Below are 57671 nucleotides of genomic sequence, written 5' to 3'. Positions count from 1 at the left end.
GTACCCTCTGGTGTATAACTCATCTGCCTCCCTGTCGCAACTTTGAACGTCCTTACTAATTTTCCTCCATCATAAAAAGCAAGGGTGTTAGTAGATTTATTAATAATAATAAGTTGATTTGACGCCGCAGACGCATTGCCTGTCAGACCCATCCCCGCGAGTAAAAAAATAAGCCCAACAAAAAAAACAGCCACCTTTTTCATTTATTGACTCCCCCAATTTCTCTTATATCTATATAAGAAAAGTATAGGATGAAAGGCAAACCATCAGAACACTTTTTACCTTATAAGTCAAAATACAATAAAATCTTTCACGCACCCCTTTTTACTGACAAGAAGCAATAAATGTACATAACAAAAAAACGGCCCTTTAAAGGACCGTTTCATTTGTATTTAAAGCTTCACTTCAACTTTTGCATTTTTCTTAAGTTCTTCGACTTTTTTCTCTAATGCTTCTTGTTTCTTTTGTTGTTCAAGCTGCTGCTTAATTTGAGGCTTTACGTCTTCAAGCTTTGGCATTTGAGATTGTTCTTTACCGCCGCTTGCTTGACTTTGGCTTTGTTTTGCAAATTGATCGTAATAATCTTGAATTTCTTTATCCGTTACTTCTGGTGTTTGGATGTCTTTATCTACGTACTGCTGATATTTAATGCTGTCAGCCAGCTCAGACTTTAATTGTGATTGAGTTAGTCCTGCATCTTTTAAAGCCGCTTTAAACTGTTTATCTGTTTTGAACTGCTTTTTCGTTTCTTTTAACTTTTTATTTACTTCTTCATCAGTTGCTTTATAGCCTTTGTTTTCAGCCTCTTGCAATAGCAGCGTTTGACCTACTAAATTGTCAATTGTTTGCTGCTTTACTTGTTTAGCTGCTTCTTTAGATGTTGGGTCTTGTCCCATTTGTTGATATTGGGCTTGTGATGAAGATAATGCCGCATTATATTCTTCACCAGAAACTTTTTTACCGTTTACAACTGCTACGGTTTTCTTCTCATCTACTTTTTGTTTATCTAATTTCTTCTGCATTTCTTTTGCTTGCTTTTCCTGCTTTTCCTGAGCCTCTTTTTGCTTCTCAGTTTGTGCAGTTTTCTGATCATCACTTTTTGATTGCTTTGCATCATCGTTCGAACCGCATGCTGTTAAAGCTGCAGCAATTAACCCAATGAGCAATGTATACATCAGTTTTTTCATGATTAATCTCCTTTCATAATCCCAAACGATTATTAGCTATTCGAAAAAATCATCTAGGGGGCATTGTATATGATATAGGCGTAAAAAGAAACCATTTAGGCTAATTTTAAACATATGTAATAAGATTGAAACGTTCTGTAATCTTATGAAAGGTAAACAATTTCGTTTATACGACCTGTCTAATCATAACATTATTCAGTATGATTTACATAATTTACAGAAAGTTATTCATCGTACATTCTTTTCTTTAAAGCTTTCTTTACATTAAAGATGACAGTATTCGATCACATAATCTCATCGTTTTTACATTGTCACTTCCACTGGAAAGAAGTTCTTTATCACTTGTACAACACTCAATGAAATGAGCCATCTCTCCAACAAATCCACGAAGGTAAAGATCTCGATATGCTCCTGACATTGGAGAAGCAGTAGGTGTAAACACACGGTCGTTTTCTTTTAATGACTTCCATGGTAAATCATCAAAAGTCTGAGATTCGTGAATAGTCAATGCGTTTACTTCATCAGCAAAAGCAAAGCCATTGTCAAATGTCACTAATAAGTTTTCGCTTTCGCGAGACCACGCTGTCATGCCAGTAAAATACAGGCTTCCTACCGTACCGTTTTCAAACTTCAGCGAAATACTATTTGAAATATACTCACCATGATTATTTCTAAACCCTGTCACGTGAACGACTTCGCCGAACAAGTGATGGACAAGATCAACAATATGTATGGCAGCAAGCTTCATAAACTGCTCTTCATCTTTACAAAAAGGGGTACTGTCTACAGCAAATCTCGCTTGAAATGAACGGACGTTTCCAAGGTTTCCTTCTTCAATTAGCTCTTTTAGTTTTATATAGCAAGGTGCATAGCGCTTCATAAAACCTACCATTACTTTTATGCCAGCTTCCCTAGCAGCATCTGAAATCTCTTTTGCTTCTCTTTCATTCATCCCCAAAGGTTTGTCCACATAAACATTTTTTCCCGCTCGAATGCAATCAAGCACCAAAGCAGGATGATCTTCAGGCTGTGCCACAACTACTACTCCGTCGCACTTTTCCTGCTTCAGCATTTCCTTATAATCATCGTATGGCGTACCGCTGCTCCCAAATCGCTGAAGAGCAGCTTTTGATCTTTCCATACTGCGTGTGGAAATTGCTTTAATTTCTGCTCCCGCTTCAATAACGGACGGATAAATGTTCGTCGATGCGTGAAAGCCTGCACCGATAAAACATAATTTTGCTTTTGTCATGTTTTCGCTCCTATTTGTTTTTTGTGATGGATTTATACAAGTTTGACCATATCACAAGCTCTTTTTGAATGTCTAATAGAAGTCTGAAATATATGATTAAAAAGAAAAAAAGCATGTGATACATGCTTTTTTTCTTTAATTTATGTATGAATTATAAAACGATTCATACGAATACGTAATCAAATTGTTTTCTTTTGCAAAACATTCAATGGAAATAGGGAATAAAAACCCGTATTTTTTTAAAATTGCAATATTTTTTTCGAATTGCTCGCAGTCGCTTTCTTCAATCGGCCGATGTTGAATCGCTTCAATCACGGCAATTATTGTCTGAAGGCTACTAATGACTTGCAATGCTTCATCGAGTAAGCCATTATATAAATGGTCTGTACAATAATCTGGATTTAATAATTCATCAGGATTAAGCTTATCTACAGATACATACCGAGGTAACAAGTCATAGCGAAGCTGTTCAGTCAACTCTTCTATGTAATTCTCCATTTCTGGCGGAGCTGCTTGGGCAATTTTCATGGTTACCCCCCCTTTTTTCTCTTAACTTATGTCTCTTTATTTAGCATAACATAAACATAAAACGAGAACTTCAGGTAGTTATTTCCTCCTAATTATTTACAAGTTCTTTTAAAAGATTAAAGGATATTTACTAGTATGTAAGGAAGGGATTAAATATGAGTATACACGGCCAATGGCTAGAAGATAAAATCGCAAAAAATGATGCAGGGCAAACAATTGAAGATTATTTAAAAACGAAATGGCATATTCCTAAAAAAACGTTGCATCAGTTTCGGATGAATAAAAATGTGCTTATAAACGGTGAGCCTTTACCATGGAGAAACACTCTTAAGGAAAATGATAAAGTGTCACTCCCTTTTTTTGAAGCAGAGCCTAATGAAATAACACCTTACAATGTTGATATAGAGATTTTGTTTGAAGATGAGCACGTACTAATCGTAAACAAACCAATAAACCTAGATACTCATCCTTCATCAGAGCAAGACCAAAAAACTCTTTTAAATGCTGTAGCTGCTTATTTTCAAAAAATAGGCCTCAAAACAAAGCCTAGACACGTTCACCGTTTGGACAGCGATACATCAGGTGCTATCTTATTCACGAAGCATTTTGTAGCAAGCTCTGTGTTTGATCAGCTGCTGGCTGAACGTAAAATTAATCGGACTTATATTGCCCTCGTCCAAGGAATCATAAAAAAAGAGGACGGAATCATCAATGAACCCATTGGACGCGATCGTCACCACGCTACAAGAAGAAGAGTATCTAGAACGGGGCAAGCTGCCAAAACACGTTATCGGGTGTTAAAACGCAATACAGCAAAAAACGAAACGCTTATTGAACTTTCGCTCGAAACCGGACGCACTCACCAGATTCGTGTTCATATGAGTCACATCGGCTATCCATTACTTGGTGATACTCTTTATGGAGGAAAGAGATTAAAAGAGCAGCAGCAAGCTTTACATGCCATTAAGCTTTCTTTTATACATCCGTTTACACATCAGCGTGTGTCAGCTGTTGCACCTCCAACTCAGCAAGTCTTTTTACCTTACATCAAGTTGCTTTCCTATTAAACATAAAAGAGAGGTTAAGACATAACCAGCTAAGGGCAAACAAATAGAAGAAGTGCGCTGAACCGCTTGAGACACCTACATGAAACCTGCGTTCACCATATCAATAAAAAAATCCGAACGAGTTGAATTCTTTATCAAGAATCTCAATTCATCGTTCGGATTTTCCTTTAACTAAAATACTTTTCTTCTAACCTCTTTTTTCTATTGAATTTTAAACTGACGAATCAAGTTCGCCAATTCTTCACTAATCTCTTGCAGATGTTCAGCTGATTGAGAAACAGTAGAAATAGCTCTAATTTGTTCTTCTGTAGAAGCGGTAATTTCTTCAGTTCCCGCTGCTGATTGCTGTGCAATAGCTGCTATGCTTTGAATTGCCGCTACCACGTCTTCTTTATGGTCATCGATACTGTCCATGCTGCTTGTCACATGTTCGACAGCCGCCGCCACTTGTTCAATTGTAGTTGCAATTTCATGAAAAGCTCGTTCTGTATCTCCTACCACAAAGTCTTGAGACTTTGAAAGCTCTTCTGTACGGTTGCATTCTTCACGCGCAGCAGCGACTTCCCCTTGAATCGCTGCAATCGTATGGCGAACTTGTTCAGTGGCCTGAGAGGACTGTTCAGCAAGTTTTCGCACTTCTTCAGCTACTACCGCAAATCCTTTGCCATGTTCTCCTGCACGAGCTGCTTCAATACTAGCATTTAATGCAAGTAAATTTGTCTGATCTGAAATACTATTAATGGTGAAAATAATAGATTCAATTTTTTTCATCTTATTTGTTAACTCTTCCATTACAGCTTGAACAGCGTGAATCGTTTGAGACGATTCAGTAGTTTGGTTGCGAAGGAGCTGCATCTGTTTTAAACCTTTTTCATTGATGCTTACAGCTTCAATCGTCATTTTATTAATCTGTGCATTTTGTTCAATGACTTCTTCAATTTGCGAAGATAAACTCATCGTTTTATGATTAGTAGAGTCAGCATCAGAAGCTTGCTGCGTGGCACCGCTGGCAATCTCATGGATAGCCCGGCCGATTTCCTCACTGGATGCAGTTGCTTCTTCAGACACGGCACTCAAGTCTTCAACAGACGTTTTTACTGTCTCAACAGACGTCTGAACCGTACCAATCAATGTTTTCATTTTGGCTACCATATCATTAAACAAATGAGTAAGCTCACCGATTTCATCTTTTGACTTCGTCTTCACCTGAACCGTTAAATCGCCAGCTGTTACTTTGGCTACTTCATTTTTCAAGCGGCGAATCGGATTAGTAATAATTCTTGAGAAGAAGACGGTTAACACCACTGATAATAAGATGCCAATTAACGCAATCCAGACAATAACAGTCAGTAAATGATGAGCGCTTGAGAGCATTTCATTATAAATAAAGGCATTTCCTATCTTCCAATTCGTCCCTTCGAGAGTATCATATGCCATCACTCTCTCTTCACCTTGAAAGGTATACTTCATGAAATCTCTATTCCGGTCTGCTCCGTACATTTTTTTCATAAATGGCTGATTCATCAAATTTTCCCCAGCTTCTGTTGGATGAACGAGCGCTGTGCCATTTTGATCAAATAAAAATGCATACCCACCGTGATTTACTTCTGCTTTACCTACAATGTTTTTTAATGCATCTAAGTCTAAATCAGTAGCTATAACGCCCAGCACATTTTTAGTATCTGGATCTAAAATAGCCTTTGCAATTGTCACGACCGTCTTTTTTGTTGCTGCATCTTCATATGGATCCGTATAAATAACCTCATTAGGTGATTCTACTGCTTGTTTGTACCATACCCTTGAAGTCGGATCATAGTTTGAACCAAACTCTTGTTTAGGAACAGAATACATTCCTTTATTTTTAGTGCCTATGTATTCAAGTGCCAGGTTTGGATACTTTTCTTTAAACTGCGTAAACTCTTTTTGAACTGTGTTCCATGTAAAATACGGATTTTCCTCTTGGTTTGTTTGATCTCCTTCCAGCTTAACAAAATTAACAATTACATCGTTTTCACTATACGTCAGCAAAGAACGACTATACATGTCTAAGTACGTATGAATGGTTTCTTTTAACTCTTTCACTTGACTTTGAGACTGAACTTCTACATCTTGTTCTATTTGCGTTTTGGTAAATTGATAAACAGCCCCTGAAACAACTAATAATAAAATAGCTATAAAAATACTAAAAAATACTACGAGCTTTGCACTTAACCTCTTCATTCCCTCACCCTTCTACAAAAATCTTTATATTACTAATAACGGCTTTTCATTTTCATTTTTGAAGAAGTTTTTGTGATTTATTTCAAATTCCCGCAAAATAAAACCAGCGCATCCTTTCACAATGAAAGAACGTGCTGGTCTTATTTTTGCTTTTCGTATGCATCAGGTTCAATATGAACAAGCGTATCTTTAATTTGATGCTCATCGTTCATCATATGTTCAATTTGATCAGCAATTTCATGGCTTTTGATAACATTTAAATGGGGATCTACTTTAACCGTTACATCAATCACGACTTGATTACCAAGCTTGCGCGCTTTCACATCTTCTACTTCTTTTACACCTTCTACAAGCTCGATGCTTTCTTTGTAGTGCTCTAACTTTTCTTCATCAAACCCGTCCGTTAAGGAATGAGCCGCTTCTTTAAAAATCTCGATGGCTGTTTTACAAATAATAATTCCCACAGCAAAAGCAGCTACCACGTCCAGCCAGGGCAAGCCGAATTGTGAGCCCAAAATTCCCACAACAGCCCCTATACTCACAAGTGCATCAGACAAATTATCTTTAGCAACCGCATATAAAGACTGGCTATCAAGTTTTTTAGCAAGCTTAATATTATATCGGTAGACACCACCCATAACAGCAGCTGCTCCAAGACCTACCCAAGCAGCCAGTAAATTAGGCGCTTCAGATTTGTCCATAAATAATGACTGACCCGCATCGACCAATACTTCTAGTCCGATGACCATCATGATAAAAGAAGCAATAAGTGAAGAGATATGTTCCGCTCTGGAATGTCCATAGGGATGATCATTATCGCGAGGTTTTTTAGAAATTTTTAAGCCGATTAAGACGGCAATGGATGCAATAATATCTGTAACATTATTAAGACCGTCGGCTTTTAATGCAGAGGAAGCGGTGATACCCGCAATAGTAAGTTTACATGCCGATAAAAAGATATATGATAAGATACTAACCCAAGCGCCTTTTTGGGCTTGCTCATAGTAGTTCTCCATCCCTTCAACTCCTTTATTAAAAATAAGCAAACTTAGTGTAACAAATGGATTTCGTGTGGGTCTATAGAAACATTATTGGCTGCTAACATACAAATAGAGAATGTTAAACTCTTTAGCTTTCTGCAAAACAAGTTGCCTTTACTCAACACTTTAAACGTTTAAGATCTTTCTAAATGTGGCACTTCATGTAGAAGAACCTTTTTTAAATCACCCTGTAAAATTGTTTCCTATTTTTTAAGGTGTGATTTTTATCACAGCCGAGGGTATTTATTCTTGTTACACTAACATTGTGAAAAACATCACAAAATAAAATTCAAAGGATGATACAAATGAAAACACAATTTACGCCAAAAACACGAAAAGTTGCTGTAATTGGAACCGGATTTGTTGGCTCAAGCTACGCTTTTTCAATGGTGAATCAAGGTATTGCCAATGAATTAGTGTTAATCGATATGAACAAAGAAAAAGCAGAAGGTGAAGCACGTGATATCAATCATGGAATGCCATTTGCCACACCGATGAAAATCTGGGCTGGAGATTATAAAGACTGTGCTGACGCTGATTTAGTAGTTATTACAGCGGGCGCTAATCAAGCTCCAGGGGAAACACGCTTAGATCTAGTTGAAAAAAACGTTAAAATTTTTGAATGCATTGTAAAAGATATTATGAACAGTGGATTTGACGGCATCATTTTAGTGGCAACAAATCCAGTTGATATTCTCGCACACGTTACACAAAAAGTATCAGGATTACCAAACGAACGGGTAATTGGTTCAGGAACGATTCTTGACACAGCTCGCTTCCGCTACTTGTTAAGCGACTATTTCGAAGTAGATTCTCGCAACGTCCACGCTTATATTATGGGGGAACATGGAGATACGGAATTTCCTGTTTGGAGCCACGCGCAAATTGGCGGTGTGAAGCTCGAACATTTTATCAATACTGCCGCTATTGAAAAAGAACCCGATATGCAGCATCTATTCGAACAAACCCGCGATGCGGCTTACCATATTATTAATCGAAAAGGAGCGACTTATTACGGAATTGCAATGGGGCTTGTACGCATTACCAAGGCTATTTTAGATGATGAAAATTCTATTTTAACGGTATCTGCTTTATTAGAAGGACAATACGGTATTTCTGATGTGTATATCGGCGTACCAGCTATCATTAATAAAAACGGCGTGCGTCAAATTATTGAATTGAATTTAACTCCTCACGAACAGCAGCAGCTCGAGCACTCTGCTAGCATTCTTAAGCAAACTCGCGACAGAGCTTTTGTGTAACATCTAAAGATTTTTGCGGGGGACTCCCCCCCGCTCCCTTGTTTTAAATATGTAGTAGAGGTGTATGAATATGACGTGGACTCAGGTATATAATCCGTTAAATAATATTTGGCTTTCTGCACTAATTGCACTCATCCCCATTATCTTTTTCTTTATTGCTTTAACTCTTTTGAAATTAAAAGGACATATTGCTGCCGGTATTACGGTGCTTCTTTCTATGATTATTGCTATTTATTTTTATGATATGCCTGCCTCAATGGTCTTAGGAGCCACAGGCTATGGGTTTCTGTATGCACTTTGGCCCATCAGCTATATTATTATCGGAGCGGTGTTCTTATACAAGCTAACTGTCAAAAGCGGACAGTTTACTACCATCAGACAATCTATTATTTCAATAACCGATGACCCCCGCTTGCAAATGCTGCTTGTTGCTTTTTCCTTTAATGCTTTTTTAGAAGGGGCAGCGGGATTTGGAGCTCCGATTGCCATTACAGCAGCGCTTCTAGTTGGACTTGGGTTCAAACCGTTAAAAGCAGCGGCGCTATGTTTAATTGCTAATACAGCTTCAGGAGCGTTTGGCGCCATGGGGATTCCTGTTATTGTCGCAGGACAAGTATCTGGCATAGATCCAAAAGAAATTGCTCATTTTCTTGGCACGCAGCTTCCGATTATTTCTTTTCTTATCCCTTTTTTACTTGTCTTTATTATGGATGGGATAAAAGGATTAAAAGACGTATGGAAAGCAACGAGCATCACAGCCGTTTCCTATGCACTGACACAGTATTTAACTGTTACATACATCGGCCCTGAACTTCCAAATATCACATCTTCTATTGTGAGTTTGCTTGCTCTTGCTTTTTATATTAAACGAACAAGCCCGGCAGCAGCTAAAAGCTTCAGCCTGTCACCAAAACAGATTTTAAAGGCTTGGTCTCCTTTTATTCTCTTAACGATACTCGTTACGGCTTGGAGCATTTCTTTTGTCAAAACAATGCTTGAACATATGAACCTGCTTATTAACGTCCCATTTTTACACAATCACGTAATTAAAGCAGCGCCTTTAGTAAAAGATCCTACGCCTTATGCTGCTGTCTTAAAAATAGACGTATTTGCAGCAACAGGTACAGCAATTCTTATCGCTTGTGTCCTTTCAGTTTTCTTGCTTAACGTATCACCAAAAGTGGCATGGACCACTCTTTTAGAAACCGTAAAAGAATTATCAAGACCTATTATTACTATAATGATGGTCATTGCTTTTGCCTTTATTTCAAATTATTCAGGTCAGTCTTCTACACTTGGATTGGCGCTCGCTACATCGGCTGCTTATTTTCCATTTTTATCACCATTCCTTGGCTGGATTGGCGTATTTCTAACGGGATCTGTCGTATCAAATAATGCGCTGTTCGGCAACTTGCAGCTAACTACAGCTCAGCAAATTAATGTCTTGCCAGTTATTCTCGTAGCAGCTAATACTGCCGGCGGCGTAATGGCTAAAATGCTTTCTCCTCAATCAATTGCCGTCGCTGCCGGAGCAGTGGGACTGGCTGGAAAAGAAGGTGAACTGTTCAAATACACGCTCAAATACAGCATGGGATTTTTGATACTAGGGGGATTTGTTACCTTTTTATTAGCTTGGTGGTTATGATAAAAAAGCGCTAAAAAACTGTTATTATCGTGTTTCTTTCATTTAAACAAACGTTTGATTATATAAAAAAGTCCCCAGTTAGCGCTGGGGACTTTTTTTATTCTGAAATAAGTAAACCTATATTGCCAAATTGTTTTCCTTTATCTAATCGTTCGCAAGCTGCAGCTACCTCTGACAGCGGATAGAATCGATCGATGATTGGTTTAATTTGATGTTTCTCTATAAAATTCATCATGTCCACAAATTCTTCCTGACTTCCCATAGATGTGCCAAGTATATTGAATTGAGGATAAAAAATAGTTCTTAGAGGCAATTCAACTTCATTTCCAGAACTCGCCCCAAAATTAACAATTCTTCCATTTGGCTTTAGTATTTCAAAATACGTCGGAAATAAAGCTGCCCCTACACTATCAAGTATAATATCTACTTTTCTATCGTTGATTTCTTCTGTTAGGTTACTTCTACTGTCTAATGCATAATTCGCTCCATACTTTAGGGCTTGCTTTCTTTTTTCATCACTTCTAGAAGTGACTGTTACGTTAGCTCCGATAGCTTTTGCGAATAACAATCCATAGGTCGCGACTCCGCTTCCTATACCGGGAATAAGTAGATGCTCTCCTTTTTTTAATTGGCCTTTTGTAAATAGAGCTCTATAAGCAGTTAAAGCGGATAGTGAAAGAACCCCCGCCTGTTTCCAAGATAGATAAGGCGGCTTTTGCACAACGTTCTTCGCTTGTATGATTACATACTCTGCAAACGTCCCATTCGGTGGAACACCTAAAATTTTAGGCGTAAACGGAATGTCCTCTATACGATCCCACTCCAGACTTGGATTAATGATCACTTCCATTCCAGTTTTTAAACCTTTTACATCTTCCCCGGCTTCTTCTATAATGCCTGCACCGTCTGAACCTGGGATAAAAGGCTTATCTCCTTTGCCTCGATTACTCATAACGAATAAATCTCTTCGGTTTAAACCTGCTGTTTTTAGCCTTACTTTTACTTCTCCTCTTTCAGGGTGCATCTCCTGAAGATCTCTGTACTTCATGCCTGCTATTCCACTTTTTTCACTATGTATAATGCCTTTCATCATTTCGCCTCTTTTTAATCTACTCTACTAAAAACCTCAAAACCTAAAAAGAAATATGCCTAAAAAAGGAAAACAAACTTTTAGAATCGATCTTTCACCGTTTTATCTTTATTTTTCTGTATCGTAAAGGTATTAAGCTTCTTTTATTACAGTTTTGTTACAAACAATCCTTTTGTAACAAAAAGATTAAAAAGTAGAAAGAAACGCCTAAAAACATTGATGAATCAGCATTTAACTGGTGATTCCCTTACTATATCTATTTTAGAAACTACTAAAAAACTAAAAAAATTTAAGAAAAAAAGACAAAACACTTTCTTTTGTTACAGATTTATTGTAATATAAATGTAACAAAAGAAATATAAAACACATAATTGTTACATAAATAAGGTTAATTAATTAGGAGTGAGTTAGAAATGAAAAAAATTGGACTAGTTTTATCATCAATCGCTATTTTCTTTACACTAAGCACTGGAGTTACAGCACAAACAACATCTACAACACTAACGGATGCAAATGCTGTCAAAATTGCAGCTAGTGCCAGCAATCATTTCTGGAGTGCTCTGCACGGTTATAAAAACAAACCATGTACAGAACGTACATTTGAATATAAAGGAACTGATTACGTGTATCTTTGCCCTGAATTTGATACAAAAGCTGAGCTATCAAGCTACTTATCTGAGACATTTACAAATAGTGCAGTAGAAAAAGGATTAACAAATTACGGCTATATCACATATAACGGCAAACTTGCACATCCAATCGGCGACGGATTCAGCATGTTAGAGTGGTCAAAAGCAAAAACAAAGCTTGTGTATCAAACAGCAACGGTTCGCTCTTATGAATTCACAGTTCCAACTGTAGATGGCGGCAGCGTAAAACGCACTGTCACATTCTATAAATCTAATTCTCAGTGGAAAGTAAATAAATTTGACGCTGTTCAATAATAAAAAAAGCAGGCCTGCTTGAGCAGACCTGCTTTTTTCTTTTTTATCGATAACATAAATAAAACTTCTACTTACAGCGCTCTAATAGCTGTAAATAGAAGTTGAGATCACAAGTTTAAGTAAATCAAATTTTGTCGAATCCTGTAGAAACAGTGATAAGTTACGTTTTATATTACAGGCTAAATTGCTTATTGTCAACATAATTCAGCAAAAAGATAGGGCAATATATTCAGAGCATAATAAAGACATTAACTTGGATTTTGTTCATGTTCCTCTGGGTTATCATGTACAGGATGAGCGCCTGGAAATAATCTTTGCGCTTTTTCATGAAGATTTTTGTTTTCATAATTAAATGCGCTATACGTTCGCTGCCCTTCTTCCCATGAAGTAGATTTCCCCAGTTTTTGATTAACAGGAGAACCGAAAGGACCGTCTGGAAATTCTTCAGCGGTTATATACTCATGGCTTTTTTCTACTGTAGAGAAATCATCATACGATGGTTGTTTGTCTTCTTTCAATGATTCCACCCCTTCTTTCTAGAAGATTTTCTACTAGTATGCACACTTCTTTGTAAAAAACCCTCTTAAATTAGTCTAAATCAGGGTATGATAACTATACATTTATTTTTAAAAGGAGTTGAACAGCTTGGAACCTAGACCTCAGAAAGGAACTTTTTTCCGAGAAAAAATCTTAAATAATAAATTTGTTGTATATACAATTATTATTTTTATTCTCAGCATGACTATTTTTTCGTTATCAAAAATCGGATTTATTTTAATTCCTATCTCTATTTTTATTAAAACAATCGCACTGCCGATTATCTTAGCAGGAATTTGCTTTTATTTATTTAATCCGCTTGTTGACTTTTTAGAACGAAAAGGTGTAAAACGAATTATTTCCATTCTTGTTTTATACATAGTGATTATCGGCGCATTAGCCATTATTATTTCATCGGTTATTCCGCCTCTAAAAAATCAAGTTGACCGTCTTATTGATAATATCCCAGAGCTGACGCATGACGTTCAGCATGCGGTGACGAACCTTTCGAATAACCGATATGTCGAACAAGGTCTTCAGTCGGCTAACACGGACCTAGATAAGATTTCAAAAGATGCATCAAAACACTTGAGTAAATATGTTTCTGGATTTTCAAGCGGGATTGTGAACTTTGTCGGCACCATTACAGAAATTATATTATCGGTTGCCGTTTTACCCTTTATTCTTTTTTACTTATTAAAAGATGGGAAAAATTTACCTAATTACATTGTAAAACTGCTTCCAAACCGCTCTCGTTCTGAAGCTAAATTCATTTTAGCCGACATGAACCACGCATTAAGCGCATATATTCGCGGGCAAATTTTTGTTGCGATTTGTATAGGTGTACTGCTTTTCATTGGCTATCTGATTATTGGGTTAGATTATGCATTACTTCTAGCGATTATCGCCATGGTAACCAACGTTGTGCCTTACCTTGGTCCTATTATCGCCATTATCCCAGCCATTATTATTGCGTTTATTACCTCTCCTTTCATGCTTGTAAAACTAGCCATTGTCTGGGCAGTTGTTCAATTGCTTGAAGGTAAAGTAATATCTCCCCAAATTATGGGAAGAAGCCTAGACATTCACCCGATTACAGTCATTTTTGTCATTCTAACCGCCGGAAACTTATTCGGAATCATCGGTATCATTTTAGCTGTCCCTGGATATGCCGTTTTAAAAGTTATTATTACGCATATTTACCAATTCATCCGTTTGAATTCGACTATGTATCCAGATAAAAAAGCATAATAAAAAGCCCATCGATTTTCGATGGGCTTACCTTTTTACTTTTGTTCTTCTTCATCTTCACGATCAAACCAAAGGAGCTCTTGATCATCTTCATCTCCATTATAGTTGATGAGAATTTCTTCTCCTGCTTGGATATCCGTATATGCATAAAAATCAAAGGTATGATTGTCAAAATTAATTTCATACGTAGCATTGGGTGTATACGAGTGATTAAACAGCATACCGTATCCCAAAAGAATAGCCGTATGATTCACTCCATATTCAAAAGCATAATCCGCTAGTGTTGTTTTCTCAATAAAATCATGCTCTTTATTAGGATAAGCGATAACAGGAGCTTCGTGAATAAGCGTTCCTTTTTTAATATCTTGCTTAGCAAATACACCTCTATTAAATTCTCCGTCGCTTATCGCAGACACTTTTATTTCGATCATATTCGTCACCTATATATTCTTTCCTTTAAGATTTTTTTCTTTCTTAAGCTTGACAGTTTCTAATGGGGAAATCAACTGTTTTTCATAACCACTTGAATATAAGCTGAAGGAGCGCTTATCATGCACACTTGTGTAAGCACTTACCTTGTTAGAAACATGCAATTTGATTTTATTTTAGACATGGGAAAGCAATAACCTTGCGCATAGCGCTTTTTTGAGCCATTCAACATGTGAAGAATCGTTTTTCTCTGTGATATAATCGTTTATGCTGCTTTTTTATGTTAATCTATCACTCTTATTACCAAATTTATCTCATGTTAGAAAGAAGGTTTTAAATGAACTTAAATCATGACAAAGATGGTGTAACGTATGCAGTCCTTTCTTATCTTATGTGGGGGCTCACGCCAATTTATTGGAAGCTGGTTCACCACGTAGCACCGGGGGAGATTTTAGCTCAGCGCGTTTTTTGGTCTTTTATTTTTATGCTTACTCTTTTATTGATAACAAAGAAATGGCGTACATACATTACGTTTGTAAAAGAAATAATGAAAAAACCATCCTTATTCTGGTCCCTTTTTACTGCGTCTGTACTTATTAGTGCAAATTGGGGCATTTTTATGTGGGCTGTCATTGATGGAAAAATAGTAGAAGCGAGCCTTGGACAATATATTAATCCCCTAACAAGTGTTTTATTAGGTGTTATTGTCTTAAAAGAGAGATTAAGCGGGGCTCAAATTTTTGCCTTTATACTAGCAGCGATCGGGGTATTAACACTCAGTCTTCATTATGGTGTGGTTCCTTGGATTTCACTTAGTTTAGCTCTTACTTTCGGATTATATGGTTTGGCAAAGAAAAAGATTAAAGCTGATTCAACAATTGGATTAACTCTTGAAACGATGGTCGTCTCCCCTATTGCATTAGCATACATAAGCTACCTCACGTTTCAATCACACCTGCAGTTTTTTGATTCTTTTTCAACAAGTCTTTTATTAATCGGAAGTGGAATGGTCACAGCTCTACCACTCTTATTATTCACAAAAAGTGCTAAAAAAGTATCATTATCAATGCTTGGTATTCTTCAATATATTTCACCAACCTTATCTCTGCTAGCAGGAGTGATTCTGTACCATGAATCGCTAACAAAAGCTCATGTTATTGCTTTTAGTTTTATTTGGTTAGCTCTTATTGTTTATACGTTTTCATCTATTACTAAATGGGGGAACAAAAAACAAATAAGAAATAAAGTGGAGGCCTAACAGAAGCATACATTTTCTTACGTATTATTTTTAAATACAATAGGCTGGGAGGAGCAGTATTTATGAAACGAATTATTGACTCTCATATTCATCTCGATCAATATGAACCGAAAATCTGGAAAGACATAATTGAGCAGGATCCTTCGTTACAAGCGCTTATTTCTGTATCTTCCACATTACAGTCTTGCCAACTTAATCAAAAAATCGGCCAATTGTATTCCTGTGTGAAACCCGCCTACGGATTTCATCCTGAACAAATGCTTCCTTCTTCAAATGAATTAGCGGAACTGTTTGCCTGGATTGATCAAAACAATGAAGAAATGATAGCTGTTGGGGAGGTTGGTCTACCTTATTACTTAAGTCAGACCTATACTCTTTCTCTAGAGCCCTATTTGGAGCTGCTTGAAGCTTTTATTGTTCATTCAAAAAAATGGGGGAAACCGTTAGTTCTTCACGCTGTATATGAAGATGCTGAGATCGTATGCGACTTATTAGAAAAACATTCTGTGTCTAAAGCTCACTTCCACTGGTTCAAAGGAGCTAAAAAAACCGTTGAACGAATGAAAAACAACGGTTACTATATTTCAGTTACACCCGATATTGTATATAAGCCTAAAACCCAAGCGCTTGCTATGGAATACCCTCTTGACTACTTGATGGTCGAAACAGATGGTCCGTGGCCATTTGAAGGACCTTTTCAAAACCACACAACGGTTCCATCAATGATACATCAGTCCGTTGAGGAAATAGCACGTCTCAAAGGAGTTTCTGTAACGGAAGCATATGATTTTTTATATCAAAATACGTCTTGTTTTTATAGTCTCTCCATATAAAAGGCCTTTCCCTAAGGAAAGGCCTTTTATATCTAAATTCGTTTCACAAGTTTTACGATTAGCACAATCACTGCAATGACAAGAAGAATGTGAATGATGCCGCCGCCAATATGAAAAACTAATCCTAATAACCAAAAAATAAATAAAAGTCCAATAATCGTCCACAACATAATGTTTTCTCCTTTTTTTATATGTAGTATTTGTTATAATTTTATATTTCCCTAAATGTGCATAAATAAACGTATTTCATATACATCTTTTCACTGAGGAAGGTTCACATAATGTACAAAAAGCAATCATGTTCTCTGTGGTAAAATAAGTATGTAATCTTATTTCATTTAAACTATAGCGGAGATGATTAACTATGACGTGGATTGTATTACTTTCCATCATTCTTGTAAGTGCACTCAAAATATTAATAACGTGTCTTCCAACTCCAGTGGTCAAATGGCTTATGACTAAATTTCAATTACACCCAACACTTGATGACCAAAGCGTTACTGTCACAGTTGATGGGAAACATTTAGAAGGCAAAGACAAAATGCAAGTGATTGATTATTTTAATAAAGCAACATTTTTAAAACAATATTATGTCCATGAAGGAAATAAGGACTATTATAAACACCTAGAAGACAGTGAAACTCCACTGGTTATCGATACGAAAAAAGGAAAAAACGATGTTCGATTATGCGTATACAGTTATCACGATCATGTCGACGTCGTAAAACAGCATAAAAAGAAAATTATTGCTTACAGCCTGCTGTCTGATCACCTTCAAAAGCAGTCCATAACAGCTGATCTAGCTTAAACCAGTCGCCTACAAGGCGGCTTTTTTAGTTTTTAGTTTTAGGTTGAAGCTACCTTATTTAAAAATACCAAACTTTAACATTAATTCTAATGCTATAATATAAATTAATAGAATTTTCTAACTTTTTTAAGAGGTGATGGATAGTGCTTTCTTTGTTAGGGTTTGGAATGATTGCGACTTTTCTATTTCTTGTCATTAGTAAACGCTTGTCCGTGGTTGTTGCTTTTATTTTTGTCGCTATCCTCTTTGGTGTAATTGGAGGTTTTAGTGCTGATATGGGCGATATGATGATGAATGGTATTTTAAAAGTAGCTCCTACAGCCATTATGATCGTTTTTGCTATTTTATATTTTGGACTAATGATTGACGTCGGTTTATTTGATCCTATGATTTCTCGTATCCTAAACATTGTGAAAGGCGATCCCTTAAAAGTCGTAATGGCAACTGCCGTTATTACAATGCTTGTTGGCTTGGACGGAGACGGCTCTTCTACATTTTTAATTACAGTTTCCGCCTTGCTCCCTTTGTACACAAAACTGGGAATGAACCGACTAATACTGGCTTGTGTTATTAGTTTAAGCGCAGGTGTTATGAATATGATTCCTTGGGGAGGTCCTCTCGTAAGAGCCGCAGCAAGTTTACAATTAGAAGTATCAGATCTATTTAATCCTCTTATTCCAGCTATGACAGCGGGATTGATGTGGACTTTATTTTCAGCATACTTACTCGGAAAGAGAGAAAAAGCGCGCTTAGGAACCATTCATTTAAAAGGTGCATCAATGGCTTTTGCTGAACAGCTTTCAGCTCATGAAATTCCTGGGAAGCCACCTAGACTCTTTTGGTTTAATGCTTTATTGACACTGTGCTTAATGACTCTCTTGATCATAGACATACTCCCTATTCCAATTTTATTTGCTATTGCTTTTGCCATTGCTTTATTTGTTAATTTTCCTCATCCAAAAGAACAGCAGGAAAGAATCTTAAGTCATGCAAACAGCTTTGTAATGGTTAGTACGTTGGTTTTTGCAGCCGGAATCTTTACAGGCGTTTTTACAGAAACAAAAATGATGGATGCCATGGCTAATACCATTGTAAGCCTCACTCCTGAATGGCTGGGCTCTCACCTTCCCTTAGTTGTAGCAATAACAAGCCTTCCTCTTAGCTTTGTATTTTCACCTGATGCTTATTACTTTGGCATTTTACCTGTTATTAGCCATACAGCAGCTAATTTTGGTGTAGACCCTGTAGAAATAGGACGAGCAGCTTTATTGGGACATTCCACAACTGGGTTTCCTCTATCCCCTTTAGTACCCGCTACTTTCATTCTGATTGGGCTGGTTGAAGTAGATTTCGGCGAGCATCAAAAGTTTCTTTTCAAGTGGGCCTTTGGGACAACTATTGTCATGACGATTACAGCCATTTTAACGAATGCAATTTCCTTATAGAATCTTACCATAAAAAGGAAGCCGACTACCATAAGGCAATCGGCTCACACATGTAGGATATTGATTTAACACTAACAAAGTACAACACAACACTAGTAATTATATAATATATTTCATTATTTTGAAAGCGATTTCATATATATTTTTAAAAATATTTTGTTATTTGTTTTTCATAGAAAAAAACCACGTTTCAGCCAATTCGAAACGTGGTTCTTTTCTGTAAGGACTTGCCCTACAGGCTATAAATGTAAGTACGCTTATTATAGCATGAGCTCTTATCTAGATTCTATGGTAATTACTGTATAATATTGTTACATTACGACTGGTTGTATTTTTCTGTCCATGTGCAGCGTATTCCATGGCTCTTCCTGTTCAGCAAGCCTTTCGATAAAACCTTGTGAAGTCCAAAATGGGATAGCCCCCGGTAAAAAAGGATGAGTATGCAGATACAACGTGTCATAAAAATGATTTTGAGCAAATTGTTCCACTGCTTTTAACAGCTGCTGTCCAATGCCTAGACGCCGGTACGCTGGATCGACATAGCATTTTACAATCTCAGCTGCAGTTTTATGTTCATATCGCTTTTTTAATGCATGAAACCTTCCATCGTAAGCGTATAAACCAATTGTTCCAATTACTTGTTGATTTTCCGTGACAGCTGCAAAAAAAGCAGCGCCTTTCGCTTGAACATAATGTTCATTAAAATGAAGCAAATCTACAGGAAGCTGATTTTTTTGCAGCATAGGAAATAGCTCATTCCGTATATTCATGACAAACTGAACCACTTCCGCATCTTTTTCTGTTACTTCTTTAATTTGATACATTTGTACTTCTTGCACGTTTACTGTCACATCCTTTTTTCTATCATTGTATACTTTCTCGTTTTCCTATAGGAACAACAATATTGACTACGGCGTTACGTCTAAATGCTGAGTCAGCATATAATACTCACTGGGATTTGTTGTCCAATTTTTCACTTGTTGATTATAAGCAACAACAATGTTTGGATGTACAATCGATGATGTCAGCATTTTTCTATTAATCAAAGCGGTTGCTTGCTTGGCTAGCTGATTTCGTTTTGCGTCATCTACGGTTGAATTTAACTGTTCTATCATTTTTGTTAGCGTATCGTCATTAATTCGACTGGCATTTAAACCACCGCCCGGCAAATAGTTCGTGCTTAAATAATAGCTGGCATCCCCTCTAGGTGCTGTGATAAGGCTGTACAATGCTAAATCCCAATCATCTTTTGCCATTACATATTCATCGCTATCTTCAACTAGGTGAATTTTAATAGAAATTCCTAACTCTTTGGCATTAGACTGTATAAGCTGAGCAATTAAAGGCAGTTCTGGCAGAGAGCTGTATGTGACAAGAGAGAGCGATAGTGGCTTTCCATTTTTGATTGCTTTGTCATTTTTGATTTGATAGCCTGCTTTCTCTAAATATTTTTTAGCAGATGTCATACCTCTTTGCTCGTTAGCAGTATTATCAGCAAAAGGAAATTGAGATAAAAATGGACCTCGAGCCGCTGCCGCTTGATTGTTCATTATGCTGCTGACAATTTCTTTTCGGTTCAATAAGGTATCGATAGCTTTTCTTACATTTTCGTCTTTTAATGCGTCATTGGTTTGGTTATAAAGCAATAAATGAGTACGCACACTAGGTACTCCGCTTACTTTGAAAGACGAATTCGCTTGTAAAGTGCTCAAGCTTTCTAAAGGCGGCCGATAAATAATATCGGCTGTCCCGGACTGAAGAGCTGCAACTCGCGCATTTGCATCTTCGTTAAATGCAAAGATCGCATTTTTCAATTTCACTTTTCCATTCCAATAATGTTCATATCTTTCTAACTTCACTTGATTTCCTTGATCGAAAGTCAAAACGTGAAATGGACCTGTACCAATGGGCTTCTTAGCTATATTAGAAACATCAACATCTATAATAGCTGTGTTTGGATGCACTAACTCAGAAGGGAATTTAGGCATTGGTTCTTTTAATGTAATTGTCAGCGCATGACCGTTCGATTTCATTTCTTTAATATTTAAAGTGTTTTTCATCGCATAACTTTGATCTATCGTTCTTTGAAGAGAAGACTTAACAGCATTTGCATCCAGCGCTTTTCCATTTTGAAACGTGATGTTCTTTCTTATCATAAATGTCCATGTAAGGCCGTTATCTTTCGTTTCCCACTTTTCAGCAAGCCAAGGCTTTATTTTTAAATCGTCGCTGATTTTAACAAGCGTCTCCCCTACTCCCGCACGAACTGCTGTATAATTATCGTCGGTATGAGGATCAAGCGTTGCAGATGTAAAATTAAATAAAAACGTCACACTTTTATCCGTTTTCTTTCTTTCTTTTATACTTATGCTCTCTTCATTAGGAGCGCAAGCAGTGAGGCAAAGTAACACAAGAAATATCATAGATACGAGCTTTTTATTATTTATCATTGATTTTCCCACCTTCTATTTTAATACAAAAAAAAGCACTTCTAAAAAGAAGTGCTTGTCTTCACAACAAATTCAGATAAACGTATCCCTTGTTTATCTTATTTTTGATTCTGCCAAAACACCTCCCTATCCTCGTAGGTTATTGTGTGCTGAGATTTATGGCAGGTCTCCTGGCTTCAAGTCATTGCCTTATACCGCCTTCCCGTCTCTAAATAGACAGTGGCTTTTTGACATAAGGCTCCTTGTTACAGTGGCGGGACCGCTCCGGATTTGCACCGGATTCCCTTTTAAGGCAATTGAAAAACAATTGCCACCATAAAAGCTGGTTATTTAATTTAGTAGCGTGCTCTTGAAACTCTAGAAGTAGAAGCTGATGGTGAAACATCTTCATCATCAAATCCAGTGGCAATAACGGTTACCATCATTTCGTCCTTTAAATCTTCATTAATCACAGATCCAAAAATCATATTTAAGTCCTGATCAGAAGCAGACGTGACAATATCTGCTGCTTCCTGTACTTCGTAAAGACTCAAGCTGCTGCCGCTCGTAATGTTCAACAGCACGCCTCTTGCTCCATCAATCGATGCATCTAGCAGCGGACTAGAAATGGCTTTTTTTGCTGCTTCAATTGCCCGGTCTGATCCGGAAGCTCGTCCGATACCCATAAGCGCAAATCCTTGATTAGACATGATTGTTTTTACATCAGCAAAGTCAAGGTTAATCAGCCCCGGAACAGCGATTAAATCTGAAATACCTTGAATACCTTGGCGAAGAACATTATCTGCTTCACGGAATGCTTCAAGCATAGGCGTCTTTTTATCGACAATTTCAAGCAAGCGGTCGTTTGGAATCACAATAAGGGTATCTACCGATTCATTCATCGCAGTAATACCCCCTACTGCTTGCTTCGTACGTTTATTTCCTTCAAACTTGAACGGGCGAGTGACTACTCCAATTGTTAAAGCATTTAGTTCACGGGCAATTTGGGCAATAACCGGAGCTGCTCCAGTACCGGTTCCTCCGCCCATGCCAGCTGTTACGAATACCATGTCTGCGCCTTGCAGTACTTCTTGAATTTGTTCTCTGCTTTCTTCGGCTGCTTCTCTTCCTACTTCTGGATTAGCTCCTGCACCTAATCCTCGCGTTAAGGCCGCACCAATCTGCATTTTCACATCTGCTTTAGATAAGTTAAGCGCCTGAGCATCCGTATTAACGGCGATAAATTCTACTCCTTGGACACCGTGTTCAATCATACGGTTAACGGTGTTATTTCCTCCACCGCCAACCCCAATTACTTTAATTCGCACTAACGGCGATACATCTGCATCAAATCCAAACATTCTAAGTTCCTCCTCAATGATCAAAATTACTTTCTCTTATTATCCGAAAAAACACGTGAAGAACCTTTTACTCCTATGTTTAACGCGTAACTGTTCTTTTGTTTTACAGATTTTATACACTTCTCTTTTAACCTTTAAATCTTTACATCTTTATGTAAATTTATTGTTGTTCTAAAATTAGTACGCCGAACTCTTTTATGGTTTTTCCACTCAAAATGGCATATAAGCTTATTGTATCATTCATTTGACAGATGTCTGTATTTAATTTTGAGTAAGATGTGACTAAGAGAATAATATTTTTATAGACAAAATGAGAAAAAGCCCTTAGAAATAAGGGCTTCTCTAGATAATAAACCGTTTTATAATTTCCCAGTTAAGAATTGAGCCTCTCCCATGCCAAAGCTCCAGTCAGCATTACCGTTTTCAACAATCGAAATCATAATGTCGTTTGGCTGAATGCCGCAGCTCTCTCCAAGCTCTTTTACAATTAATCTGTAAAGAGCTTGCTTTTGCTCTTCTGTTCGCTGTTTACTCGTTACACTTATAATAACCAAATCCTTGCTTCTCTCAAAGCCAAGACCTGTATCTTCAATAATCATTTCATGAGCAGGATGCTGATGTACAATTTGATAACGGTCGCGCTCCGGGACGCCAAAGGCTTCTAGCATCGCTCGGTGAGCAGCGTCTAGTAATGTTTTTAACTCTTTTTCATCTCTTCCTTCTATTACATCAAATCTAAGTAATGGCACACTAAGTAACCTCCAGCTTTTTGTCTAATATATTATTGCCTCATCATATCACAACTATCATTTGTTAAAAAAAGATATGCTATTCACAATGTGCTCTCTCGTGAAAGAGACCTCAAACGCTTCAATAAAAGCTGAACCTACTAAAAAGAAATGAGCAGCATAACGGCTCATTTCATTAGTACAAAAACATTTATAATAAGAGCTAAAATACATACAGATACAATGGCAATGAGTACGTTCATCACAAGGTTTTGCGAGGATGTTTTGGCTTTTTTTTTCATATCAGCCCGACTCATCTGTTGCTTTTCATGATCACTTTTAGACATCACGCAGCCTCTCCTATTCATCAAAATGTCAGCAGTGTGTAAATGATTTTTGAGAAACCTTGATCCAGTTCTTTTGTATAGACAGCAGCACATGCAGGTTATCACCAGTTATTTTAGCATGTTTTGTCAAATAAGTGGACTATGTAGCGCTTCAATTTAGTATTCACGGCCAAATATATTTAAATTCGTTGCTTTTCTCTTCTTTTCTCGCTATTGTTTGAGAAGAAGGATAATTAGATACGATAAAGGATGATACAATATTGAATAACCATACGCAGCTGCCTCAGTATATCTACACATACGCATGCAGCGAAGAGGAACTCTCACTATGTCAATTAGAGAGACGCTCTCTTTTTGACATTGAAACTGAGAAACCTATCATAAAAAGTGCCGTTAAACTTGATCCAAGCAGAAGCCCTTTTATCAAAGAGCGATTAGATATTATGTATGAATCAGATGACCTTGCTGATATTTGTAAGCAAGTAGAAGATATTGACCTTGGAGACAAAACATTTAAACTCATTTTCATGAAAATTAATGACTTGGAAAAAGATCAAAAAATAAGTTATAAAGGTCAGCGTGCTATTGAACGTGATGTGGGTTGGCATTTTGTAGCAGAAGCAGACTTGCATAACCCTGACCATTTGTTTGGCATTGTTCCATTTGAAGGACGCTGGTATTTTGGGAAATATCAAAAAAGCGAAGCGGTATGGCTGCATCATTTGAAGAAACCGCGTGAATACTCTACAGCACTCAGTACCCGCCTTGCAAGAGCTGTAGCTAACATTGCCGTTCCAAACCCTGAAGGAATCAAAGCGATTGATCCATGCTGCGGTATCGGTACAGTCCTTGTAGAAGCCCTTTCAATGGGCATTGATATTGTAGGACGCGATATCAATCCACTTGTGACCGACGGATCTCGTGAAAATATTGCGCATTTCGGTTTAAGCGGTGATGTCAAAACTGGACCGATTTCAGATGTTACAACTCACTATGATGTAGCTATCATCGACATGCCTTACAATCTCTACACCCATGCGACGCCTGAAGATCAGCTTTCTATTTTAAAACACGCTCGCCGCTTTGCGGATAAAGTGGTCGTGATTACAGTAGATACGATTGACCATATGATTCATGAAGCTGGCTTTTCTATTTCAGATCGCTGCATAGCGCGCAAAAGCGTATTTTCTAGACAAGTAGTTGTATGCGAATAAAAAAGACACCAGTCTAACAGGCTGGTGTCTTTTGATTTACCACTCTTTAGGTTCATAGTCTAATTCTTTGAATAGCTGCGTACGCTCTTTTTTCGTTAAATCTCTCCATTGCCCAACAGGTAAGTTGTTTAAATGGATATTCATAATACGCGTGCGCTGAAGGCGGTATACTTCATATCCAAGCACTTCACACATACGGCGAATTTGACGATTTAAACCCTGTGTTAAAATAATTTGAAACTCATACTTAGACAGCTGTGTCACTTCACAAGGAAGCGTTTTTGTGCCTAAAATTTTTACTCCCTCAGACATGTTTTTGATAAACTCCGGTGTAATTGGCTTATCTACTGCAACAATATATTCTTTTTCATGCTTGTTTTCTGCACGTAAAATTTCATTAATAATATCGCCGTCATTTGTAAGTAAAATTAAGCCGTCTGAATCCTTATCAAGTCGTCCAACGTGGTGAATACGCAAAGGGTGATTGACTAAATCAATGATGTTTCCCTTTACTTTTTTTTCACTCGTACTTGTAATGCCGACTGGTTTATTAAGCGCAATATATACATTATTTCGAGCAATCCGAAGCTGTTGGCCGCTTACTCGAATATCATCGCCAGGCTTAACTTGATCTCCGACTTTTGCAACCTTTCCATTAACGGTTACTCTTCCTTCACTAATTAACTTATCTGCCCCGCGTCTTGACGCCTTTCCAGATTCGCTAATAAATTTATTCAGTCTCAGGTGAATCACAACCTTACATTTAAAAATTTTAAAATTTATCTCTTCTATTAGAAACAGACATATGCCAATTTCTATACCGTCCCTATCGTAACATGCTATACGCTTCTCGTCTGCTTTTAATTTCATTACTTAATCATATTTTTTTAACAGTAATAGAAGTATAGCTCCAAAATACTTTGTAACCTTATTCTTAACATTTCAATCAATGCTTACACCTGTGAAGCTTGCATCAATCTTTACTTATATACAAGACCTAAACGTCTGGATTGACTGATCAGTATAGAGTTGCTACCATTATACTGACCGATCAACTAGTAATTATATCAGGGAGCTGTTTTCATGGAACCAACCAATTCAAAAGAAAAAATTTTAAGCGCAGCTGCTAAACTTTTTCGCAAAAAAGGCTATCACGCCACCAGTCTAAGTCAAATTACAAAAGAAAGCAGCGCTCCGAGAGGATCTATTTATTATTATTTTCCGGATGGAAAACAACAGTTAGCAAAAGAAGCTATTCAAAAAACGGGAGAAAGAGTCAAAGCTTATATCGAAAAATCCCTCGCTTCTCATGAAGATGCCGCGTCAGCTATTCAATATCATATAAAACTGATGGCTGATCGAATGTTTGAACAAGTGGAAAATGAAGCGGATATCTCTCTCGCTGCTATGTCGAGTGAAGTATGGTCATCAAACGCAACGCTTCGCATGGCCTGTGAAGCCGTGTATAACGAGTGGGAGCAAGTTTATGCAGATAAGTTAGTTTGTTCAGGTTATGAACAAGAGGAAGCAAGACAGCTAGGTTCAGCTATACAGTCTTGGATTGAAGGGGCTTATACTCTTTCATTAACTAAAAATAGTACAGTCCCTATGCAAATTGCAGCTGACCAAATTGGTAAGCTGTTCGCAAACAAAAATTAATTTAGTAAAAGGAGGTCACTTATGACACAAACAGAAGAAAAAATGAGTACACAAAGTAAGCTTATCCTTTTCATTTTGATTCTAGGAAATTTTTTATGCTTAATTAGTGAAACGGTAATGAACGTGGCCTTGCCAAGTATCATTTCAGATTTTCACATTAGAACGAGCTCAGCTCAGTGGTTAACTACCGGATATATGCTTGTAATTGGCATCTCTGTTCCGGTGTCTGCTTTTTTAATTCAACGATTCACATTAAGACAGCTGTTTGTGACGGCTATGAGTTTTTACTTAATTGGGTCCTTCATTGGATTTATTACTCCATGGTTTTCTCTGCTTTTTGTGGGCCGTATGATTCAAGCATTAGGGACAGGCATTATTTTACCTCTTGTGATGAGCACAATGTTAACACTCGTGCCTATTAGCAAACGCGGCACCGTAATGGGGATTTTTAGCGTAGCTATTTTATTTGCACCGGCAATAGGACCGGTTCTTTCAGGATTAATTATTCAATACTATTCGTGGCAAATTATATTTCTAGGTCTTTTAATTGCAGCGGCGCTTATTTTCCTATTTGCTCTTTTCAAGCTCAGTAACGTTTCTGAAACATCTAGACCAACAATTCATATCCCATCTGTGATTCTTTCTACGATTGGGTTTGGAGGAGTTGTTTATGGATTTAGCGCAGCTGGTGAAGAGACGGGATGGAGTAATCCTATCGTATGGCTTACGCTCATAATTGGCGTCATAGCTCTTGCTTTATTTGTCAGACAGCAAACAAAGCTGAATTCTCCTATGATTAATATGAAGCCTTTTAGATCGTCTGTGTTTTCAAGATCGATTTTCTTAATGTTTCTTATTATGATGATTCAGTTTTCAATGATGTTAATTTTGCCGCTATACTTCCAAACGGCTGCGGGACTGTCTCCTTTGCAAACAGGGTTTCTTATGCTTCCAGGCGGTGTAACGCTGGCTCTAACAGCTATGGTGGGAGGACGTTTGTTTGACAAAATCGGATTTAAACCGCTGCTTTTAACGGGCTTAGTCCTTTTAACATTTATTTTAAGTTTGTTCACTACTATTTCAAGCGGAACAAGCACGACGACTGCAGCCATCTTATACGCAGCCTTTACAATTGGCGTAGGTTTAAGCATCGGTCCCGTGATGACGCTTGCTTTAAATCAAGTGCCAAAACCGCTTCATGCCCACGGTTCAGCTATTTCAAATACGATTAACCAAGTTTCAGGCGCGATTGGACCCGCTTTGTATACAAGTATTATGACCATGGCTTCTCAGCACTTTATTCAACAATCAAACGAAACGAATAAAACGCTGCTACAAATAAAAAGTATGACAAGCGGGGTTCATACCGTCTATTATGTAGCCATCGCTTTCGCCGTCGTTTCGTTCTTGCTCGCTCTTACGTTAAAGAAAAGAGATCAGCATCTTGAAACACAATAAATAAGAAACTGATAAGAGCTGCTCACGGGTTGAGCAGCTCTTGTTACATGCAGAATTTATATTACAAATGTAAAAGCAATCATAGATACTATTAAAACAAGGATAACAATACTTTTCTTTTTTTCTGTCTTCCATGCTTCAACAGCGCCCACGATACCACCAATAGCTAAAATAAAAGTACCTATAACGTGGAGAGGCAGCAGAGATAACAACCTGCCTAAACTCGCCATCACTCCTCCGGTCAATATAAATCCTGTTGTTACAATAGATTTTAAAGATATTAAGTCTCGTATCGCTTCTTTTTTTTCAGTTTTACTCAGTTTAAAGTACTCTACTATACTAAAAACAGCGGGTGTTCCCCATAAAATAAAAAAGCTAATCAATCTATCCGTGTCTACACTCACTGTTCATTCACCGCCTTTATCAATCCTTACGCTCAGTTCCACCATTTAACAAATAGTTATATATTATTCTTGCTTCAAGGATCCTCCAAAAGAAAATTGATGGTAATCATCAAGCTTATTCCAATACCCTATGCACTTTACGTCAGGCTCATCAATAGCTAACGCTTCTTTATTAGTTCCTTTATAAGGAAGAAATGCCGTTAACTTCACCTTTTGTTTTGGCCTGATGTTTAATTTATTTCCTTCTGCTAACACCTTAAATTTATTATCAGAATAACCGTTTTTCATTTTTAAAGGATAGGATAAAAATACATTGTTTTGTTTAATGGTCAAATCGCTCTTGTTTACCAATTCCATTTCATATGAAATTCCTTGCTTCATTTTTTGTTCTTTGATTACGTTAATACTTATCTTTTCTAGTTCTCTTAAAGGAACGTTATCTTCTTCTTTTGAACAGCCGGCAAATAAGATGGCTAACGCTAATAAAACAAGAATTGCTAACTTCCTATTCAAAAAACAATCCCTTCTCTAGTAACAAAGGTTATTTTACAATTATAACTCAAAAAAGTTATTTAATGGTAAAAAATACAATTAAAAAAGCAAACCGTTATCGGTCTGCTTTTTTAATTGCTACGCATAGGTAATGTGTTGTTGTGCGAAAAACTTTTCGATAAGGAGTTTGCCAACTATATGTATATCGTAACAAAAGAAAAAAGAATGTGCTGTGAGATTTGTCACTCCTTCTTTCAAAATAATCTAACCGAATACTTCCTATTGCCTTACGCAAAAAGAGCAGATCGCAAACGCGACCTGCTCTTTTCACATGCTAGATATGGGTAATTTGTCCATGCGTGAAAAGCTCTTCAATAATAAGGGGTTTATCACTACACTTATAGAATAACAAAGAAAAAAAGATGTGGCTGTGAGATTTATCACAGCCACATCTTTTTTATCCAACTAGCTTATTAAATTGTACACGTTTATTAATTGCTGCCATAATTGGTGCTCCAACAAGCATAACAACAAACTCACCAACGGCTGTTGTTAGCCACGTAAAGAAAAATGGCAAGTCAAATGCTAGGTGCAGCTCAAAAGCAATAATAAACATCGTGAACGTAAATACAAGTGTATTAACAAGCATACGAGCCCATATATTTTTAATGTAGCGCATAGAAAAAATGGTAATGAGTAATGATAGCACGGATTGTCCTACCCCAAACACCAGATCATAAGCGACCATTGGTGAAAAAAACAAATTCGTCAGAAATACTCCTAGCACAATGCCGTACACGTACTTTTTATTAAACACAATTAAGTGATTGAACATTTCCGATATACGAAATTGGATATTGGTGAAGCCAAACGGCTGGATTAGCATGCTGACAGCAATATACATAGCAGCTAAAAGACCGTTGACGCAAAGTGTTCTTATATTCATCTTACTATTCTCTCCTTAGTTTTTTAACGTGGGATGGTTACGAACCACGTAAACACTCAAAGAATCATACAGCATGCTTAAGCTTTCGTCAATCTAGCTGTTTACAAACTACTGCCGGTTTCTATACCTTGCATATTGACTGCTCTTTTTTCTTACTTTTCTTTAGTATAAAATAGAAGACGTATCAGTATACATAGGTGACATCAAGTAGTTAACCCTTTTGATTTGAAATACGAAAGGATTTGTAGCTATGTTAGATAATACAGATAAGCGCATACTAGAAGAGCTATCAAAAAATGGACGTATAAAGATGAAAGAATTAGGAGAAAAAGTGCATTTAACCGGACAAGCCGCTTCTGCTAGAGTATTAAAGTTAGAAGATGAAGGGATTATCAAAGGCTATACAATTAACATTGATGAACGAAAACTCGGCTACACCATCCATGCATTTTTAAATATCTATACGCAGAGCATTCATCACCACCCCTACCTTACATTTTTAGAAAGTCAGCAGGAGTACGTTATCAACAACTTTAAAATCAGCGGCGATGGCTGCTATTTACTAGAATGCAAATTTCATTCAAATGAAGAACTAAATGATTTTTTGACAGAGCTAAATCAGCATGTGAATTACAAACTTTCAATCGTCATTAACAAATAAATCTTTTTAAAAAATAAAGGTATATTAATTTATGAAAATGGTAATCCTAATAACGTATTCCCCCTATTCCAATAAATTTGAAAATCCTTTGCGTCATCGCAAAGGATTCTTTTTTTATGTAGGAAACCGCCTTCTATTTTTTGAAAAGTTGAACATCTCTCACAGCGTTGACATAGCGGTCAGAGGTTTATATAATCGGTGACATCGAAGCATAGAAAAGTCGGATTAAGACCTATACACGTATCGTAATTCTTCGTCTTAGAAGTTGATCAGTTTTATAACTAGACAATTTCTAAGACGTTTTTTATTTTATCATTTGTGAAACACTAGTAAAAACAAGATTAAACATGAAAATATCCTAATAATCAAGGAGGTTTGCATATTGAAAACAATCTATAAAGACATCATCTTAATTATCGTCGGCGCACTTTTAGTTGCTGCATCCATTGATTTTTTCGTCATTCCAAATAAATTAGGTGACGGAAGTACTGTTGGTATTGCTCTTGTTTTATATTATTTATTTCATATCCCTACAAGTATCAGCACATTTCTTGTAAACCTTATATTTATTGCCTTAGCCTATAAATTTCTAACAAAAAAAACGATTCTTTATACGATTCTAGGAGCCGTCATGACGTCCGTTTTCCTCGGTCTAGTCAGCTATATTCCTTTTCACGTTCACGACATGATTTTAGGAATTGTATTCGGGGCTTTACTAATGGGAACAGGACTTGCTCTCATTTTTATCGCAGATGGATCGACTGGTGGAACAACGCTTTTAGCTTATTTATTAAACTATACAAAAGGCTATAATATCTCTAAAAGCATGTTCTATATGGACAGTGTCATTATTTTAGCATCGGTTTTCGCTATTGGCGTCAATAACATGCTCTATACTTTTATATTCGTCTATCTTTGTGCCAAAATCGTAGATGTCGTTATCGAAGGTTTCCACAACAAAAAAGCAATGACGATTATGTCCGATCAATATAAAGACATAGCGCAAGTCATCACCAGTGAATTTGGAAATGCAGCCACCATCTTTTACGGATACGGCTACTACGCCAACAAAGATAAACGTATTATTTACGTTGTTATTAAAAAGAACGAGTTATTAAAAATTAAAAAGAAAATCCAGCAAATTGACCCGAATTCTTTTATTGTCATCCACGAAGTAAAAGAAGTTGTCGGCGGAAAATTTGGATTTATCGGCAATTCGCCTCATGAAACAAAAGCCGCTGCTAAATAAAAAATCCACCTCTTGGTGGATTTTTTTATGAAAAAACCGTTAAGAAAAACGAAAAGATACCTGCTAAAAAGTAAACTGACCCTAACGCAATTGCTCCTGTAACGACCGTAAATACACTTAATCCGATAGCCACCTTCATTTTCATCCACATCCCTTTTTAGATTAGTAGTATAAGTATGTCCAAGAATAGAAGATTTATAACTATGCCACCCTATTTATCTCATATATCGATGCAACAATTGTCTATTCAATGTGTTCTAAAACCACCTCTGGCGACATAATGTATAGGAAGGATTTCATATACACATCTTTGTATCACACATATCATATGAAATTAGGTGAGATAAAATGGTGGCTGTTCACTTTTTTGAAAACAGAAAGCTTCTATTAAGCCAGCTGAGGGAAAACATTCCTTCTACGGGTGATGATTTAAAGATTAAAGGACGAAAAGGAACCGTCGTGCTTGTGAATGACATCGATGAAAAAAATGTTCACGTGGAAGTTGCTTTAGAAAAAGTAGTGAAAAAGAACTTAGCATTAGATAACGCTAAAAAGAAAAGGAGATAAGCGGCTTACGCTTATCTCCTTTTCTTTTTAATTTATATACGAATCGTCTTTATCTGTTGCTTCAGTTTCCAAAAAAAAGAGACTCCTAAAAAGGAATCTGCAGCAAAGAGCGATATCATCGCCTGAATATTAATACAAGCTATATTTTAACATATAAAAACATATTTTACAAAAATAAACTATTATTTTACGCATAATTATTTTTCATTCGAGGTTTTTCAACATTTGAGACCCATTTCGTATAAAGATCTTTATTTATTTTTCAGGCCAAATTTTTGCATCCGGCTCTAATAACCACTTATGCTCTTCTTCCATAATACGGTCTGTCCACGGATTATTGTCGAGATGGCGAATCATCCAGCAGAAGTACATTGCATACCCAGGAGCCGTTGCTTGAGGATGATCCAATTCACCAGGAATTGTAATAAAACTATTATCAACTACACGGTACGCATCTTCTCCAACCATTGCGCAGCCAAATCCTTGCGGCTTGTCAAAACGATAGTAATACACTTCGGGCTGGTCATGATGATGAGGCGGATAACTCGACCATCTTCCTGGATAAGAAATAACTTCTCCAATAACAAGGTTAGAGTAAGGAGCGTTATTGTAGTCAAAAATTGTTCGGATTACACGCTGAGCAGTACCTTCCCATACTCCTTCACCAGCCACTGTGTTTTGACAATCTTCGGGCGTATATAATTTTGATGAAAACTCTTTTTCATTATCCGTTTTTTGAACTAGTACTTCACTATCGGCAAGCCCAGTAATTTTGACCTCCACATTTTTTGAAACGTGCAAACACCAAGGCTCTTCTTCAAATAGGGACTGGCGCTGAATTTCTTTCGAATGGCCTTCCCACTCTAGCTTTACCTTTCCTTCTAGTAAAAGAATAGCCGTTTCACTGCTGCTGTCTAGTAAAGTTTCCTCTTTTCCTTGGGACATTTTATAAATCCCAATATCCATCAGCATATCTTTGTGCTGACCGGTCATTTCTGTAAGTACGTTGTATCCTTTATTTAATTCACCTAATTTACCTAACATCCTTGAATTCCTCCTTTATGTAGTAGCGCGATAAGAATTTACTAATTACTCATTTTTCTTCATAGACTCTCTAAATTCTTTTAAATATGTGACTATGAGGATTTTTTATTAACGGCAATATTCTTGATTGTGTTCAATTATTTATAGATGCTGTGGCTTCCCTTCGTAATGGAGCCGTTGATTTCCGAACAATCAATTTTGGCTCAAGAAGCAAATGTTCCTTATGCATCGCTGGATATTTCATTTCTCTAACCAGCAAATCCACTACGTTTACAGCCATTTCTTTTGTCGGTTGTGCTACTGTCGTCAACATGGGCGTAATGGTAGTAGAAAGAACCGTATTATCAAAGCCAATCACTGATAAGCCTTGCGGTACATCAATTTTGAATTCTTTTGCAGCTTGGATAACTCCGATAGCCAGTAAATCGTTACAAGCAAAAATAGCCGTCACTTTCTCCTTCATTGAAAAAATTTGCTTAGCACTTTCATATCCTTTTTGAATACTTGCTTCGGTCGTAATAACGTGCTGAGGCGGCACGATGATTCCATTTTCTTGCATAGCGTCTCGGAAAGCATCTAAACGGGCGTGATTGCTTTTTGCATTTTCTGTAATAATCGCAATTTTTTTATGATGCAAAGACAGCAAATAATCAGTCGCTAAATAGCTCCCTTTGTAGTCATCCACTGTCACTGTATTAACGGATATGTGAGGAATTTCTGAAGCAATAACACTAATCGGTATATCTTGCTTAAGCATATTTTTTAAAAGATTAGCATTGCGAAAAGCAGAAGCTACAATTAAACCGTCGATTCTCTGACGTATTAACAGCGATAGATACTTTTTCTCTTTTTCCGCATCGTTATCGGTATTGCACATTACAACATGGAAACCCCGCTCATGACTTCGGTCTTCTATGCTTCTTGCCAAATCGGCAAAAAAAGGGTTGGAGATGTCAGGTACGAGAAGCCCAATCGTTTTAGTAGGTTTTCCTGTTAAAGCAGATGCTACGACGCTTGGATGGTAATTCAACTGCGCCATAACCTCAATTACTCTTTGTCTTGTTCTTTCACTAATATGACCGGTTTGATTGATGACTTTTGATACCGTAGAAATTGATACACCTGCTTCTTCAGCCACACTATAAATGGTTGGCTTCATTTCCTCTCCTCCTTTCCTTTCATAAACGCATAAAAGGCGTAAAATCTTTTACAATGGAAATTAAAGACCACTTTTTTCTTTAATAAAGTTTCTTGCTTTTAACGCATATTCAAAAGGATTAGCAAGGGCTGGATCCTGTTCTGCTTCTACGACAAACCATCCGTTATAATCCGAAGTGGCAAGCGTAGTAAATACTTCATCAAATTCAATAGCTCCGTCACCTGGAACAGTAAAGGCTCCTTCTTTTACCGCTTGCAAGAAGCTTAGGTCTTGTTCTTTGACTCGATCAACTACTTCTTGACGAATATCCTTTAAATGAACATGCTTAATACGGTGCAGATATTTTTTTAAGATATAAAGAGGTTCTTCTCCTGAAAAGACAAGATGACCGGTATCAAATAGCAGCGAAACAAGCTCCGGATTGGTAAGCTCCATTAGCTGCTCAATTTCTTCTGTTGTTTGTACACCCGTTCCCATATGGTGATGATAGACAATATGCATATCTTTTTCTTGTGCCAGTTTCCCAAGATGGTGCAGGCCTTCTGCAAGTCTGCTCCACTCTGTTGGCGTGAACACAGGCTTTTCTTTAAATAAAGGAACATCCATCAGCCCCTGAATGCTGTGCCCTTGTTCAGAAACAACAATTACTTTTGCTCCCATTTCGTATAAAAAATCGCGATGTTCAATAAATGGCGTTACCGTTTCTTCCAGCGGCTTTGTTGTTAAAAATGTACTGAACCACGCACTTGCAATTTCCAAATTCCGAAGCGATAATGCCTTTTTTAAGATTGAAACATTTCGCGGATATTTGTTTCCGACCTCACTTCCTCTAAAACCGGTTAAAGCCATCTCACTGATACACTGTTCGAATGTATTTTCAGCTCCCAGTTCAGGCATATCATCGTTTGTCCAAGCAATTGGAGCAATCCCCAGTTTGACCGTATTCTCCTTGAACATCTCTTCCTCTCCCTTATATGAAATTAAAACCTCTTTTATATTTATCGAATGTTTCTCTTCAACAACCTCATTTTCTCCTGCTCCTTAATAAACTCTTGCCATTTCAAGGTTTTTCACCTTATCTTCATAAGCTTCCTGTACATGCTGATTTTTAGATACCTCTGCTACTCCTACATGCCACCATGATTCATAACCGTTCGTCATAGTTTTTGGCAGCACTTTAATATCAATTAGCGTAGAAATCTCTTGTTTTTGTGCATCTTCTATCGCCGTTTTTAATTCTTCAAGAGAACTTACGCGATACGTTTTTACACCGTAGCCTGCGGCGCTGGCTGCAAAATCAATTTTCATTACGTTTCCGTTTAGTTTTCCTGTTTCATCGTTTCGATAACGAAACTCTGTACCGAAGCTCCCCATACCGTTTGACATTTGAAGGTTATTAATGCACCCGAAGCCGGAGTTATCAAACAGTAAAATGTTTATCTTTTTTCTTTCTTGAAGGCTTGTAATAAGCTCTGAATGAAGCATTTGATAGCTTCCATCTCCAACCATCGCATACACTTCCTTAGCTGGTTCTGCCAGCTTAACTCCAAGTGCTCCTGATACTTCATATCCCATACATGAATATCCATATTCCATATGATAGGTATTAGGTTTAGTAGACTTCCACATTCTCTGTAAGTCTCCTGGGAGACTTCCTGCTGCACCAACAATGATGGAGTTGTCATCAAGGAGCTTATTCACCTTTCCAATTACTTCTGTTTGCGTTAATTGAGTACCAAGTGATTCTACATATTCAGCTAAGCTTTCATCTAAATGACCTTGTATTTCCGGAACAAAATCTGCACCAGTAAAACGTATGCTATGCAGACGCTCTAATTCTTTATCCCATGCGTCTTTAGCACTTGTAATTTCTGTTGTATAAACAGACTGATAGCCAATTGATTTTAGCTCTTCCCTAAGAGCAAGCAACCCTTCTTTTGCATCAGCTACAAGTTTCACGGCATCAAGTTTATTTGCATGAAATTCAGACGTATTAATGGTAAGAAATTGCACGTTGGGATGTTGAAAAAGCTGTTTAGATGCTGTTGTAAAATCAGTAAATCGAGTGCCTACTCCAATTACTAAATCTGCTTCTTTAGCGATTGTATTAGCAGCTGAGTTCCCTGTTACACCTATTCCGCCTAGATTATAGCGATAGTCATTTTCAACGGCACTTTTCCCTGCTTGAGTTTCTCCAAATGGAATATGGAACTCACTAGCAAATTGTTTTAACTCTTTTGCAGCTTCTGAATACCGAACGCCTCCTCCGCAAATGATGATTGGCTTTTTCTTTGTTTTCATTAATTGAATTGCATCTGCTAGACTGTCCCTAGTCGGAAGGCGACGCTCAATGCGGTGAACGCGCTTTTGGAAGAAATAAGCTGGAAAGTCCCATGCTTCTCCCTGCACATCTTGAGGCAAACAAATAGTTACAGCTCCCGTATCTGCAGGATTCGTTAACACACGTATCGCATTAATCATAGCTGTCATCAATTGTTCAGGGCGGCTTACGCGATCCCAGTACTTACTTACTGGTCGGAAAGCATCGTTTGTAGAAATAGATAAATCATATGACTGTTCAATTTGCTGCAAAACGGGATCCGGCTGTCTAGTTGCAAATACATCACCAGGAAGCAGTAAAACTGGAATATTATTAGCTGAAGCAGTGGCTGCCGTTGTAACCATATTTGCTGAACCTGGCCCCACTGAAGATGTGCAAGCCATAATCTGCTTTCGATGTTTTTGTTTTGCAAAAGCCATCGCTGCATTGGCCATTCCTTGTTCATTACGTCCTTGATATACATCTAGATTTCCTGGGTCTTCTTCCAAAGCTTGCCCAAGGCCTACCACATTTCCGTGCCCGAAAATTGTAAAAATCCCTTTAATAAACTGATGCTGCTTTCCATCAAATTCAACATACTGCTGATTTAAAAACTTCACTAATGCTTGTGCCGTCGTCATTCTAACTGTTTCCATGCTTCTTTCTCCCTTCTAATACTAGATTGCGATTTTAAAAAAGGAAGCATAAGGAATATCTTTAATTCCTGATACCTCCTTTTAAAATGGAATGCGATTTTTAATGAATCACTTACCAGCGCGTTGTTACCATTTTCTTTCTTGTATAAAACTCCACGCCGTCCGTACCGTTTGCATGAAGATCACCGTAAAAAGAATCTTTCCAGCCAGAGAATGGGAAGAATGCCATAGGTGCCGGTACCCCTACATTTACTCCTAACATACCAGATTCAATATTTTCACGGAACTCACGTACGCTTGCGCCGCTATCTGTATAAATACAAGCACCGTTTGCAAATCGAGAGTTATTGGCTACTTCAATAGCTTCTTCTAATGTTTTCACACGTACAATAGAAAGCACAGGTGCAAAAATTTCATCTTGCCAAATTTTCATTTCTTGCGTAACATGATCAAAAATCGTTGGTCCGACAAAGTAGCCCTTGCCATTTACTGCTGCATCTGTGCGACCGTCACGAATAAGCTCTGCTCCTTCTTGCACGCCTGATTCAATATAGCTGAGCGTACGCTCTTTATGATTTTCACGAATGACTGGTCCTAAGAAGACGTTTTCTTCTAAGCCGTCGCCAATTACAATATCATTTGCTTCCTCTACTAATCTTTCAATTAGCTGATCTGCAATTTCTTCTTGTACAGTAACAACAGATGCTGCCATACAACGTTCACCTGCTGAACCAAAAGCGGCTCCGATAATTTGTTTTGTTGCTACGTTCAAATCTGCATCATTTAATACAATTGAATGGTTTTTAGCACCGGCTAAAGCTTGAACACGCTTTAAGTTTTCCGTACCTTTTTTGTACACGTACTCAGCTACAGGCTGGGAACCTACAAACGAAATAGCTTTCACTAATTTATGTTCAAGAAGACCGTTTACCACATCATGCGCCCCGTTTACAATATTTAATACACCTTTTGGCAAACCAGCTTCTTCAAACAGCTCAGCTAATCTTGCAGCTAACAGCGGCGTACGCTCAGAAGGCTTTAACACAAATGTATTGCCGCAAGCGATCGCAAGCGGGAACATCCAGCAAGGAACCATCATTGGAAAATTAAACGGTGTAATTCCTCCAATGACGCCAATTGGGTAGCGGTACATGCCAGACTCAATATCTGTTGCAATATCAGGAAGCTGTTTACCCATCATTAACGTAGGAGCACCTGCCGCAAATTCTACACATTCAATTCCACGCTGCACTTCACCTCGCGCTTCGTTAAAGCTTTTTCCGTTTTCAACTGTCACTAACTTTGCTAATTCATCCCAGTTATCTACTAATAGCTGCTGATACTTGAATAAAATTCGTGCACGTTTAGGCACAGCTGTTTTTGCCCACCCTTTGAACGCTTCATTTGCTGCTTGCACCGCTTGATCTACGTCTTCTTTTGTAGAAAGAGGTACCTGTGCGATTAATTCACCTGTCGCTGGGTTATACACAGGTTCCGTTTTTGATGTAGCTGATTCAATCCATTGTCCACCAATATAGTTTTTTACTGTTTTTACTGCTGTCTGTGTCATAGAATATCTCTCCCTTTATCTAATTTTAATAAGCTGCTATTCCTTTAATCTCTCAAGCAATCTCTCAAGCAATCTCTCAAGATTTTCCCTTTGTTTATTAAGCTTCCTGCAAAACTTCCGTTGCTGTCTCCATAAAGTTGAAGAGCTCAATGCTTGTCGGCATAGCATCTGAACAGCTGTGTTTTGAAATGACAATCGAAGCGGAGGCACCCCCCAATCGCATTGCCTGTGGAATTTCCAGCCCTTGCATCAATCCGTAAATAAAGGCTGAAGCATATGAATCACCAGCGCCAAACGTTTTCAGAACTTTTGTTTTAAATATTCCTCCGCGGTGAGACTTACCATCTCTTGCATAGGCAATAGACCCTTCTCCACCGTGCTTAATCACGACGATTTGAGCATGGTGAGAAAACCAGCGCTCTGCTGTTACTTGATCATTAGATTCTTTATAATTTAAAAGTTTTTCCATCATGTCAAACTCTTCTCGCGTACCAATAATTACATCTGATTTTTCAGCGGCTAAATTAAAATAGACTGCCGTTTCAGCTTCGGATTCCCATGTATATGGACGATAGTCGATATCAAAAAACACTACAACTTCATGCTTGCGTGCGTGTTCTAGTGCTAAAAACACTGCTTCACGAGAAGGACTTTGCGCAAGAGCCGTTCCAGATATTAAAAGTGCCTTTGACTGTTTGATATATTCTTCGGATACTTCTGTAGGACTTAGCTTTAAATCCGCTACGTTATCACGATACATTAAGATGCTACAATCTGTAGGGCTCTTGATTTCCGTAAAAGCAAGCCCCGTTACGGCCCCCGTTTTATCAACAACAATGCTATCTGTATTAATCTTATTTTTTTGCAGATAATCCGTAATGAAGCGTCCCATTTGATCATCTGATACTTTTCCGATAAAACCGGTTTTTAAGCCTAGCCTTGCTGCTCCAATCGCAATATTAGCCGGAGAGCCTCCTACATATTTAGTAAATGTTTTCGTCTCTTCCATTGGACGCTGTGTTTCATTTGCATTTAAATCAATACATAAACGGCCAACAGCGATGAAATCTAACCCACGATTTTCTTTAAAAACAAGCGGATTCATCTTTATTCCTCCTTAGTTAAGCGCTTTCCTAAAAGGGTAGAAAGACCAATTTCTTTCATCCCCACGTTTACTGTCATTAATTCACTGCGTATTTTTTATGTTCAATCTTCACTGGCTGCCCGGATAGTAAAGATTCTTTTGCTGCTTTAGCAATTCGTTCTGCTTGTAATCCATCGTTCCCTGTACAAATAACGCTTTGTTTTTCCATAATTGCTCTTGCAAACTGTGTCACTTCCGCTATGTACGCTTGTGTATAGCGCTCAAGAAAGAAATACAGCGGCTTCTCTTTGACTACACTTTCGCCTGTTGATATTTCTACTGTAGTAGGACGACAATTGTCAGCAGCAGCTGCACCTTTTTCACCAAAAACTTCAAGGCGCTGATCGTAACCGTAGACAGCTTGACGACTGTTATCGATTACACCTAAAGCTCCATTTGCAAATTTTAATGACACAATTGCCGTATCTATATCCCCTGCTTCTTCAATAGCAGGATCGATAAGCGTCGTGCCGTAAGCCGATACTTCAATTACTTCACTGTCCATTACATAACGAGCCATATCAAAATCATGAATCATCATATCCATGAACAATCCTCCTGAAGCGCGAACGTATTCCGGACTTGGAGGCTGAGGATCTCTGGAGGTGATTTTTAAAATGTGCGGCTGTCCTACTTCTCCTTGCTGTACAAGATCATGCACTTTTTTAAAGTTGGGATCAAAGCGTCGATTAAAGCCAACTTGAAGCTGCACTCCATGTTCTTTTACTACTTCTAACGCTTGGATTGTTTCTTCTACTGAAAAACTAACGGGCTTTTCACAGAAAATATGCTTTTTCGCTCGAGCTGCTTCTTTAATAATCGATGCGTGCGTATTCGTTGGCGAACAAATGAAAACGGCATCAATTTCTGGATCAGCTAATAAATCTTGATAATTTGTTGTTAACGTCGAAATTTCTTTACTTGCAGCCCATTCATGTAAATGATCTACTACCACATCTGAAACCGCTTTAATTTTTATTTGCGGCATTAATTTTAAATTATCAACGTGTAATTTCCCTATGCGTCCAGCACCAATTATTCCAATTGTAAGAATCCCCATCTTATTTTCCCCTTTAATTAAAAGTTAAGAAAACATTCACTCAAACCTCTATATAGGTTAAGCGCTTTCCTGATTCTAATTATACATAACGTTTTCTGAAATGCAAACATTTTTATAGATTATTTAGAATATTTGTTTTTTAATAATCTGAATGCATACTATAAAAAACTATTTTTATTTTTTATCTATTTATCAATGAAACATAAAGAAATTCTCTATATTTAAGTATTTTTATCATGAATTCAGTGATTATTGCCTTACTTACTAATATTTTTATGATTAAAATCATTTAATTGAAAATTATATATATTTAAAATTTTAATTGACGTTCAAAAAATGTAAGCGTATACTTTTTATCAAATAGATTAAGCGCTTAACCAAATTAGTTTGATGTTTTACACAAAATAATCGATCTGGTGGTGTGGAAAATGAATGAATTTATTTCCAGAAAAACGGCTTTAGACAAGATTGGTATCCCTTCTCATTTAACGTGGGGATACATAGGTATTATTGTTTTTATGATTGGCGATGGTTTAGAACAAGGATGGTTATCTCCTTATCTTGTAGAACAAGGTTTAACCATTGAACATGCTGCTTTACTGTTTACTGTTTACGGCATTACGGTCTCTGTTTCTTCCTGGTTCTCCGGCGTACTGGTTCAGCTGTGGGGTCCTAGAAAAGCAATGGCATTCGGCTTGATATCCTTTATTATTGGTTCAATTGGATTTATAGGTTTAGGACTTCATATTATGAATTACACAATTATACTAATTTGTTATGCCCTTAGAGGATTTGGTTACCCTTTATTTGCTTACTCGTTCTTGGTCTGGGTGTCTTACCGCACGCCCCAGGAAATGCTTTCAAAAGCAGTAGGCTGGTTTTGGTTTGTCTTCCAGCTTGGATTAAGCGTAATTGGAGCCTTTTACTCAAGTTATATGGTTCCAAAAATTGGCGAAATCGCTACCTTGTGGAGTGGTTTACTTTTTGTTTTGATCGGTGGAATCTTTTCGATTATTATGAATAAAGACAAGTTTACCGTACAAAAAGTAAACGATAATAAAACAAAAGAATTAATGAAAGGGATTACAATTGCATTTGAGAACCCTAAAGTAGGGATTGGCGGCATCGTAAAGATTATTAACTCTGCTGCTCAATTTGGATTTGTTGTTTTCTTGCCAACATATATGATGAAACATGATTTTACGATGAGTGAATGGTTGCAAATCTGGGGTACATTGTTTTTTGTGAATATGGCTTTTAATATTATTTTTGGTATTGTTGGAGATAAGTTTGGCTGGGTAAATACAATCAAGTGGTTTGGCGGAGTTGGATGCGGAATTGTAACACTTGCTCTCTACTATGTACCGCAATTCGTCGGACATAATTATTGGGTAATGATGATTGTCGCATGCTGTTACGGTGCAACACTAGCAGGTTATGTCCCTCTTACAGCGTTAGTGCCTTCTTTGGCTCCGGAGAATAAAGGAGCTGCAATGTCTGTGTTGAACTTAGGATCTGGACTTTCTGCTTTTGTAGGCCCTTTAATTGTAACCGTTTTTATTGGTCTTTTGGGCACGGGCGGCGTAATTTGGATCTTTGCTTGCTTATACTTCTTTGGTGCTTTTCTAACTGGTTTCCTTACGATGCCAACAGAGACAACTATTAAAGGCGAAACAATAAACGAAGTCAAAAGTCCGGTCTCTCTATAAATATGCTTAAGCAGAAAAAGCTGCAGGTGTCTCAACACCTGCAGCTTTTTTACCTTCTCTATTTTATAACTTTTTTACCGACGCACGTTCTACTAGTTCGGGAATAATCGTTACTCGCTGTTTCGCATGCTCTTCTTTTTTCATAGACTTCAACAGCTGTTCAAACGTACTAGTAGCCATCTGAGAAATGGGTTGTTCAATCGTTGTCAAACCCGGCTCAGCAATATCGGCATAAATCGTATTATCGAATCCAATTACCGACAGGTCTCCCGGGATCGAAAGCCCCTGCTTCCTTGCCTCGTTTATGAGCGATACCCCAATTAGATCTGTACATGCAAAGACTGCTGTGGGCCTATTAGGCAAGGAAAGCAGCTGTTTACTTGCTCTCCTGCTATCTTCTACTGTTGAATAACAGCTGATAATGGACTGATTTTCTAGTGATAAATTTGCTTCTGTGAGCGCTTGTTTAAATCCCGCTAATCGCCCCTCACTGCTTTTTCTATCTTTTTCAGTCATAATCGTTACCGATTGATGACCTTTTTCTATTAAATACGTACCTGCGATATATCCTCCGCGAACGTTATCAATTGTCACTACATGCGTTGAGATAGAAGGATGGTCAACTGAAAACAATACAAGCGGTACATCATGCTTCACAATCTTCTTTACGAGCTTCGTATCATTTAGTTCGGTTGCGATAATGATTCCATCTACTTGTTTTTTAAATAAAAGATCTATATATTCATGCTCGCGGGCAGTTTGATGATCTGTACTGCATAAAAAAAGCGTGTATCCCGCTGCTCTAGCACTATTCTCAAAAGCTCTTGCTACCTCTGCAAAAAAAGGATTAGAGATATCAGGAACTAGAACACCGATCGTGTACGTCTTTTTTCCTGTTAACGCCGCTGCCACACTGCTAGGCTGATAATCTAATTCCATCATTACTTCATTCACTTTTTTTATCGTTTTTTCACTAATACGGCCTGTCTGATTGATTACTTTGGATACAGTGGCTATCGATACCCCTGCTTTTTTCGCAACATCGTAAATGGTTGGTTTCACTTTCACTGTTCCTTTCTTCGTGATCTCTTCCTTTATTTTATCACGAAAGTATTCAATCGTTTATTTTAGATACAGTCTTTCGTTTTAAAAGAGAAATAAAAAAGCTGTTCAACGTTCAACAGCTTTTTTTAAAATGATTAATTTTTCAACGATTGTTCACTTATCCATTCCATTATGCTTGTTGTGGTTCCGTTTATTTTAGCTTTAGGTTCATTATTATACAGATATATCCAAGATGAATGTCCATTATACTGATAGGGCGAACCATCGTTATTTTTATACAAGCCTGTGGTGTCATGCACATCCTCAAATAGTGATAAATAAACATTATTTGCATGGCTTTTCACCAAACGTTCATAAGTTGGAAGAGTGTTAATTGTTGGCGGAAGGACTGTATCATTCTTAGCGGCTACGAACCAAATAGGTGTTTCTTTCATCTTTTCAATATCTTGATTCGTAATTAATCTATCATTTAGTCCTTCACATACTGGAAATGCTGCTGCAAAGTATTTTGGATAATCACGAATCATGAGCATAGTCATATATCCGCCATTAGATGCTCCTCCGATATAGATTCTATTGGAATCAATATCGGGGTTTTTAGAAACATATTCTTCAATTAAGGCCATCAGTGATCCTTTATAAATAGAAGTTCCATCCGCTTTACCCGTATAACCATCCATCCATTTTGTTGGCGCTTGCGGTACTAAAACGTAAGCCCCTTCAAAATAAGCCTGAGTTTCTTTTGTGACAAAACTAACAGCTTTATTGGCAGATAAGGGAATTGTTGCATCTGTTCCTCCTTCTCCTCCACCATGTAGCCAAATGATTAATGGATTCTTTTTCTTATCCTTTGCCGGCGCATGACTTGCGTATGCTAATTCTATATTTTGGTATATACCTTTTTTAATTGTAAAATCATCTACGAGTTCTTTTTTCTCTCCCGCAAACTGTTTCACTACAAGCCCTGACAACTTTCCTTCATTTGTTATCATGTCTTTTTGCTGAGTAATGGTATATTGACTGTCTATCCATGCATTTAATCCTGTACCATATTCATCATAATTTAGTGGTGCTCCTAATGAAACAGTTGGTCCAACTTCCATTTCTAAAACTGCATATTTTCCAGTATGTACGGCCGGTTGTCCATTTTTATCGGATACATAGGCTTTTTTTACTGTACGATCTCCTTGTTCCAATAAAGACGGTTCTAATCGACTATCACTTCGAGCCACATGCACCTTAAACGTTTCTTTTGTAAGTGAATTGGTTGGAACAGGTTCACCTAAGTCAATAATAATTTTTGTGATCGCCGCTCCCCAGTCATAAATCTCTGTCACTGTACGATAGGATGTAGCTTTTTCGTGCGTCTGCTTCGCCAGCGCTGCTTTCTCATAAGAGAGTACAATGCCAATTGCTAAACTCAATGTAATAGCCAATAGTACAGACTTTTTTAACCTTTGATACATAGCAAATCTCCTCCTTTTAAATAGAATAGGAATATTAAAATTCTCCTTCTATCTTAATCAATATGTAACCGCTTACCTACTTGTGTTCTATTTTACTTGTCCCCTCTCTCTTTCTACACATAATTATTTTCCGTTACCTAGCGGAAACTTTTGGTTCTTTATTCCAATAAGCATATTCTATAAGTCCTTGAAAAAATTTTTTTATTTTATGTATAAAAACTATCTATTAATCAAATCATAATCTTAACCTTATAAAAGGAGTTGATTATGATGGCAAACAGCAGAAATAAGAGCAGCAACGAATTAGCAGTACACGGTGCTCAACAAGCAATCGATCAAATGAAATATGAGATCGCTAGTGAATTTGGCGTAACTCTTGGTCCTGACGCAACTGCACGCGCAAACGGCTCAGTAGGCGGCGAAATCACAAAACGTCTTGTGCAAATGGCTGAACAGCAACTTGGCGGCGGACGTTTCTAAATCACTATCATAAGCAATACGGCTGGAGGAAGAGCGAAAACTGTTCTTCCTTTTCCCATTTTTATATAATCTCTTATCGCGTTCCTTCTCATCTATATGTATCTAAAACAAAACCACTATCCCCGTAACGTTCACATCCGGTTATATAAAATTCTCTTTCTCTCACCATAGATTGTGTATAATAAAATATAAAAAGAAGTTCCTTCTATAGGAACTTCTTTTATCTCATTTTATAAATGTGCAAGCTCTTTAGATATCTTTTCGGTCTTTGCTTTTAGCTGTTCTTGCTGACCTTCTAAGTCAGCAAGAACAGCTAACACTTCCGTATTCTCTGGTTCTTCTTCATACTGTTTTAACGTAGCAACAAGAGACTGTGAAACTTTGATGAGCTCTTGATTAACTTCTTGCTGCTGTTTTAAATAGTCAAGTTCATATTCCGTTTTTTCTAGATTTCTCATCGGTCCCCTTCCTTTCGTTAACTAGCTTTTATTTAAGAACGCAGTCTTTTATTATCGCATTTGGTTACTTCAACATTACCTTATTTTATTTTCGTGATTGCCGTATAACATTTTTTCATTCATTGGGTCAGCTGATTTTTCAGCAGGCGTCACTGTTTGTCCTAGAGCTGAATTGTGTTTATCATGCTCAACTGCGTCTACCATCAGCAAAACTTTTCCTTTTTTAAGATCAGATACATATGAGGAAGCTTCTGCAGCAGGTACACCATATTCGGTTAATTGATTTTCGATTCGATTAACATCTTGATCCATTTTTTCTTCAGATGGAGTAAAAGCATTTTTTATTTTCTCCATAAAGGATTGATGGTGTTTTGAATGTTGATCTGTATCAACTGTTTGCACATCAATTCCTGCAGAATGCTCAATCGCTTCTGTATTTTCATGACGCAGACCACTGTTTGTCAAGACAGAAAGTGCACTGTCCGGATATCCCTGTGTTTTTAAATTTCGAATCGCTGTAATAACCGCTGCCTCTGAATCATACGTACCTACTACATTTTTTGTCATTTTCTATTCCTCCTAGGTATTATCATTTTTTAGCTTGTTATAGTATTAATACCCTTGGATTTTTTGGTAAAACTTTTTAATTTTATCTCTAGCTCTCCTTACAAGGAGAAATCAATAAAATAACAGACCTGAATCTAAAAATTCAAGTCTGCTTCATGATATCAATGATTTGTATTATAAAATTGGTGACAGCAAGCGAGATACCGCTTCTTTAAATTTTATAAGAAGAGAGCGCTCTTTATATCGTTCGAGCGTTAATTTTGAACTGTATTGCACATCTTCAAGAAATAGGTTCTGCAACTTTTTGGCAATAGGCTGGTCATATACAACTGCATTCACTTCAAAATTAAGACTGAAACTTCGTGGATCAATATTCGTCGTGCCTACAGAAGACACCTCATCATCTACTACAATCGTTTTAGCATGCAAAAAGCCTTTTTCATAGAGATAAATATGCGCACCATACGTCAGCAGTTCGCCTACGTGAGACCACGTAGCCCAATAAACAAAAGGATGATCCGGTTTGTTTGGAATCATAATATGAATCTCTACTCCAGATAATAAAGCAATTTTACAAGCATCCATAAAGCTTGCGTCTGGAATAAAGTAAGGCGTTTGAAGGTACACACTTTCTTTGGCCGACATAATCAATGAGATATACATGTTTTTCAGATGCTGAGTAGTCGAGTTTGGCCCGCTTGCTACAATTTGTACAGGAACCGTTCCAGAATGAGTTTCTGTACGATGCAAAAATTGTTCCAGTTCAATTGGCTGTTTTGTTGCTTGATGCCAATCTAAAATGAATCTCCCTTGAATATCGTTCACTGACTCTCCTTTAATGCGAAAATGAGTGTCTCTCCAATAACCCATTTTTGGATCTAACCCTAAATATTCATCTCCTACGTTAAATCCTCCTATGTATGCTACTTCACCATCAATAATACAAAGCTTTCGATGATTTCGATTGTTAATCCGAAAATTAATTAAGCGAAGAATTGAAGGGAAAAATGCCTGTGCTTCGCCGCCATATGAAACAAGCTCCTTAAAAAATGATGGCGTCATTTTTCTAGATCCTACTTCATCATAAAGAACGCGAATTTTTATGCCTTCTTTTGCTTTTTTTGTTAGCTCATCTCTTAATTTTTTCCCAAGATTATCTCGTTGAATAATATAATATTGAATATTAATTTCTTTTTTAGCATTTCGAATGTCCTCAAACAATGCATCAAATTTCTGATTACCATCACTAAAGATATCAATTTCATTGTCGGTGCGCACGAGTGACTTAGAAGAATTTAAATTAGTGAACAGCAGTTTATTATGTTGAATCAATAAATTATTTCGATATTCATGGGTAGCTTTAAGTTCTTTTAATTGTTCATCTACTGAAGATCTTAAATATTCCCGCTCATCAGATGATAACTTATAAAAGTTCTTCTGTTTTAGCTGTCTTCCAAAGAATAGATATACAATAAAGCCGACAATCGGTATAAAAAATAAAATAAGAAGCCACGCCCATGTAGATCCTATATCTCTTCGTTCGATGAAAATAAGAATACCGGCTAATAAAATATTAATAGCTGTTACAACAGATACACTGAGTGTAAAGATATGGGCAAATTCCATCCTATTACTCCTTTCTTTCTACTGCATTGCTTTATTACCTCATTCCCGTTTTTAACGCTTTCATTCACTTTACTATACATAACACAGATCGCTTCCTTTTTCATCTTTAGTATCCAAATTTTATTGTTTTTTATTTTTTGCTATACTAAAAATGTAAATTTTTTCTTTTCATAGTGTATTAAAAACAAGGGGGAAATGATTTGTTTTTTTCTTTTATTTTTCTTAGCCTCATCAATGTATTTATCAGCATTAGCCTGGGGTATACGGCTTATCAATTGTTTAGAAAAGCAGTTATTGGAGGTATTCTTACGTGTATCCTTGCTTGCAGCGCTCCTATTATATTTGTATGGCCTTCCCTGTTTTTATCAACGGGCATATCACTTTTTCTCTGCTTTCTCATTATTTACTCAAAAAAGCACATATCATCTAATATGTAGATAAAAAACACGGAAATCTTAGATTTCCGTGTTTTTTATCTACAAGCTGTATACGTAATAATCCTGCACGTGATATGAATTGAAACCGCATGTTTCGTAGAGTTGCAAAGCGCTTTTGTTTTTCGCTTCAACTTCAAGAAATATATCATATCCTAGCCGAAGCTGCTTTAAAACAACTTGTTTTAAAGCAGCTTTTCCTATTCCCAATTTTTGATAAGAAGGTAAAATACCAAATCCATAAATCCATGCCTCGCTTTTATCATAAGATACCCTTAACTTTCCAACTGATTGACTATTGTACTCTACGATAAAATGAATTTGCTGTTCTTCCGTTTTCGTTTGTTCATAATAAGCAGCTGCTTCTGTTAAAGACATACCAAAGCATTCCACATCAACTTGCACTTCCATTTTCATATCGGTATCTGATTGGGAAGAGCGAAGTGTAACAAAGGGATTATCATCTTCCAATTCTTTTTTTGTCCACTTCATTTGATATTCTGAAAAAGTAAATGAACATGGAATTTGCTTTAAGAACTCCCTGCCTGAAACCGAATCGCCAGGAGCATTCAATAAAATCTCTGTATATCCACGCTTCTTACATATATGTAAAGCTTGAGAAAACAGCTTTGAAAAAATCCTTTTTCGGCGATATCTAGGAGCGACCATTCCGCATATTTCTACTGTATTCCCAAACCCATAAAGACCAATAGACCCAACAAGCTGATTATCTTCATAATGAAAAAGATCGTTAACTTCATTTTGTTTTCGACTTCGTAACATATCAAAATTCAGCTTCAGCTCTATGTGCTCTTCTTGTTCGCAAATAGACTGCAGCTTTTGTATATCTTCTAACACATGTTGTTCTAACATACGTATCCTCCTGCATCTCTCTTTTTATTATAAGTTCGGCTTTATTTAACTTTTTCCTTTCATCTTTAGCGCAATAGTCGAATAATTATAGGGTAAAAGCAAGATCAAAAAGCATATAGAGTAATCAAACTAAATAGGCGGGGTGCTTATGAAAAAGACCATTTTAATAAGTTTTATTGCACTAGTTGCTTTAACCATTATTTATTGCCTGCAGCAAGAATTTATTTTCGCTTTAGCTTTGTGGAGCATTTATGGAACAGTATTATCTGTTTTTGTATATTTTTCTTTTTACAAATCAACGGAAGATCGCGAGGAGGAGTAACAATAAAGCTATTAAAAGGTCTGTGAAATAGCCCTTTTTACAGACCTTTTATAAATTTACAACTAGGATATATGTTGGTAACAATTTAGAAACAAGTAACCCTTATTCTTAGTGTTATAGAAAAGTTATTACCTATTTCACTAAGGAGTTGGATATTTGTATGAAGACAATTACAAAATCTATATCGGTTTTAGCATTAGCAGCGGGCTTTACTTTTTCATCTCTATCTGGAACACTGCCATTCACTCACGAGCAAACAGCAAGTGCAGCAGAAAAAATAAACGCATCGTTCAGCGTATATGAAGTGACCGCAAACGTACTCAATATACGTTCAAAACCTAGCACTCAGGGAAAGATTCTTGATACATTAAGAAAAAAAGATCAAATTGAAGTAGTCAAGTTTGTAAATGCAGACTGGGCTGCCATTAAAATAATTGGCGGCACCGGATATATCAGTACTTCCTATTTAATGAAAGTCCCTACTACTGTTCATACAGCTGCTAACCTTAATTTACGCACAGGGCCTAGCACAAGCAACAAAGTTGTAACAACTATTCCTAAAGGAAAAAGCGTCAGCTTCTTAGCTTGGGGATACTCCAAAGATAACAAACTTTCATTTGATTGGGCTTTTGTAGAATACAATGGCTTTAAAGGATATGTAAGCACTTCGTACTTACAGTTACCTACTTATAGATAAAAACAGATAACTCCCTTGAATTATTTCAAGGGAGTTTATTTATAGACACCTTATTAATAGTGCCCTTCCCATGAAGCACCAATGATAATTAGTAAAATAAATAGCACAACGATTAGCGCAAAGCTACTTCCGTGACCTGATCCGTATCCGTACCCATAACCTCCGTAAAAACTCATTTTCTTTCACCTCCCTTTTTTGTAGAATATGTGAAGGGAAATGAAAACGAACATGAGTATTCTTTATCACAAAATTCATTATAATTTATAAACGTTAACTCTTTTACTAGTAAGGCATAGGATATGGCACCCCGTGGTTCATCTCTACATCTTTCCCTCATTCCACCTTTTAAAGTAAGGGTATATTTCAGCAATACAAAAAAAGAAGAGTTTATATCACTCTTCTTTTTTATTGAACCGGATTATCAACTTGCATGTAGTCATTATAATATTCTTCTAACGTAATTCCTTTCTTAGACACTTTAGAGGCGAGTTCTTTTCCGACAAATCGTATATGCCACGGCTCGTATTTATAACCTGTAATCTGCTGCTTTCCTTCTGGATAGCGAACAATGTATCCGTATTTATATGAATTTGCTTCAATCCATTTGGCTTCAGGAGTATCTTTAAAACAATCTTGAGCCGCGCACTTACCGGTGCTGCTTGATACATCTATACTTAAACCAGTCTGATGTTCACTGCTGCCTGGGTGAGCGCTGTAATGATTAGCTGCCGCTTCTCCGTCTTGTTTTATATACGCTTGATAAAGAGATTCTTGACGGCTTTGAGAACGATAGGCAGAAACACCGGCTAGGTAAATTCCTTCTCGTTCAGCAGCTGAAAACATCCTTTCTAACGCTTTTGCTGCTTCTGTACGCATTTGGCGCTTTTCAATTTTTTCTTTAAATATAAACCGAACGTCCGGGTATACAAGGTCAGTGGGTTCATAGTGATCAGGAAGAAGATTTTGCTTGTTTACTAACACGGCAATGGATTCTGGGTTCCCTACAATTTCTATACTATTCTGCTTCTGTTTAGAAAAAGATAAAGGATTATGGTCAGACGTATTCAAATGATCGTCGTGCTGAAACAATCCCTGATAGCCTAGATACGAGAATCCTGCGATAACACCCAGCACTATTAGTAAAGCCATTTTTTTATAAAGTTTCATATTTCTATACTCCTGACATATTTTCAGCTTTTTAGGACACTCAAACATTGTATATAAATCAAGAAATAATTACTAATATAATAAACTAATTCCTACTATAAATTTTAGTATGCCCGGACCTAATTTTTTCAAACGTTCATTTTAAGCATAAAGAAAGAGATGTCTCCTAAAAGACATCTCTTTTTACTTCTATTCTATAAGACTAGTATTAGTCGATAACTGTAATTTTAACTGATCTTCTGCCCCAGTCTTGTGCAGCACTATCTGAAGAAACGAATACATCAATTCGATTTCCTTTAATTGCGCCACCTGTATCTGCTGCTACAGCTTGACCATAACCTTCAACGTATACTTTTGAACCTAATGGAATAACGCTAGGATCAACCGCAATTACTCGTTGATTTGGATTTGATTTTAAATTTACTCCAGTAGCTGTTGTACCACTGCATCCAGCACAGTTAGCTGTATAAGCTGTTGCTTCAACAGTCATAGACTTGCCGCTAGCTTGCTGTTGAGACTGCTGTTGCTGCTGTTGAGCTTGTTGTTGCTGAGCTGCTTGTTCTTTTTGTGCCTGCTCTTGTGCTGCCTGTGCTTGTGCTGCTTGAGCTTGCTCTTGTTCTTTTTGTGCTTGCTCTTGTGCTGCCTGTGCTTGTGCTGCTTGAGCTTGCTCTTGTTCTTTTTGTGCTTGCTCTTGTGCTGCCTGTGCTTGTGCTGCTTGAGCTTGCTCTTGTGCTGCCTGTGCTTGTGCTACTTGAGCTTGCTCTTGTTCTTTTTGTGCTTGTTCTTGTGCTGCCTGTGCTTGTGCTACTTGAGCTTGCTCTTGTTCTTTTTGTGCTTGTTCTTGTGCTGCCTGTGCTTGTGCTACTTGAGCTTGCTCTTGTTCTTTTTGTGTTTGTTCTTGTGCTGCCTGTGCTTGTGCTACTTGAGCTTGCTCTTGTTCTTTTTGTGTTTGTTCTTGTGCTGCTTGTTCTTGCTGAGCTTGTGCCGTTTGAGACTGCTGCGCTTGTGGAGCTGCCTTTGCTACTGGCGCACTAGCTGTTTGAGATTGAGCTACTTGTGCCGTTTTAATTTTAAATTGTTCTCCAGGGAAAACTAAGTCTGATGTTAAACCGTTCCATTCTTTAATTTCTTCTACTGTTACGCCATAATGTTGACCGATTGACCACAAAGTGTCACCACGTTTTACAGTATGTACGATTTCTTTTATGCTAGATAAGTTTAGTGTCTGATTTGGATAAATTAGTGTTGATGTTAAGTTATTAGCATCTTTTAGCTCGTCTACGCTCACATTATGATTTTGAGCGATTTTCCATAAAGTGTCACCTTTTTGTACTTCATACGTTCCGCTTGTAGAGGCAGATGCTGCACCTACAAATCCTGCTGAAAGAATTGCCGTTGTCCCTAGAGTAAATACAAATTTCTTCATTTTCCGAATACCTCCTTATTTACTCAATGACTGAATGATACCACCTGTTCATTTCACTTCCATTACAGGAATATTTTACTTTTATTACGGATTTAATTAATTTTAAACATTTTCTTGTAATATTTCTGACAATTCATTTTTGAATAATGATTAAATTTCATCAAAATCATGTCAAAATTTGAAGAAAACTCTATAAAAAGTTGGAGTTGTATTCGGTGATAAAAGTAACTTATCAGCAAAAAAAACCTTCTAAAAGCAGTTAGCTTTTAGAAGGTTTTTTTACTTATATGAAACAGTTAAAGTTGGAGCGTATGCAGGATTGTCGCCCCCATAAATGTCAACTACGTCACTTAAAAAGTCCGCTGGACCTGAGCTTGACAAGCGAAACTGAGTTTTGCCGGTCCTATTCATATATCCCCAAAGTGAGGAAGGAAGTTGAATAGTTGTATAGCCATTATTGAGTGAAGGCACTGACATTTGGAAGCCCGCTGAAATAGATGGTGAAGCCGGATAATCTATTTGTTCTAAAGCACTGCTAGTTCCAAATACACCGCTTTTAATATCGCCTTTCAAAGATGAAATATTACCAGTTGAAGATTTGCGATAAATTTTTAAAGATACATCTGTAATGATTGCATCATCAGGTAAAGAACTTGTGTCAAAAGATAAAATGGTTCGGTATGTGTCGGTATTGTACATTCCTTTATCCCCAATTTTATGAATAGAACTACTCATACCGTCAGCTGATAAGTTTCCGATAAATCCATCTTCAGCAGCAAGCGAAGAAAATACTGAAGATTTCTCTGAAGTTCCAGAAATTTGATAAACTTCCGTCTTTACTTCCTCTTGGGTGCCCGCTGTGTCTACACTAAAAAACTTTACTGTTTTGCTAGAGTTGATGGTAATAGGCTCAGAGTACTTTAGAGAATTAACAGTTGGTATGCTTCCATCTAATGTATAGTAAGTGGTGGCAGGTTCATTGGTTGATAATGTGACAGAAACAGAACTTCCATACGTTCCTCCCGCTGGTGAAGCAGCTGTAACCGGTGGGGATATATCTCCTGGATTAGGAGCATCACCACTTTTCGGATGGCTTCTAAAAAAGTTCCAGCTTAATTTAGTTGCATTTGGTCCTTTAGGATCTGTATAAGAACCGGATGTACTTCCCCCTGACCAAGCATGTCCCATTCCTTCTATCATGTACTTTTCCATTACTGTTTTTCCTGCTGTATCTTTGTAAATATATTGCGTATAGCTTCTTCCACCAGATACTGTACCTGTTGCAGTTTGATCTGCCGTATCATCAATATTGTTATTATCCAGCCCATCAGACGCTCTATCATTTGTTTGAGCCCATTGCGATAATATTTGATGCGCATTTATAGGCGCAACAGTGTAGTCAGCTGTCCCATGAAACAAAAGAACTGGAACCACTCGTTTATGATCTCCCATGGCTGAATAGGCTAAATCTCCTTGTTGGATAGGATTAGGACCTCCACTGCTCATTGCTGTATAAGCACCTGTCACATTAGTCGCTGCTTTATATTCTAAGCCAGCCCCAACGCTGATAGCCGCAAATATGTCTGGATAAGTAGCTCCCATAATAACACTCATAGCTGCACCAGCAGATAGCCCCCCAACAAAGACTTGGTCGGCATCTATTGAATAACTGCTTTTTATTTGATTGGCTATTCCAGCAATTAACGCTGGTTCACCGCTTCCCCTTGATTGATGAGCCGTATCAAACCAGTTCCAACACTTATTTGAATTAGCAGAAGAGGGTTGTTCTGGATAAAGAACAAGAAACTTCTCTGTCTCCGCCAGTTCATTCATTTGTGTTCCTGCTGCAAATTGATCAGGGTCTTGAGTACAGCCATGTAGCATAACTACTAGAGGTAAGGCAGCACCTCCCTGATAACTGCTAGGTACGTACAGTTTGTATGTCCTTCCGTTATATGTTTTAGAGGTAAAACTTCCTGCGGCTGAAGAAGATACAGCACCTAAAGATAAAAAAAGTATAAAAATCATCCCTGCTATAAATAATCGTTTCATCTTCCTGCTTCCTCCTTATATTGATATGGTTATACTTAGCAGCAAACGTACATATCGGTATGGTATGGAAATGAATAAGAGTTACTAGTAAGATGATAGCAAGGTTTTATGTAATAAAATTTATATTAACTGCACGATTTGCCTACGGTTATGAGGACGAATAAAATCATTCATCTCCCCAAAAAGAAAACGCTTACATAAAATTGTAAACGATTGTACCGATAAATACTATAAAAAAGACATACCTTTTAAAAATAGGCCGGTATGTCTTCTATGGATTGCTTACTTAAGTATTCATATTGTGACTCGCTGCAATTTACCATAGCAATGGATTGAGGATAACGTTGTAAATGAGAAGGGAGATCCTTAAACCCAAACTGATGATAATATTCAGGAAGAATATCGCTATACAGCATAAAAATAGCACTGCGCTTCTCTATCTTCATCTTTTTAAAAAAGTCTTCAAGCATATCGCGGCCATACCCCATTCGTTGATAAAGCTGGTGTACAACAACCGATCCAATACCATGCAAAGCAAACTTTAATCGAGGAGTTTGTAAAAGAAGCAAAATAAATGAACCAATAATTTGATCCTCTTCATTTACGTATACATACCGAATTCCATATGTTTCTTCTTTTTGATTATCTCTCACATACTCTTTGTACGTCCTGCCTTTAGGCCATACGGCATATCCCATTTGATAGACTTCTGCCAATTCTTCAGACTTTATTTTTCTTAATAACATGAACATCCCCTCTTTATTTATAATCCCATACGTCAGCAGACATTTTTATAAAGTTAAAAATAGTTCCTGTATGTATATATTATACTTCATCCTACGGAAGCTTTCTTGCTCTGAGTGCTATTAACAGCTAATATGTGAGCTACTTTCTCAAAAAACTAGAAAGATTCCTGATAGTTGTTCCTTACCCATAGCAGTCATATATGTAAAGATACTCTTTATCATTCCATAAAAACATAGAGATGTAAATGTATTTCCAGCTTCATTTAGCATTCATTACTTCATTACTTCATTACGTATTACTCATCACAAAAAGCATAGAAACTATGTTCTATGCTTTACAGTGAAAGTAATCATCATCTCTTAAGCTTTTTCGTTCTCTACATACTCTACTAGATGAAAGAAAAAACGATATGTAAGAACAAGAACTTCACCTATCGACATTTTTTCATTAAACTCTTTTATAGCATCTAACTCAATATTCACATCCCATAATCCATCTTTATCATTAAATAAAAGCTGGACGCTGGTTGGGCTTTCATTAAGTTCTTTAGCAAAAAATTGTTTTAGTAAAGAACCGAATTTTTTTTGCATATGTAGCCCCGTTAATACTTTATATGTGCCAAACACATCATCCACTTCAAAAGAACATCCATCAAGCTTAATAAATTCGAACCATTTTGATTCTACATATAGAAATTCGCTTCTGTGTTCTTTCAAGTAAGAAATGGGCGTGTCTAAAAATGAAAGAGGAGATTCTTCTGCGATCAGCTCGTCCGTTTCTTTATCTACTCTTTCGATATAAGAATCTTTAAAACGTAAAGATGCCTCTTTTTCTTCTATCATCAGGTTTTGCGGTACCAACTCTTTTTGCAACGCATATTCCTTTTCTTCTTGGTATAGAGATAAAGATTGACCTTGAACGTTCATTTTTTTTTCAATATAAGTTTGAATATTACTTTGTAACATAAAAAAACCTCCTGATTAATCTGCATCACTATCTTATATCATAACCTAAACAAGTGTTTATAAATATAGCCAAACAAAAAATCCTTAGGCTATGCCTAAGGATAATAATGATATATTTAAGTATGTATAAAAGATAATTTGGTTGCGGGGACAGGATTTGAACCTGCGACCTTCGGGTTATGAGCCCGACGAGCTACCGAACTGCTCCACCCCGCGATAATAAAAATGCCTGGCAACGTCCTACTCTCACAGGGACAAAGTCCCAACTACCATTGGCGCTAAAGAGCTTAACTTCCGTGTTCGGTATGGGAACGGGTGTGACCTCTTCGCTATCGCCACCAGACAAGAGATTG

57 protein-coding genes, 1 tRNA gene, 1 rRNA gene and 2 riboswitches (1 of these 61 running past the window's edge) are annotated in these 57671 nt (G+C 37.2%); of the genes, 19 read left to right on the top strand and 40 right to left on the bottom strand.

All coding sequences use genetic code 11. The features are described 5' to 3' along the window. From LJC66_RS02470 to LJC66_RS02455, 4 genes are all read right to left on the bottom strand, one after another. Positions 1-203 carry the 5' end (the start) of a L,D-transpeptidase gene (locus LJC66_RS02470; RefSeq protein WP_195695469.1) on the bottom strand. It extends 568 nt beyond the left edge of the window, so the window shows 203 of its 771 coding nt (coding positions 1-203); the start codon lies at positions 201-203; the stop codon falls past the left edge of the window. Positions 204-392: 189 nt separating this feature from the next. Next, positions 393-1187, bottom strand: coding sequence for a SurA N-terminal domain-containing protein (locus tag LJC66_RS02465; RefSeq protein ID WP_013055258.1), 795 nt, complete (start codon positions 1185-1187; stop codon positions 393-395). Between the two features lie 259 nt (positions 1188-1446). Further along, positions 1447-2439 (bottom strand): Gfo/Idh/MocA family protein, encoded by a 993-nt coding sequence (locus tag LJC66_RS02460; protein ID WP_230931740.1) that lies wholly within the window; start codon positions 2437-2439, stop codon positions 1447-1449. 135 nt (positions 2440-2574) lie between these two features. Next, positions 2575-2967, bottom strand: coding sequence for a DUF5365 family protein (locus tag LJC66_RS02455; RefSeq protein ID WP_129706044.1), 393 nt, complete (start codon positions 2965-2967; stop codon positions 2575-2577). Between the two features lie 155 nt (positions 2968-3122). On the opposite strand from LJC66_RS02455, the gene LJC66_RS02450 reads away from it, so the two are divergent. Then, positions 3123-4034 (top strand): RluA family pseudouridine synthase, encoded by a 912-nt coding sequence (locus tag LJC66_RS02450; protein WP_230931739.1) that lies wholly within the window; start codon positions 3123-3125, stop codon positions 4032-4034. 201 nt (positions 4035-4235) lie between these two features. Here LJC66_RS02450 and LJC66_RS02445 read toward each other — a convergent pair whose 3' ends face one another. Together LJC66_RS02445 and LJC66_RS02440 are read right to left on the bottom strand one after the other, a co-directional pair. Further along, on the bottom strand, positions 4236-6254 hold the full coding sequence (locus LJC66_RS02445) for a methyl-accepting chemotaxis protein (protein WP_195695472.1): 2019 nt from the start codon (positions 6252-6254) through the stop codon (positions 4236-4238). A 140-nt stretch (positions 6255-6394) separates the two neighbouring features. Next, complete coding sequence (locus tag LJC66_RS02440; protein WP_195695473.1) at positions 6395-7270, bottom strand: cation diffusion facilitator family transporter; 876 nt, start codon at positions 7268-7270, stop codon at positions 6395-6397. A gap of 329 nt (positions 7271-7599) precedes the next feature. Here LJC66_RS02440 and LJC66_RS02435 point away from each other — a divergent pair, with 329 nt between their 5' ends. Continuing rightward, a complete protein-coding gene (locus LJC66_RS02435; RefSeq protein WP_013081626.1) occupies positions 7600-8556 on the top strand; it encodes an L-lactate dehydrogenase in 957 nt (318 codons plus the stop codon). A 64-nt stretch (positions 8557-8620) separates the two neighbouring features. Continuing rightward, the gene (locus LJC66_RS02430) at positions 8621-10201 is read left to right on the top strand and encodes a lactate permease LctP family transporter (protein WP_195695474.1); all 1581 of its coding nucleotides are present in this window, start codon (positions 8621-8623) and stop codon (positions 10199-10201) included. Positions 10202-10298: 97 nt separating this feature from the next. Here LJC66_RS02430 and LJC66_RS02425 read toward each other — a convergent pair whose 3' ends face one another. Further along, the gene (locus LJC66_RS02425; RefSeq protein WP_230931760.1) at positions 10299-11291 is read right to left on the bottom strand and encodes a zinc-binding dehydrogenase; all 993 of its coding nucleotides are present in this window, start codon (positions 11289-11291) and stop codon (positions 10299-10301) included. A 413-nt stretch (positions 11292-11704) separates the two neighbouring features. Here LJC66_RS02425 and LJC66_RS02420 point away from each other — a divergent pair, with 413 nt between their 5' ends. Next, positions 11705-12235 (top strand): IseA DL-endopeptidase inhibitor family protein, encoded by a 531-nt coding sequence (locus LJC66_RS02420; protein ID WP_028410237.1) that lies wholly within the window; start codon positions 11705-11707, stop codon positions 12233-12235. 248 nt (positions 12236-12483) lie between these two features. On the opposite strand, the gene LJC66_RS02415 is transcribed toward LJC66_RS02420, so the two are convergent. After that, positions 12484-12753, bottom strand: coding sequence for a hypothetical protein (locus LJC66_RS02415; protein WP_014461729.1), 270 nt, complete (start codon positions 12751-12753; stop codon positions 12484-12486). A gap of 127 nt (positions 12754-12880) precedes the next feature. On the opposite strand from LJC66_RS02415, the gene LJC66_RS02410 reads away from it, so the two are divergent. After that, positions 12881-14023: an AI-2E family transporter gene (locus tag LJC66_RS02410; protein ID WP_013081622.1), complete on the top strand. Its 1143-nt coding sequence runs from the start codon at positions 12881-12883 to the stop codon at positions 14021-14023. A gap of 35 nt (positions 14024-14058) precedes the next feature. On the opposite strand, the gene LJC66_RS02405 is transcribed toward LJC66_RS02410, so the two are convergent. Further along, positions 14059-14454 (bottom strand): SET domain-containing protein, encoded by a 396-nt coding sequence (locus tag LJC66_RS02405; RefSeq protein WP_013055247.1) that lies wholly within the window; start codon positions 14452-14454, stop codon positions 14059-14061. Between the two features lie 335 nt (positions 14455-14789). Here LJC66_RS02405 and rarD point away from each other — a divergent pair, with 335 nt between their 5' ends. Together rarD and LJC66_RS02395 are read left to right on the top strand one after the other, a co-directional pair. Continuing rightward, positions 14790-15710, top strand: coding sequence for an EamA family transporter RarD (gene rarD, locus LJC66_RS02400; protein ID WP_195695475.1), 921 nt, complete (start codon positions 14790-14792; stop codon positions 15708-15710). Between the two features lie 62 nt (positions 15711-15772). After that, positions 15773-16543, top strand: coding sequence for a TatD family hydrolase (locus LJC66_RS02395; protein WP_195695476.1), 771 nt, complete (start codon positions 15773-15775; stop codon positions 16541-16543). A gap of 32 nt (positions 16544-16575) precedes the next feature. Here the strand turns inward: LJC66_RS02395 and LJC66_RS02390 are convergent, their stop codons facing one another. Beyond that, positions 16576-16713 (bottom strand): lmo0937 family membrane protein, encoded by a 138-nt coding sequence (locus tag LJC66_RS02390; protein ID WP_013055244.1) that lies wholly within the window; start codon positions 16711-16713, stop codon positions 16576-16578. A gap of 194 nt (positions 16714-16907) precedes the next feature. Between LJC66_RS02390 and LJC66_RS02385 the strand changes: the two genes are divergently transcribed. Together LJC66_RS02385 and LJC66_RS02380 are read left to right on the top strand one after the other, a co-directional pair. Beyond that, positions 16908-17351 carry a YfmQ family protein gene (locus LJC66_RS02385; protein ID WP_195695477.1) on the top strand — a complete coding sequence of 148 codons (444 nt, stop codon included), beginning with the start codon at positions 16908-16910 and terminating at the stop codon, positions 17349-17351. 143 nt (positions 17352-17494) lie between these two features. Continuing rightward, a complete protein-coding gene (locus tag LJC66_RS02380; RefSeq protein ID WP_195695478.1) occupies positions 17495-18796 on the top strand; it encodes a CitMHS family transporter in 1302 nt (433 codons plus the stop codon). A 311-nt stretch (positions 18797-19107) separates the two neighbouring features. Here LJC66_RS02380 and LJC66_RS02375 read toward each other — a convergent pair whose 3' ends face one another. The 5 genes from LJC66_RS02375 to LJC66_RS02355 form a co-directional block, all read right to left on the bottom strand. Continuing rightward, complete coding sequence (locus LJC66_RS02375) at positions 19108-19635, bottom strand: GNAT family N-acetyltransferase (RefSeq protein ID WP_195695479.1); 528 nt, start codon at positions 19633-19635, stop codon at positions 19108-19110. Positions 19636-19704: 69 nt separating this feature from the next. Then, a complete protein-coding gene (gene nikA, locus LJC66_RS02370; protein WP_230931738.1) occupies positions 19705-21246 on the bottom strand; it encodes a nickel ABC transporter substrate-binding protein in 1542 nt (513 codons plus the stop codon). A 143-nt stretch (positions 21247-21389) separates the two neighbouring features. Then, positions 21390-21579, bottom strand: a riboswitch (cobalamin riboswitch). Positions 21580-21581: 2 nt separating this feature from the next. After that, complete coding sequence (ftsZ, locus tag LJC66_RS02365) at positions 21582-22586, bottom strand: cell division protein FtsZ (protein ID WP_013055240.1); 1005 nt, start codon at positions 22584-22586, stop codon at positions 21582-21584. 359 nt (positions 22587-22945) lie between these two features. Beyond that, positions 22946-23335: a tautomerase family protein gene (locus LJC66_RS02360; protein WP_013055239.1), complete on the bottom strand. Its 390-nt coding sequence runs from the start codon at positions 23333-23335 to the stop codon at positions 22946-22948. Between the two features lie 167 nt (positions 23336-23502). Next, positions 23503-23661 carry a hypothetical protein gene (locus tag LJC66_RS02355; RefSeq protein WP_195695482.1) on the bottom strand — a complete coding sequence of 53 codons (159 nt, stop codon included), beginning with the start codon at positions 23659-23661 and terminating at the stop codon, positions 23503-23505. A 260-nt stretch (positions 23662-23921) separates the two neighbouring features. On the opposite strand from LJC66_RS02355, the gene LJC66_RS02350 reads away from it, so the two are divergent. Continuing rightward, the gene (locus LJC66_RS02350) at positions 23922-24875 is read left to right on the top strand and encodes a TRM11 family SAM-dependent methyltransferase (RefSeq protein ID WP_195695483.1); all 954 of its coding nucleotides are present in this window, start codon (positions 23922-23924) and stop codon (positions 24873-24875) included. 36 nt (positions 24876-24911) lie between these two features. Here the strand turns inward: LJC66_RS02350 and rluF are convergent, their stop codons facing one another. Then, entirely contained in the window at positions 24912-25619 is a 708-nt protein-coding gene (gene rluF / locus LJC66_RS02345) for a 23S rRNA pseudouridine(2604) synthase RluF (RefSeq protein WP_025601719.1), read from the bottom strand. Positions 25620-25958: 339 nt separating this feature from the next. Here rluF and LJC66_RS02340 point away from each other — a divergent pair, with 339 nt between their 5' ends. Both LJC66_RS02340 and LJC66_RS02335 read left to right on the top strand, forming a co-directional pair. After that, positions 25959-26534 (top strand): TetR/AcrR family transcriptional regulator, encoded by a 576-nt coding sequence (locus LJC66_RS02340; RefSeq protein WP_195695484.1) that lies wholly within the window; start codon positions 25959-25961, stop codon positions 26532-26534. A gap of 21 nt (positions 26535-26555) precedes the next feature. After that, complete coding sequence (locus tag LJC66_RS02335) at positions 26556-27992, top strand: DHA2 family efflux MFS transporter permease subunit (RefSeq protein WP_230931737.1); 1437 nt, start codon at positions 26556-26558, stop codon at positions 27990-27992. 56 nt (positions 27993-28048) lie between these two features. On the opposite strand, the gene LJC66_RS02330 is transcribed toward LJC66_RS02335, so the two are convergent. The 3 genes from LJC66_RS02330 to LJC66_RS02320 form a co-directional block, all read right to left on the bottom strand. Continuing rightward, complete coding sequence (locus LJC66_RS02330; protein ID WP_195695486.1) at positions 28049-28396, bottom strand: hypothetical protein; 348 nt, start codon at positions 28394-28396, stop codon at positions 28049-28051. A gap of 63 nt (positions 28397-28459) precedes the next feature. Next, positions 28460-28909, bottom strand: coding sequence for a hypothetical protein (locus tag LJC66_RS02325; RefSeq protein WP_195695487.1), 450 nt, complete (start codon positions 28907-28909; stop codon positions 28460-28462). A gap of 436 nt (positions 28910-29345) precedes the next feature. Continuing rightward, positions 29346-29834, bottom strand: a complete 489-nt coding sequence (locus LJC66_RS02320; protein ID WP_195695488.1) for a QueT transporter family protein — start codon at positions 29832-29834, stop codon at positions 29346-29348. Positions 29835-29843: 9 nt separating this feature from the next. Continuing rightward, a riboswitch (PreQ1 riboswitch) is annotated at positions 29844-29888 on the bottom strand. Between the two features lie 196 nt (positions 29889-30084). Here LJC66_RS02320 and LJC66_RS02315 point away from each other — a divergent pair. The 3 genes from LJC66_RS02315 (at position 30085) to LJC66_RS02305 (ending at position 32311) form a co-directional block, all read left to right on the top strand. Then, complete coding sequence (locus LJC66_RS02315) at positions 30085-30495, top strand: Lrp/AsnC family transcriptional regulator (protein ID WP_116516670.1); 411 nt, start codon at positions 30085-30087, stop codon at positions 30493-30495. A gap of 382 nt (positions 30496-30877) precedes the next feature. Continuing rightward, positions 30878-31744 (top strand): YitT family protein, encoded by an 867-nt coding sequence (locus LJC66_RS02310; RefSeq protein WP_013081605.1) that lies wholly within the window; start codon positions 30878-30880, stop codon positions 31742-31744. A gap of 348 nt (positions 31745-32092) precedes the next feature. Further along, complete coding sequence (locus LJC66_RS02305) at positions 32093-32311, top strand: hypothetical protein (RefSeq protein ID WP_013055227.1); 219 nt, start codon at positions 32093-32095, stop codon at positions 32309-32311. Positions 32312-32566: 255 nt separating this feature from the next. On the opposite strand, the gene LJC66_RS02300 is transcribed toward LJC66_RS02305, so the two are convergent. From LJC66_RS02300 to iolG, 7 genes are all read right to left on the bottom strand, one after another. Further along, entirely contained in the window at positions 32567-33355 is a 789-nt protein-coding gene (locus LJC66_RS02300; RefSeq protein WP_014461755.1) for a 5-deoxy-glucuronate isomerase, read from the bottom strand. Positions 33356-33488: 133 nt separating this feature from the next. After that, positions 33489-34514: a LacI family DNA-binding transcriptional regulator gene (locus tag LJC66_RS02295; RefSeq protein WP_195695489.1), complete on the bottom strand. Its 1026-nt coding sequence runs from the start codon at positions 34512-34514 to the stop codon at positions 33489-33491. A 60-nt stretch (positions 34515-34574) separates the two neighbouring features. Next, on the bottom strand, positions 34575-35471 hold the full coding sequence (gene iolE, locus LJC66_RS02290; RefSeq protein WP_034654606.1) for a myo-inosose-2 dehydratase: 897 nt from the start codon (positions 35469-35471) through the stop codon (positions 34575-34577). A gap of 84 nt (positions 35472-35555) precedes the next feature. Continuing rightward, a complete protein-coding gene (gene iolD / locus LJC66_RS02285) occupies positions 35556-37490 on the bottom strand; it encodes a 3D-(3,5/4)-trihydroxycyclohexane-1,2-dione acylhydrolase (decyclizing) (RefSeq protein WP_230931736.1) in 1935 nt (644 codons plus the stop codon). A gap of 112 nt (positions 37491-37602) precedes the next feature. Next, entirely contained in the window at positions 37603-39060 is a 1458-nt protein-coding gene (locus LJC66_RS02280; protein WP_098600700.1) for a CoA-acylating methylmalonate-semialdehyde dehydrogenase, read from the bottom strand. 97 nt (positions 39061-39157) lie between these two features. After that, positions 39158-40165, bottom strand: a complete 1008-nt coding sequence (gene iolC / locus LJC66_RS02275; RefSeq protein ID WP_195695492.1) for a 5-dehydro-2-deoxygluconokinase — start codon at positions 40163-40165, stop codon at positions 39158-39160. A gap of 76 nt (positions 40166-40241) precedes the next feature. Continuing rightward, positions 40242-41264, bottom strand: coding sequence for an inositol 2-dehydrogenase (iolG, locus tag LJC66_RS02270; RefSeq protein ID WP_050691411.1), 1023 nt, complete (start codon positions 41262-41264; stop codon positions 40242-40244). A gap of 428 nt (positions 41265-41692) precedes the next feature. Between iolG and LJC66_RS02265 the strand changes: the two genes are divergently transcribed. Then, the gene (locus LJC66_RS02265) at positions 41693-42973 is read left to right on the top strand and encodes an MFS transporter (RefSeq protein ID WP_195695493.1); all 1281 of its coding nucleotides are present in this window, start codon (positions 41693-41695) and stop codon (positions 42971-42973) included. Positions 42974-43036: 63 nt separating this feature from the next. On the opposite strand, the gene LJC66_RS02260 is transcribed toward LJC66_RS02265, so the two are convergent. Further along, positions 43037-44035: a LacI family DNA-binding transcriptional regulator gene (locus LJC66_RS02260; RefSeq protein WP_013055218.1), complete on the bottom strand. Its 999-nt coding sequence runs from the start codon at positions 44033-44035 to the stop codon at positions 43037-43039. A 137-nt stretch (positions 44036-44172) separates the two neighbouring features. Then, positions 44173-45504 (bottom strand): prolyl oligopeptidase family serine peptidase, encoded by a 1332-nt coding sequence (locus LJC66_RS02255; RefSeq protein ID WP_195695494.1) that lies wholly within the window; start codon positions 45502-45504, stop codon positions 44173-44175. A gap of 270 nt (positions 45505-45774) precedes the next feature. Here LJC66_RS02255 and LJC66_RS02250 point away from each other — a divergent pair, with 270 nt between their 5' ends. Then, entirely contained in the window at positions 45775-45984 is a 210-nt protein-coding gene (locus tag LJC66_RS02250) for an alpha/beta-type small acid-soluble spore protein (protein WP_025753598.1), read from the top strand. A 230-nt stretch (positions 45985-46214) separates the two neighbouring features. Here LJC66_RS02250 and LJC66_RS02245 read toward each other — a convergent pair whose 3' ends face one another. From LJC66_RS02245 to LJC66_RS02230, 4 genes are all read right to left on the bottom strand, one after another. Continuing rightward, positions 46215-46442, bottom strand: a complete 228-nt coding sequence (locus LJC66_RS02245) for a hypothetical protein (protein ID WP_013055216.1) — start codon at positions 46440-46442, stop codon at positions 46215-46217. Between the two features lie 75 nt (positions 46443-46517). Next, positions 46518-47009 (bottom strand): YflT domain-containing protein, encoded by a 492-nt coding sequence (locus tag LJC66_RS02240; RefSeq protein WP_025753600.1) that lies wholly within the window; start codon positions 47007-47009, stop codon positions 46518-46520. A gap of 174 nt (positions 47010-47183) precedes the next feature. Continuing rightward, a complete protein-coding gene (cls, locus tag LJC66_RS02235; RefSeq protein WP_195695495.1) occupies positions 47184-48635 on the bottom strand; it encodes a cardiolipin synthase in 1452 nt (483 codons plus the stop codon). A gap of 476 nt (positions 48636-49111) precedes the next feature. Next, positions 49112-49942: a GNAT family N-acetyltransferase gene (locus LJC66_RS02230; protein ID WP_230931735.1), complete on the bottom strand. Its 831-nt coding sequence runs from the start codon at positions 49940-49942 to the stop codon at positions 49112-49114. 148 nt (positions 49943-50090) lie between these two features. Between LJC66_RS02230 and LJC66_RS02225 the strand changes: the two genes are divergently transcribed. After that, positions 50091-50264: a hypothetical protein gene (locus LJC66_RS02225; protein WP_195695497.1), complete on the top strand. Its 174-nt coding sequence runs from the start codon at positions 50091-50093 to the stop codon at positions 50262-50264. A 160-nt stretch (positions 50265-50424) separates the two neighbouring features. Next, complete coding sequence (locus tag LJC66_RS02220) at positions 50425-50961, top strand: SH3 domain-containing protein (RefSeq protein WP_230931734.1); 537 nt, start codon at positions 50425-50427, stop codon at positions 50959-50961. 53 nt (positions 50962-51014) lie between these two features. Here the strand turns inward: LJC66_RS02220 and LJC66_RS02215 are convergent, their stop codons facing one another. From LJC66_RS02215 to rrf, 8 genes are all read right to left on the bottom strand, one after another. Continuing rightward, positions 51015-51137: a YjcZ family sporulation protein gene (locus LJC66_RS02215; protein WP_230931733.1), complete on the bottom strand. Its 123-nt coding sequence runs from the start codon at positions 51135-51137 to the stop codon at positions 51015-51017. A 229-nt stretch (positions 51138-51366) separates the two neighbouring features. Continuing rightward, complete coding sequence (locus tag LJC66_RS02210) at positions 51367-52128, bottom strand: M15 family metallopeptidase (RefSeq protein WP_230931732.1); 762 nt, start codon at positions 52126-52128, stop codon at positions 51367-51369. Positions 52129-52336: 208 nt separating this feature from the next. Next, positions 52337-53554, bottom strand: coding sequence for a LysM peptidoglycan-binding and 3D domain-containing protein (locus LJC66_RS27905; protein WP_308280718.1), 1218 nt, complete (start codon positions 53552-53554; stop codon positions 52337-52339). Between the two features lie 279 nt (positions 53555-53833). Beyond that, a complete protein-coding gene (locus LJC66_RS02195) occupies positions 53834-55606 on the bottom strand; it encodes an extracellular catalytic domain type 1 short-chain-length polyhydroxyalkanoate depolymerase (RefSeq protein WP_230931731.1) in 1773 nt (590 codons plus the stop codon). A gap of 248 nt (positions 55607-55854) precedes the next feature. Continuing rightward, positions 55855-56352, bottom strand: coding sequence for a GNAT family N-acetyltransferase (locus tag LJC66_RS02190; RefSeq protein WP_230931730.1), 498 nt, complete (start codon positions 56350-56352; stop codon positions 55855-55857). Between the two features lie 360 nt (positions 56353-56712). Further along, complete coding sequence (locus LJC66_RS02185) at positions 56713-57318, bottom strand: hypothetical protein (protein ID WP_195695503.1); 606 nt, start codon at positions 57316-57318, stop codon at positions 56713-56715. A gap of 139 nt (positions 57319-57457) precedes the next feature. After that, positions 57458-57534: transfer RNA gene (locus LJC66_RS02180), tRNA-Met, on the bottom strand. Positions 57535-57545: 11 nt separating this feature from the next. Further along, positions 57546-57661 (bottom strand): 5S ribosomal RNA (gene rrf, locus LJC66_RS02175). Between the last annotated feature and the right edge of the window lie 10 nt (positions 57662-57671).

It is taken from the genome of Priestia sp. TSO9 (genome assembly GCF_021029645.1).
GTDB lineage: Bacteria > Bacillota > Bacilli > Bacillales > Bacillaceae_H > Priestia > Priestia megaterium_E.
Note: the sequence above shows the minus strand (reverse complement) of the source record. Positions and strands in the feature narration are given on the sequence as shown.

Bases quoted from the DNA above. Each gene is read 5' to 3' on its own strand.
- LJC66_RS02185 (WP_195695503.1), bottom strand. From the start codon at position 57,318: ATGTTACAAAGTAATATTCAAACTTATATTGAAAAAAAAATGAACGTT.
- LJC66_RS02385 (WP_195695477.1), top strand. From the start codon at position 16,908: ATGACGTGGATTGTATTACTTTCCATCATTCTTGTAAGTGCACTCAAA.
- LJC66_RS02220 (WP_230931734.1), top strand. From the start codon at position 50,425: ATGAAGACAATTACAAAATCTATATCGGTTTTAGCATTAGCAGCGGGC.
- LJC66_RS02195 (WP_230931731.1), bottom strand. From the start codon at position 55,606: ATGAAACGATTATTTATAGCAGGGATGATTTTTATACTTTTTTTATCT.
- LJC66_RS02435 (WP_013081626.1), top strand. From the start codon at position 7,600: ATGAAAACACAATTTACGCCAAAAACACGAAAAGTTGCTGTAATTGGA.
- LJC66_RS02320 (WP_195695488.1), bottom strand. From the start codon at position 29,834: ATGAATATAAGAACACTTTGCGTCAACGGTCTTTTAGCTGCTATGTAT.
- ftsZ (WP_013055240.1), bottom strand. From the start codon at position 22,586: ATGTTTGGATTTGATGCAGATGTATCGCCGTTAGTGCGAATTAAAGTA.
- cls (WP_195695495.1), bottom strand. From the start codon at position 48,635: ATGGAATTTGCCCATATCTTTACACTCAGTGTATCTGTTGTAACAGCT.
- LJC66_RS02215 (WP_230931733.1), bottom strand. From the start codon at position 51,137: ATGAGTTTTTACGGAGGTTATGGGTACGGATACGGATCAGGTCACGGA.
- LJC66_RS02255 (WP_195695494.1), bottom strand. From the start codon at position 45,504: ATGTATCAAAGGTTAAAAAAGTCTGTACTATTGGCTATTACATTGAGT.
- LJC66_RS02230 (WP_230931735.1), bottom strand. From the start codon at position 49,942: ATGTTAGAACAACATGTGTTAGAAGATATACAAAAGCTGCAGTCTATT.
- LJC66_RS02340 (WP_195695484.1), top strand. From the start codon at position 25,959: ATGGAACCAACCAATTCAAAAGAAAAAATTTTAAGCGCAGCTGCTAAA.
- LJC66_RS02440 (WP_195695473.1), bottom strand. From the start codon at position 7,270: ATGGAGAACTACTATGAGCAAGCCCAAAAAGGCGCTTGGGTTAGTATC.
- LJC66_RS02355 (WP_195695482.1), bottom strand. From the start codon at position 23,661: ATGTCTAAAAGTGATCATGAAAAGCAACAGATGAGTCGGGCTGATATG.
- LJC66_RS02315 (WP_116516670.1), top strand. From the start codon at position 30,085: ATGTTAGATAATACAGATAAGCGCATACTAGAAGAGCTATCAAAAAAT.
- LJC66_RS02405 (WP_013055247.1), bottom strand. From the start codon at position 14,454: ATGATCGAAATAAAAGTGTCTGCGATAAGCGACGGAGAATTTAATAGA.
- LJC66_RS02460 (WP_230931740.1), bottom strand. From the start codon at position 2,439: ATGACAAAAGCAAAATTATGTTTTATCGGTGCAGGCTTTCACGCATCG.
- iolC (WP_195695492.1), bottom strand. From the start codon at position 40,165: ATGAATCCGCTTGTTTTTAAAGAAAATCGTGGGTTAGATTTCATCGCT.
- LJC66_RS02305 (WP_013055227.1), top strand. From the start codon at position 32,093: ATGGTGGCTGTTCACTTTTTTGAAAACAGAAAGCTTCTATTAAGCCAG.
- LJC66_RS02225 (WP_195695497.1), top strand. From the start codon at position 50,091: ATGAAAAAGACCATTTTAATAAGTTTTATTGCACTAGTTGCTTTAACC.
- LJC66_RS02465 (WP_013055258.1), bottom strand. From the start codon at position 1,187: ATGAAAAAACTGATGTATACATTGCTCATTGGGTTAATTGCTGCAGCT.
- LJC66_RS02295 (WP_195695489.1), bottom strand. From the start codon at position 34,514: ATGAAGCCAACCATTTATAGTGTGGCTGAAGAAGCAGGTGTATCAATT.
- iolE (WP_034654606.1), bottom strand. From the start codon at position 35,471: ATGTTCAAGGAGAATACGGTCAAACTGGGGATTGCTCCAATTGCTTGG.
- LJC66_RS02395 (WP_195695476.1), top strand. From the start codon at position 15,773: ATGAAACGAATTATTGACTCTCATATTCATCTCGATCAATATGAACCG.
- LJC66_RS02265 (WP_195695493.1), top strand. From the start codon at position 41,693: ATGAATGAATTTATTTCCAGAAAAACGGCTTTAGACAAGATTGGTATC.
- LJC66_RS02210 (WP_230931732.1), bottom strand. From the start codon at position 52,128: ATGAAACTTTATAAAAAAATGGCTTTACTAATAGTGCTGGGTGTTATC.
- iolD (WP_230931736.1), bottom strand. From the start codon at position 37,490: ATGGAAACAGTTAGAATGACGACGGCACAAGCATTAGTGAAGTTTTTA.
- LJC66_RS02455 (WP_129706044.1), bottom strand. From the start codon at position 2,967: ATGAAAATTGCCCAAGCAGCTCCGCCAGAAATGGAGAATTACATAGAA.
- LJC66_RS02450 (WP_230931739.1), top strand. From the start codon at position 3,123: ATGAGTATACACGGCCAATGGCTAGAAGATAAAATCGCAAAAAATGAT.
- LJC66_RS02390 (WP_013055244.1), bottom strand. From the start codon at position 16,713: ATGTTGTGGACGATTATTGGACTTTTATTTATTTTTTGGTTATTAGGA.
- LJC66_RS02420 (WP_028410237.1), top strand. From the start codon at position 11,705: ATGAAAAAAATTGGACTAGTTTTATCATCAATCGCTATTTTCTTTACA.
- rarD (WP_195695475.1), top strand. From the start codon at position 14,790: ATGAACTTAAATCATGACAAAGATGGTGTAACGTATGCAGTCCTTTCT.
- LJC66_RS02245 (WP_013055216.1), bottom strand. From the start codon at position 46,442: ATGAGAAATCTAGAAAAAACGGAATATGAACTTGACTATTTAAAACAG.
- LJC66_RS02280 (WP_098600700.1), bottom strand. From the start codon at position 39,060: ATGACACAGACAGCAGTAAAAACAGTAAAAAACTATATTGGTGGACAA.
- LJC66_RS02190 (WP_230931730.1), bottom strand. From the start codon at position 56,352: ATGTTATTAAGAAAAATAAAGTCTGAAGAATTGGCAGAAGTCTATCAA.
- LJC66_RS27905 (WP_308280718.1), bottom strand. From the start codon at position 53,554: ATGAAGAAATTTGTATTTACTCTAGGGACAACGGCAATTCTTTCAGCA.
- LJC66_RS02335 (WP_230931737.1), top strand. From the start codon at position 26,556: ATGACACAAACAGAAGAAAAAATGAGTACACAAAGTAAGCTTATCCTT.
- nikA (WP_230931738.1), bottom strand. From the start codon at position 21,246: ATGATAAATAATAAAAAGCTCGTATCTATGATATTTCTTGTGTTACTT.
- LJC66_RS02240 (WP_025753600.1), bottom strand. From the start codon at position 47,009: ATGACAAAAAATGTAGTAGGTACGTATGATTCAGAGGCAGCGGTTATT.
- LJC66_RS02445 (WP_195695472.1), bottom strand. From the start codon at position 6,254: ATGAAGAGGTTAAGTGCAAAGCTCGTAGTATTTTTTAGTATTTTTATA.
- iolG (WP_050691411.1), bottom strand. From the start codon at position 41,264: ATGGGGATTCTTACAATTGGAATAATTGGTGCTGGACGCATAGGGAAA.
- LJC66_RS02425 (WP_230931760.1), bottom strand. From the start codon at position 11,291: ATGAAAGGCATTATACATAGTGAAAAAAGTGGAATAGCAGGCATGAAG.
- LJC66_RS02430 (WP_195695474.1), top strand. From the start codon at position 8,621: ATGAATATGACGTGGACTCAGGTATATAATCCGTTAAATAATATTTGG.
- LJC66_RS02250 (WP_025753598.1), top strand. From the start codon at position 45,775: ATGGCAAACAGCAGAAATAAGAGCAGCAACGAATTAGCAGTACACGGT.
- LJC66_RS02300 (WP_014461755.1), bottom strand. From the start codon at position 33,355: ATGTTAGGTAAATTAGGTGAATTAAATAAAGGATACAACGTACTTACA.